Below are 57,671 nucleotides of genomic sequence, written 5' to 3'. Positions count from 1 at the left end.
CAAAGTTAGGTTGATGATCAGCGGAACCAGCCATTATACGCCAATAGGGCGCATGCCGTCGCAGCGTACTTTTACTATTGTGGGAATGTTTCAAACTGAAAGTGAAATTGACGAGCAACTTATTTTTGTTCGCTCACAAGACTTAAATCGACTAATGAAAAAACCACCAAAGGATAATGCAGGCATAAGATTAGTGTTAAACGATGCGTTTTTAGCCAACGATGTCGCGCAAAAGTTAGCTGATTATTATCCAGCAGAAGATTACAAAATAGAAAATTGGCACGACACTCACGGTAAATTATTTGATGCGGTGAAGATGGAAAAAACCATGATGTGGTTTATGTTGAGCTTAATCATTTGTGTCGCTGCTTTTAATATAGTGTCGGCATTGGTAATGATGGTGACCAAAAAACAGAACGAAGTGGCCATTTTAAAAACTTTGGGCATGACACAAAATACCATTTCTAATATTTTTATTGTGCAAGGTGCGTACAACGGGATCTTAGGTGCTTTGTTTGGTGGCGGTTTAGGTGCGTTTTTAACGTTAAATTTGAATGGCTTTATGAATGCCACAGGTCTTAACTTTTTGGGTGTTGCCGGTGTAGGTTTACCAATTGATTTTAGTTGGATGAAGTTATTTTATATTGTGAGCTTGGCAATTGTACTTGCGTTATTAGCTAGTATTTATCCCGCTAGAAAAGCATCACAGTTAATGCCTGCCGATGTACTACGTTATGAATAACGAATTGAATAAAAGAGTAATAACAAAATGTCAGAGATGAAGTTAGTTGAATGCCAAAATGTGGTAAAGCAATACGCCGATGTAATAGATACAAAATCTAAAGAGCACACGGTGACAACGCAAGTGTTAAAAGGCGTGAATCTTGATATAGCCCAAGGTGAACAAATTGCGATCTTGGGGCAATCTGGCTCTGGTAAAAGTACCTTGTTACATATATTGGGTATGCTAGATAATCCAACATCTGGTGTGGTTAAAATTTTAGGGCAAGACGTTACTAGCTTAAACGAAACCGAACGCGCTGCGTTTAGAAACGAAAATATGGGCTTTATTTATCAATTCCATCATTTGTTAATGGAATTTAGCGCAGTAGAGAATGTCGCTATGCCGCTTTTAATAAAAGGTGTGAGCAATCAAGAAGCCAATAAAGAAGCGACCAAGCTGTTAGAATTGGTTGGTTTGTCGCATCGTTTAAATCATAACCCTTCACAGTTATCTGGTGGCGAACGTCAACGAGTTGCTATTGCAAGGGCATTGGTCAATAAACCTAAATTAGTATTGGCAGACGAGCCTACAGGTAACCTAGATAAGGAAAATGCAGAACATGTATTTAAATTATTTATGCAGCTAAATAAAGAGTTTGGTACAAGTTTAGTGGTGGTGACTCATGATTTAGAATTGGCTGGTAGATTTAATCGAGTCATTAAGCTCGACGATGGTTTGATAAGTTAAGGTTATTATGTCTACTCTAAATTTACTAGCTGGCCCTTTTGTTAGCGCTTCTTTTAAGCTTGCAGCTACGTTTGCCAAACGTTATTACCATGCTGCGTTTCAAAATAAATATATTCGATTTATTAACCGCGCATCAAAAATAGGGATAAGTGTTGGTGTTGCTGCTTTGATTATTGGATTATCGATAATGAATGGTTTTGAACGGGAGTTAAAAAACTCTTTGTTAGCCGTTGTTCCAGATGTTGAATATGAAGCGGTACAAGGGTCTTTACCTAACTGGCATGCAACCCAAGAAACCATTTTGAAAAACCCGAATGTTGTAGGTGCGGCACCTTACATTAAAGTAAATGCCATGCTGCAACAGCAAAATGATCTGGAAGCGGTGATCATTCACGGTGTTTCAGCCAAATTAGAAACCAGCGTTAATGCGACGCACAAATATATTAAAGCCGGACATTGGCTAACTCAAGTACCAGTTAACCCTGTTACAGTCGCCACTACTGGGATAAACGCAGCGCAATCAACCGATGTAACGTCAGCAGATACAAATAAAGTAGAAGCCGTTATAGGTCAAGGTCTAGCGAATAAACTAGGTTTGTCTTTACACGATGACATTGAATTGCTGATCCCCAATACCTTGTCCTCTGGCAAACTTGCAGCGCCAAAATACTTAAAAGCCAACATAGTTGGGATTTACCAACTGGGTGGGCAAATGGATTACGGCCAAGTCTATTTGCCGCTAACTATTATTCAAGACAAATTCGGTTGGACAGAGCAACAAGCAGAAGGCGTTAAAGTGGCGTTGAACGACCCATTTGACGCACAAGTATTAGGCCGCCAAATTGGTAGCAGCTTACAAGATTATGTTTATGTTTTAGACTGGTTTAGAACCAACGGTCACGTTTATAACGATATTGTTATGGTGAAAGACATTATGTATTTAGTGATGGTATTAGTGATGTCGGTAGCTTGTTTTAATATTGTGTCGTCATTGACTATGGCAATCCAGGAAAAACACAGTGACATTGGCATATTAAAAACCATGGGCTTAACCCCGGTTATTGTAAAACGTGTATTTGTAATGATGGGGATGTTAACCGCAGTTAAAGGCATTGCTTGGGGAATTTTATGGGGTGTCGTGTTAACCTTATCCATCCCAGAATTGTTGTCTGTTATTGAACAGTTATTTAACGTTAAAGCGTTAGATGGAGAAGTGTATTTTATTGATTATTTGCCAACTGAATTAGAACTTATTCAGGTATTAGTCGTGTCGGTTACTGCATTTGTTATTGCATATTTTGCTACGTTATATCCAGCAAGTAGGGCGTCAAAACTGTCACCGGTAGAATTAATTTCAGGGTAGGGCGTATAAATTGGTTTGCAGGGTACTTTAAAGGTAGTTTTTAACAATCAATGTTTAACGCTGAAAGAGCTAACGTTGAAGAAACTAACTTTGAAAGTGATAAGGCTGAGATGGTTAATCTCAGCTTTTTTGATGTTTTTACGCGTAAAAGTAAATCATAAAGAAATGACTGATAGCGCCACCTAAAACAAATAGATGCCAAATAGCATGATTAAACGGTATTTTTTTATTCACATAAAAATACACACCAGAAGCGTAACTTAATCCACCAAATGCTAAGAACAGAAAACCGTTATGCGATAATGCGTCATATAAGGTTGGGATAAAAAATAACGCAATAAAGCCCATACCTAAGTAAGTGCCCAATGAAATGATTTTATATTGAGAACCAAATTTCATTTTAAAACCAATGCCCAATAACGCCAGTGCCCAAATAATCGCTAGCATACTAAATCCTAATGTACCGCCTAGCGTTACTGCCATCAAAGGGGTATAGGTTCCTGCAATTAATAGATAAATGGCACAATGGTCAAACAGCTTAAATAGCTTTTTAATTTGTGGTTGGCTAAAGGCATGATAAAGCGTAGAAGCTAAAAATAAGCTCATTAAACTAAGGCCATAAACAATATAGCTAAATAATAAGGCTATATTTTCAATTTCACTGGCAGATACCAACAACAAAGTTAAGCCTGCAACACTTAATAAAGCCCCAATACCATGGCTAACAGAATTCGCTATTTCTTCATTTACAGAATAACTAGCATTAGGATTCGGGATGTTATTTTTTGTTTTAGAAATGTTTATATCTTGATCATTCATAGATAAATACCTACTCAGCGTACACGTGTTCGCTGAATGATAACAGGTGTTTATTACATAAGAAAGAATAATACTGAGGCAATTGATAAAAAGGTTTTGATGTGAATTTTTTTGTGGCTTCAAGTAACAAAAAAGCCGAGGTGATTAATACCTCGGCTTTTTTGATTTCATTGCGACTATTTAAGATTTAGTCTTTAATTTTCCAAGCACAAGTTTCACCGCCAAAAAATGGCACTATTGGATTGCCGCTTGGTAAGGTGATTTCTGCTGGAATAGTCCAGTCTTCTTTTACCAAAGTAATGCTGGTGGTATTACGTGGTAAGCCGTAAAACTCTGCTCCATTATGCGAAGCTTTCTAACCTTGTAATTGCATAGTCATTGCAACCAACGAATCTTATTTCAGTTTTATTTAGGGGGATCCCTTATGTTATCTATTTGAAAATACTTTTATTGTGTTTTATTAATCCAAATTGTATTTAAATTACTGATTTAAAATAAAAAATCTAATGACCGTTATGAATACATATAAGAAACAATTAATTTATATAGTGAACGGCTGTAAAGCTGTTACTGAATTTTAATAAGTAATTTAAGTTATTGATACACAAGTCAATTAAAAATACCACAAGGAAAGTTATGATAAATCCATTCATAAACCTAACATCATCTTTTGTTGGAACTAAATTTAATATTAAGCAATCACTTATACGTGCGTTTTTTATTCTCCCATTATTACTATCTGTAACCGCGTGTGGTGATGACGCAGATACAGAAAGCACAGAAAACACAAATACAGAAAACACAGCAGATACAACCCCTCCAGTTATTACGCTTAATGGTGCTGATGAAATAACCTTAGAATACAATTCCCAGTATGAGGAGTTAGGTGCTACTGCGTTAGATGATGTTGATGGTAGTTTAACCGTTGAAGTAAACGGTAGTGTCGATGTCCTTTCATTAGGCTCTTATTTAATTATTTACACAGCAACAGATAACAGTGATAACTCCATCACTGAAACACGTCAAGTAACGGTCGTTGATACAACGGCTCCAATCATTACCTTGGTGGGAGATAACTCTGTTGAGTTGCTGCAATATTATAGTTATGAAGATTTAGGGGTTACTGTATATGATGAGTACGATGATGATGTCACGGTTACCCAGACAAATGATATAGATAACACAGTCGTAGGTAGTTATACAGTAACCTATAGCGCCATAGACAGTGAAGGTAATGAAGCATCATCTGTAACTCAAAAGGTTGATATATTAGAAGCTACGCCTTTCATTACTACATGGAAAACCACTGAGGCGAATGAGGCGATTACAGTCCCTACATTTGAAAGTGGATATAACTATTTAATTGATTGGGGCGATGGAAGTGCTGTACAAGAAAACCAAACAGGCGATGCTACTCATGTTTATGCAAGCGCTGGTACATACACAGTTTCTATTACTGGGGCATTTCCGCAATTATATCTTAGAGGTTCTGATGAGTCGAATCGTGAGCGTTTAATATCGGTAGAGCAGTGGGGGAATACTCCATGGCGTAGTATGAAAGCAGCCTTTAATGGCGCCATTAATTTGATAATAAATGCGACAGATACGCCAGTGTTAACTGATGTAGAGAGCATGGACTCTATGTTTTACGGTAGCACTAATTTTAACAGTGATATAAACCATTGGGACGTGTCTTATGTAACGGATATGACATATATGTTTTCAGGTGCGGCTGTATTTGACCAGCCATTAGACAGTTGGGATGTTTCTAATGTAACTGATATGTGGGGGATGTTTGAAGGTGCAACTGCATTTAACCAGCCATTAGATAGTTGGGATGTATCAAATGTAAGAAAAATGGGGTTGATGTTTAAAGAGGCTACCAATTTTAATAGTGATATAAGTCATTGGGATGTCTCTAATGTCGGGAATATGAGATATATGTTCTACCGTACCACAAACTTTAACCAAGATATAAACGATTGGGATGTGTCCAATGTAGAGGATATGTCATATATGTTTGATGGCGCAACAGTATTTAACCAGCCATTAGATAATTGGGATGTATCAAATGTAAGGGATATGGCTGGTTTGTTTGGATTTGCCAGTGCATTTAACCAGCCATTAGATAATTGGACTGTATCAAATGTGACCGGTATGGAAGCTATGTTTAAAGGTGCAACTGCATTTAACCAGCCATTAGATAGTTGGGATGTTTCTAATGTGACCGATATGACTTCTATGTTTGAAGGTGCTACTGCATTTAACCAGCCATTAGATAGTTGGGATGTTTCTAATGTAGCGGATATGATTGCTATGTTTAGATCCGCTGAATCCTTTAACCAATCATTAGGTAGTTGGGATGTGTCTAGTGTAACGGATATGAGTTTTATGTTTTATGGAGCTACCACATTTAATCAACCATTAGATAATTGGAATGTTTCTAGTGTAACCGATATGTCATGGATGTTTCTTAATGCAACTACATTTAACCAAACTTTAGAGAGTTGGGATGTGTCTAGTGTAACGAATATGCATAGAATGTTTAGGCATGCTGCTGCATTTAATCAGAACGTAGGTAATTGGGATGTTTCGAATGTCGCGGATGTAAGTTATATGTTTGATGGCTCAGGACTGTCCTCTGAGAATTATGATTCATTATTAAATGGGTGGAGTTTACAAATACTGCAACGTGATTTGATTTTAGATGTAAGTGCTAATTATAGCAGTGCAAGTGAAGCGGCTCGTCAATTAATTATGGATGCTTATCATTGGGCAATTAATGACGATGGGTTATTGGTTGAATAGCTATTATTTTCAATTGTTCACATATAAAGCTGTAACAAAATAACTGTCCCGTAATAAAAAGCCGAGGTGATTAACACCTCGGCTTTTTTGTATTTTAGGACGGGACATTACGTAAACACTAAATGCATTAAGAACAAGAAGAACTAGTCTTTGATTTTCCAACCACAAGTTTCACCACCAAAAAATGGCACTATTGGGTTGCCGTTTGGTAAAGTGATTTCTGCTGGAATAGTCCAGTCTTCTTTTACCAAAGTAATGCTGGTGGTATTACGTGGTAAGCCATAAAAATCTGCGCCGTGTTGTGAGGCAAAGCCTTCTAACTTATCTAACGCGTCCAATTCATCAAACACTTGAGCATATAATTCAATGGCACTCCATGCGCTATAGCAACCAGCACAACCACAAGCATTTTCTTTCTTGTCTTTCTCATGTGGGGCGGAATCTGTCCCTAAGAAAAACTTTTTATTGCCGGTTGCAACTACAGCACGTAATGCTTGTTGATGAATATTACGTTTTAATACTGGCAAACAATAATAATGTGGGCGTACACCACCAACTAACATGTCGTTACGGTTTAACAATAAATGCTGAGGTGTAATCGTTGCTGCAACGTTGTCGCTTGCGGCTAGTACAAAGTCAACGGCGTCTTTGGTGGTGATATGTTCAAACACCACTTTTAAGTCTGGGAATGCATCGACAATACGAGTCATGTTTTGGTCGATAAATTCTTTTTCACGATCAAATATGTCTATGTGATGCGCCGTTACTTCACCATGAACTAACAGCAACATGCCTTGTTTTTGCATTTCTTCAAAGATAGGAAATAATCCATCTAATCTGCTTACTGCCGCATCAGAGTTGGTTGTTGCTCCAGCTGGGTAAAGTTTTGCAGCTAACGCTCCAGCGGCTTTGGCATCAATAATATCTTGTTTGCTTGTTGTGTTTGTAAGGAATAAGGTCATAACTGGCTCAAAGGTACTACCTTCTGGGCGAGCAGCTAAAATACGTTGTTTATAATCGGACACCATGTCAGCGGTAGTAACTGGAGGGACTAAGTTAGGCATAGCGACGGCACGTTGAAAACAACGAGCTGTTGCTGGTACAGTCTCGGCCAACATATCGCCATCACGAAAATGTAAGTGCCAGTCATCTGGTGTTTGTATTGTAATTTGAGTCATTGTTAATCCTAAAATTAAAAATGGTTAAAAAAATGTAATTTTATGTATGGCTATTAAGCTTGGTTTTGACGTTTTAGTTTTCTGTCTTTCCATTCTCTGCCAACAGAGTAACGCCATAATAAGTCTATGCCAAAAAATCCGATAGTGGCACAGGTTGTTGCCACAACTAGGCAACCAAATATAAATGTAGGCCCTATGGTCGATATACTGGCTACTAGCCAATCCCAACTAAGTTCAAACGCAAACTCATGACCTGTTGGTCCTAAAATCCATTCACCTAGTTTATAACAGCCATAAAATAATGGCGGCATAGTTAATGGATTACTGATCCAAACTAAACCAACAGATAAAGGTAAATTCACTTTAAAAACAATGGCACCTAAGGCGGATAAGTACATTTGAAAAGGCACTGGAATAAAAGCGTTGAATAAACCAATGGCGAAAGCTCCACGAGCGGACTTACGGTTTAAGTGCCATAAGTTTGCGTCATGTAACAAGGTGCCAAACATATTAATAGCTCGGTTTTGTTTAATCTTTTGATGATCCGGTAAAAACCGTTTAATTAATTTTCTAGGCATAATAGGTACTTACTAGGCTGGAGGAAACTCTAGCGTGTGTCATTGAGGCTCTAATATTAGAACATGAAAAATATTGCGCTAAACTTACCTTAATTTGATGGATTTGTAATTAAATTGTTGTTTAAAACAAATAATAAATGACATTTTAAGGGCTAAACTCAAAGCTTGGCGGAAGAACTTAACGGATTTTAACTTAGTAAAACAGGGAGTAAGTATGCAAAGGTGGATATTCGCTTTTTTAGTTGGTGATATAGTCGCCCTGTTTTCCCCTATATTACTGCCATTAACTACACTTTTTATTCTTTTCTTTTTTGTTCTGATTTTAACTATTGTAGCTACTGTTAAGACTAACTCTAGTGTTAAGTTGAAACATCATAGAATATTTTCTGCTGCTATTGTTCTAAATGGCTTTGTTGCTGGTTTTGTATATTTAATGTGTATGTCTAATGCTCATTTTAATAACAACTTTGTGTTGGCAAAAGCGCAAATATTTCTAATTCACGGTGAAGTTAGCTCTGTTGTGGTAAAAAAAGAAAGTAACCCATCTGTTATATTTAGCCTAAAAGTAAAGTCAATTGATGGACAACCTATAGAGTCACCTTGGCTTTCAACTGCTATTAGAGTGAGTTGGTATAAGCCTAATTTATTACTGCAACAAGGCGATATATTAACCACAACAGTCAAGTTAGCTAAACCGCATGGTTATCAAAATAGATTTGGTTTTGATTACAATCAGTGGGTCTTCTCAAAAGGGGTTATTGCCACTGGCAGTGTAAAAAAAATCCATACGCATTCTAGTTCAACAAATCTTAAGTCATCACAGCAAACTTCAGTGAATAAATTAATAGGAGTATTAAAAGAGCTAGACCTTAAAGGAAAAAATACTCAGGGTATTTTATTAGCCGTTGGTTTAGGGAATCGAAGTTTAATAACCAGTGAGCAATTTGAATTGTATAACCATATGGGTATTAGTCATTTACTGGCAATTTCTGGTTTACATATAGGTATTATTTTTCTAGTAATAAAACTGTTGTTAAAAATTGTGTCAAAAGGTTTGTTAACGGTAACTCAGTTTCATTTGAGTCATACAACTTCAACGATTTTAGTCTTAGTTTTATTGTGGATGTATATTGGATTAATTGATTTTTCGATATCAGCGACAAGGGCAGGATTATTTGTTTCGTTATGGGCATTGTTAGATTTAACCTTTAGCAATATTAATAAGATTAAGTTGTTACTGTTTGTGGCATTTTTCAGTCTGTTAATTGACCCATTTTCACCTTTGAACGCTGCTTGGTGGTTAACTTTTTCTGCGGTATTAGGCATTGTTTTATTCATACAAAAAGTACCTTTTTTAAAACCAGTGTCTATAGACTCTGTATCTATAAAAGCAGCTTCCACAAAAATAGGGGATAAAGAAGAGCAAGAGCAAAGCTTAAATGACAACTCTGTATTAAAAGCTAAGTTACTGATTTTATTTATTACTTTGAAAAATAAAATGGTGTATCTGGTTAAGTTCCAAGTTTTTATTACTATTTGGATGATGCCTGTGGTGTTGTTCTGGTTTGGCGGTGTTTCAGTATCTGGCGTAGTCACCAATCTAATAGCGATCCCAATATTTAGTTTGATATTAGTGCCTTGCATTTTTATTGGCACGATAGGGGCTTTACTGGATATCACTTGGTTAACATATTTACTCGTTTTTGCTGACGTATTACTTAGCCCGTTAATTAACTTATTTAGTTCTTATTCTATATTTCATTATTGGGTTGATTTAGCCTTTGGTGTTTGGGCTTGGTGGTTATTAATTATCTGTTGTGTGTTGGTATTACCAGCGTATGGATTTAGTAGACAATTTAGCAGTAAAGCGGTTAACCATAGAATTAGTCGCAGAAAAAAAGGCAGTCTAGTATTAGGTCTATTGTTATTTTTACCTATGGCTCTGAGCTTTTATCCGTGGCAAACATCATCGTTAAAGCAATTCCAACCTAAGTTAAAGATGTTTGTTTTGGATGTAGGGCAGGGAACATCAATCTTGTTTCAGCAAGGTAGTTCTGCTTTTATTTATGATTTAGGACCTATTTATCCATCAGGGTTTAATGCCACTCAAGCTGTTGTGCAACCTATGTTAGTTGGCTTAGGTATTACCGATGTAGCACATATTGTTATCTCCCATAATGATAGCGACCATATTGGTGATATTAATGTATTAGGTAAACCTGAGTGGGTAGCGGCTAGAAAACGAAATTGTAAGCCACAAGTGTTTAATTGGTTAAACGTAAAAGTTGAAATGATTTGGCCTGAAAAGCCGCAATTTAATTCTTTTACTGTAAAAAAAATATCTGGCAACAAGTTATCTGAAAAGAGAAATAAGCTGTCTAAAAATGACAGCAGTTGTGTAGTGAAAATAACCGACAAACTGACCAATAAGACTGTGTTATTAACTGGCGACATTACCAGCAAAATAGAACGGCGTTTATTGGTAATGCACAATAAATCAAAAATAGATTTAACATCTGATGTTTTGATCTCTGCTCACCATGGTAGTAAATATTCATCGGCGCAAAAATTTATCAATGCGGTGGCACCAATAAAAGTACTCCATAGTGCGGGAGTCAATAATAGATTTGGCTTTCCAACTAAAGAGGTTATTCGCCGCTTTGATATATTTGCAGATCAAGCAGTAACTTCTCGACAAATACAACCTCAACAAATAGAGCCTCACCTTATGCAGACTAAGTTGCCGTTGATAACTCAGTACTCCACAAATAAACAAGGAATGCTTGAAGTAACCTTTACTCAGACAGGTGACGATCCAACAGGTAAGAACTTAACGGATAATGAACTTATCGTTGAGGGTTACTTAAATAATTGGCAGCCATTTTGGAAAAAGCAAAATCCTTTTAGATTTACATCAAAAATACGGTAGAATGCGCATTCATCTAAATTCCTTCTTTATTCGGAATTTTAATTTTTTGAAAAGGTACCATTCTTGAATTCAGCAAATATTACTTCAACAGTTGAAGAGTCGACTACGTTTAAACGTTTATTACAATATATTAAACCATTCAAATTTATTTTTGCTTTTGCCATTATCGGTATGGTGATCAATGCATCAATCGACGCATTATTTATTTCAAAAATCCAGACTTTCATTGACGAAGGCATTACCGGACAAAGCTCAAACGTTTTAACCTACGCCCCCATATTTGTTATTGTGGTTTTTGTCCTCAGAGGTTTGTCGAATTTTATGGCGACTTTTGGTTTAGGCTTGGTTGGCTCTAATATTGTTATGAATATGAGGCAGGAATTATATGAAAAAATCATGTCTTTACCTGTTAGTTTTCATGATGCTAATTCAACAGGAAGTTTAATTTCTAAAATTACTTACGATACTGAACAGCTTGAAAATGCTTGCAGTAAAGCTTTATTGGTCGTGGTCCGTGAGGGTGCTTTTGTTATTGGCCTTATGACGATTATGTTTTATCACAGTTGGCAGTTATCTATCGCTATTCTGGTTTTAGTGCCATTTGTGGCGTTAATAGTTACTTACGTGACCAAACGTTTTCGCGTGATATCAAAACGTATCCAACAAGCCATGGGGCATGTAACTCGTCAATCAGAACAAATGATCTCGGGTCATAAAGTGATTTTGGCATTTGGCGGACAAGAGAAAGAAAAGAACGAATTTTTAAAAATAAATAACAATAACCGTCAGCAAAAAATGAAGATGGTTTCTACTCGAGTGCTTAGTGTTTCTAGCATACAGATCATTGCTTCATTTGCCCTTGCTGCTGTTTTATATATGGCTGCAATGCCTGAAATGCTAAGTAGTTTAACCCCTGGTACGTTTACGGTTGTTATTACATCAATGATGACCTTGTTACGACCGCTTAAACAATTAACAACTGTAAATAGTGAATTACAACGTGGGTTAACTGCAGCGCAAAGTGTCTTTCAAGTATTAGACGAAGAGTCTGAAAGCAATACGGGCACAGTGATTAAAGGATCAGTTAAAGGTAAAGTTTCATTTAAAAACCTGAACTTCGCTTACCCAAATAGCGAAATCCAAGTAATTAAAGATTTAAACTTGGAAATAGAAGCTGGCACAACCGTGGCACTTGTTGGTCGATCAGGTAGTGGTAAAACCACAATATCTAACTTTATCCCTCGTTATTATTACCCTCAAAGTGGTCACGTAGAAATTGACGGCACAGATATTAATGACTTTGAGCTATCTAATTTACGTTCTCATATTGCTTTGGTATCACAGCATGTAACACTATTTAACGACAGTATTGCTGCCAATATTGCTTATGGTGATAAAAAAGTAACTAGAGAAGAAATTGAACAAGCTGCTGAATTAGCCCATGTAACTGAATTTTCTAATAATATGGAGTTTGGTCTAGATACAGAAGTTGGTGAAAACGGCGTATTATTATCTGGCGGTCAGCGCCAACGTATTGCGATTGCTAGAGCGTTACTTCGCAATGCGCCAATACTTATTATGGATGAAGCGACTTCTGCATTAGATACTGAATCTGAACGAGCTATTCAAGATGCGCTAAATAAATTAATGAAAAACCGTACTAGCTTAGTCATTGCCCATCGCCTTTCTACTATTGAAAATGCCGATAAGATCATTGTTATGGAGCAGGGCGAAATACTAGAACAAGGTAGTCACGCTGAATTATTAGAGAAAAAAGGCGCTTACGCTGCTTTACATCAATTACAGTTTAGTGAAGCTTAAGTTTATGATCATCAAAGCGAATAAATGAATGCTAGTAACGAGAGCTAAATGAACTGGGTTGAACGTGGTTGGTATAACGCCAGTAAACTAAACTTTGTATTATTGCCATTAACTGGTTTGTTTTGGTTACTATCTAGCATTCGCAAGTTGTTATTTAAGCTTGGTATCAAGCAGCAAGTGCCATCAAAACTTCCTGTTATTGTGGTTGGCAATATATCGGTTGGTGGCACAGGCAAAACACCATTTGTTATTTACTTGGTAGAACTATTAAAGCAGCAAGGCTTTAAACCTGCGATTGTAAGTCGTGGTTATGGCGCAAATAAGCAAAGCAACAAAGGCCAAGACTTACCTTTTCCACGTTTAGTTAGCTCTGAGCTGGCTACAAATTTAACTGGCGACGAACCTAAGTTATTACACTTACGCACTCAATGTCCTGTTGTAATTAGTCCTGACAGGGCACAAGCCGTTCAGTTTATTCATGATAATACCGATGCTAATGTTGTGATCTCAGATGATGGTTTACAGCATTATAAAATGGCCAGAGATATTGAAATTGTATTATTGGATGCCCAGCGCATGTTTGGCAATGGCTGGCTATTACCTGTAGGTCCATTACGTGAATTACCATCAAGATTAAAGTCTGTAGATTTAACGCTTATTAACTCTGGCAGTGCAGTTGTTGATACTCATAATGAAAAGGATTATCAGTTATCAGCGGATATGGCTTATAACTTATTAAATCCAACCAATAAGTTGGCGCTAAACAATAGTAACAAGCAAGGCGATAAGGTTCACTTAGTGTCTGGTATTGGTAATCCACAGCGTTTTTTGACTACGGTGGAAACGTTTGGTTATAAAGTGGAAAGCACCTTGTGGTTTGCCGATCATCATAACTTTACCGCTGCCGATTTTGACAAATTCACCACTGATGACATTATCGTGATGACAGAAAAAGATGCCGTGAAGTGCCAAGCGTTTGCAAAACCAAATTGGTTTGTATTACCTATTTCTGCGGTTATATCAAATAAAGTAGAACAACAACTTATTGAATTAATAAAACAATTACCTGTTATAAATTAAACGCGCTTTAGTTTATAAAAACAGTTTATAAAATAGTCTATGAAAAGACAGTTAGAGGAAAATGGCTCATGGCATTTGATAAAAAATTACTAGAAATTTTGGCTTGCCCAATATGTAAGTCTCCATTGGTATTTAACAAAGAGTTAAATGAACTAGTTTGTAAAGCTGACAAACTTGCTTTCGCAATCAATGATGACATTCCTGTAATGTTAGAAAATGAAGCTAGAAAGCTTACGTTAGATGAATTAGAGCAAATAAAGTAGCTTCACTTAATTTAACTTGGCTCTGTTATTTTTTAGCAAAGCGAATAAACACATAGTTTGGAAGTCATACAAATGTCACAAGAAAAAAAGAATTTCATTGTTGTTATACCCGCGCGTTACGACTCTTCACGTTTACCGGGTAAACCGTTAGCGGATATAGGCGGAAAACCTATGGTGCAATGGGTTTATGAACGCTCTATTGCCAGTGGTGCTAAACAAGTGATTGTGGCAACGGATGATAAGCGCGTTGAACAAGCTGTTATTGATTTTGGTGGTGAAGTTTGTATGACATCGCCGGTTCATACTTCTGGTACAGAACGATTGGCTGAAGTTATTGAAAAGTATAATTTAGCCGACGATGAAATTATTGTTAATGTACAAGGCGATGAGCCTATGATCCCGTCTTCAAATATTTGCCAAGTAGCTGACAATTTGGCGCAATATTTATTAGCCGCTCAAGCAAATGCCAGTGCTAAAAGTGTTGGTATGGCTACGTTAGCAGAGTCTATTTGCTCAAGAACTGAATTAGCAAACCCCAATGCTGTAAAAGTTGTGACGGATAAAGACGGCTTAGCGTTATATTTTTCACGCTCTGCGGTACCGTTTGATAGAGACGGTAAAGAGAGCGAATTAAATTACGGTTATTTACGTCATATTGGTATTTATGCGTATAAAGCGGGCTTTATAAAACAGTATGTAAGCTGGCCTGTATCGCCGTTAGAACAAATAGAATCGTTAGAGCAATTACGTGTGTTATGGCAAGGACAATCAATTCATGTTGCAGCGGCGGTTGAGCCACCGCCAGTAGGTGTTGATACTGCTGAAGATTTAGAGCAAGTTCGTCGTTTAGTTGCCAGCTTAAAGAGTCTTTAATTTTGACTAGCAAACTTGATATAAACCTAGTTCTTGAACACCCAGATTTTTATATAGTCGATAAACCTAATGACATAGGTTTTCACGATGAAGAGGTTAATGGGCAAAAGCAGACTGGTTTTTTCAATATGTGTGCAGCGCATTTCTCTGAAACCTTATTCCCAGTACATAGATTAGACAAGCTAACCAGTGGTTTGTTAATTTTAGCGCGTAATAAAAACGCGGCGACTTGGTTTCAGCAAGCGTTTGAAAGTAAACAAATTCAAAAATATTATTTAGCTTTGTCTGATTCAAAACCCAAAAAGAAACAAGGCAGCATTATTGGTGATATGGCAAAAGCCCGTTTGTCACAATGGAAGCTATTAAAGACTAAAGAAGCTCCAGCTGTTACTCGTTTTTTCAACTGGGGTTTAGCTTCAGAGGTAACCAAAGGATTAAGACTGTTTTTAATAAAACCAGAAACAGGTAAAACGCATCAAATACGAGTGGCGTTGAAAAGTGTCGGCTCTGCTATTTTAGGCGATCAGCTTTATGGTGCTAAAAATGAAGTTAAGCCTTGTGACCGTGGTTACTTACACGCGTTAATGTTGGATTTTCAATATAACGATGAGCAAATAAAGTTAATTTCATTTCCAAATACAGGCTCACTTTTTGTTGAAAACAAGCAAAAAATAGTCGATTTAGTTGCAGAGCCTGAATTACATAATTGGCCAAAATAACGGTCTACTTAATATAACTATTAGTTAAAAATATATGACAGATTATCAAACGCGTTTTGGTGGCATTAGCCGCTTATATGGAACACAACAAGCCAAATGGATTGAACAAGCTCGCGTATGCGTTGTTGGCATTGGCGGAGTTGGTACTTGGGCTGCTGAAGCATTAGCTCGCTCTGGTATCGGCCATATAACGTTAGTTGATCTTGATGATATTTGTATGACCAATACTAACCGTCAAATTCATGCGATGGTTGGCACGGTAGGGCAAGCTAAAGTCGATGTCATGGCACAGCGAATTAAGCTAATAAATCCAGATTGCACAGTTACTTGCATTGAAGACTTTATAACTGCTGATAACTTAATTGAAATGATAGGCACAAGAGAAGCTAGTAAGTTTGATTATGTTATTGATGCCATTGACAGCATAAACGCTAAAACCGCGCTTATAGCTCACTGCAAGCGCAATAAGATAGGTTTGTTGGTTACCGGTGGTGCTGGTGGACAAACAGATCCAAGTCAAATTCAATATTCTGATTTAGCCAAAACGACTCACGACCCATTATTATCAAAAGTAAGAAATTTACTGCGCCGTGATTTTAACTTTAGTAAAAACCCAAAACGAAAGTTTGGCGTAGACTGCGTATTCAGCACAGAGCAATTACAATACCCGCAAGAAGATGGCAGTGTGTGCCAGATGAAAGCTAATGCCGAAGGCTCGATGCGTTTGGATTGCAATATGGGATTTGGTGCCGCGACTATGGTTACCGGCACCTTTGGTTTTTTTGCTGCGTCAAAAGCAATTAGTAAAATACTACAAAAAAAACAACGAGAGCTAGAACAAAAACAGGAAGGGTAAAACAATGTCGATATTAATTAATATTCCAGGAAGACCACTAGATAAATTAATCACTCGACTCAAGCAGGATATCCCCGAAAATGAAATTGAAGTTTGGCCTAATGTAAAACACCCAGACAAAGTAGAATTCGCTTTAGTGTGGAAACACCAACATGGCTCATTAACAGCCTATAAAAACCTAAAAGCCATATCCTCATTTGGCGCAGGCGTAGATTCAATCATATCTGACCCAGACTTACCTAACGTTCCCATTGTCAGAATCGTTGATCCAGATTTAGCGATAAATATGGCGCAATATGTTCTTACTATGATCCAACATCATAAACTCCGTTTACATCAGTTTAACCAACAACAGCAAGAACAAATATGGAAGCCAAAGTCAGCAAGAAAGGGCAATAAGGTTGGCATTTTGGGGCTAGGGCAATTAGGCAGTAAAACCGCTCAAGTCTTATTAGATTTTGGTTTTGAAGTATCAGGTTGGAGCCGCAGTTTAAAAGAGTTAGATAAGGTTAATTGTTATGCAGGCGATGATGGTTTTAACACTGTTATTACTGAGGCCGATTACTTAGTGTGTTTATTACCGCTTACGGATAAAACCGAAAACATATTAAATGCGGCTGTATTTTCTAAAATGAAATCCACAGCCGTATTAATTAATGTAGCCAGAGGTGAGCATGTTGTTGATGAAGATTTAATAGAGGCGCTTGATAATGAGCAAATAAGCTTTGCGTACTTAGATGTATTCAGACAAGAACCATTACCAGAACAACACCTATTTTGGCTGTCAGATAAAATTCAGATAACCCCCCATATTTCAGCGGTAACTAATGTTGAAACGGCGGTAAGCCAGATAGTTGAAAACTACTTTTTACAGAAGAAAGGGCAAGAGCTAAATAACCTTATAGATAGACGTTCAGCGTATTAATGATTTTATAAAGCATAAAAAACAATGAAATGACAAAAGAAAGTCATGATACAATGCGGAGTGTTTGAATAAACTATTTGTTTGTTCTTATTAAATAATTTAGAAGTTAGAGGGATAAGTTGTGAATACCAATGAGCTATTAGATTCAATTGTAAAGGATGCACAAAAAGGTTACCGATTTGCTGTTACCGAAAAAGTGGAAGCTTTAATAAAAGAGAATGCATTAATTGGTAAACACTGGGGAGCATTAGCTAGAATTTGTATATTAGTTGGTGCTAAAGAATTAGCTATGGAAACAGCGCAAAGATACCTTAATGTAATGAATTCTAATGATGCTAAACTTTCTGTAGCGGGTGTATTTGCAGAGTTAAATGAAATGGACAAAGCTTTTGAGCTTGTTAATTCAATTTCAAAAAGATCTTGGGGGGGGCGAGAATATCATTTTGCAGGCGTATGCTTAAGTCAGCTTGGTGAATTAGATTCGGCGAAAGAAAACTTTTTATTAGCGTTAAAATTGCAGCCTCTATCAGGGCCAACATGGCTATCTCTTTTAGCTCTTAATTTGGATGACGATACGATTGAAAAACAGTTGTTAAATATAGAGCCTGATATTCTTAAAACAGAACCTTTGAATTTATCACAATTTCTTTTTGCTAAAGCTATGTTATTAGAACGTAAGAATAAAACATCAGAGCAAATAAAAACTTTAGAAAAAGCAAATGAATTATTAAATAGCGAAAATTCAAACTTTGTTGAAAACCAAAAAAATATAACAACACAAATTATTTCTAATCAAGATCAAGCATTCTTTGATTTATTTCCAACATCATCAGCAACAGCTGATTTTGATCCAGTATTTATAATTGGTCTACCTCGTTCTGGTACTAGTTTATTAGAGCAGATTCTAGTAAGCAATAGGCAATATCTAGCTGGTGGAGAGTTAAATTTTAGTCAACGTTCTTTGCCATCGATACCTATTCAGCACTTTAATCGCCTAGAATCTCAGAATGTTGATAACGAAGTTAAAATAAATGTTATTGATCAATTCCATAATGAATTCAACTGGCTTTTAAAACAACATTTTGGTGATATTAAATCCAAAGTAATTGATAAAACACTAGATTTAAATAAATATGCTGGCTTATTAAGTAAAGCATTTCCTCAATCTAAATTTGTTTATATATCTAGAGACAAGCAAGAAAATAGTTGGTCATGTTATAAAAACTTCTTTCGAACTAATTTACCTTGGTCATATGACTTAACAAATATAAATGCCTTTTTTGATAGTGAAACTAAACTGATTCAGCATTGGCTTAAAATGATGCCAAGCAGAATTCATTGTTTAAAATACGAGGAGCTAATTAATAATCCGGAAAGTGAATTAAAAAGTTTATGTAAATTTTTAAATATAGAATATTCAAATGAAATGTTAAATTTTTATAAAAATAAAACTATAAACAAGACTGTTAGTTTTGCTCAAGTTAAGCAACCGCTAAACAATAAGTCATTAGTCTTAAATTCTGAAATTAAAAAGTTTTTAACTAATTAATTTCAATTAAACATTATGGGGGAATATTTCCTTTAATGTTAATCTATTAACCGTATTATATAAGATGATGTTCAATAGTTGTGTCATTTCGATAGAAAAGAAATGACACATGATAATCAATCTTTCACATTGGATTTATTTAAAGCTGTTCGGCAAATAATAAAACTGAACTTTATGCTCAGGTGGATAATAATTTGTAAAAGAACAACAACCCAGTCGTGAGAATGCCTCTAGTTCTCAACCGTTAAATATCCTTTGACAACATTACTTTACCCCAGAATAACAGCATTTTATTTTATACTTTTAGTTCGTAAGTTTTATCGCGAAATAAATGTTTAATTTCTTTCTTTGTAATATTTATTAAACTGGGAAATTCTAGAGTAACGGTACCTTATCTTAAGTTTGAATCACCTCAGACTTTATTTCTAATCATATTTTAAGATACTAATTTAATATCGTTAGAGTTTCTGTATGTTTAATACATTGGGGGATATATTGCGACTAAACTCTAGGGTAATAATATCGCACTAAAGTAAATAGTAGATGTAAAAAGAAGATTTTTTATTGTTTAAATAATTGATGAGAGTTGTTTAGTTTATACTTGAAATGATTCTTAGAACTAAATACTTTTCCATAAAAAAACCCAGCGCTAAGCTGGGTTTTTTAATATATCTAACTAAATATTAGAAACGTACTGAAGCGCTGAAGCGAACAGAACGAGGTGTTTGGAAGCCAGCCGCCAATCCATAATCTTGGAATGGTACACCAGCATAACCACCAGCATCTGTGTATCCACCAAACTCTTCATTTACTTCTTCAACCTGAGTAATCTCTTGGTTGTTGAATAAATTAAATACATCGGCTCTTAAAACTACATCAGTATCGCTGATTGTAAGATCGTAAGTAGCAGATAAGTCTAATGACCAGGTGCTAGGTAAGTTACCTAATGACCCACGTTGTACAAGTTCACCGTCTTTTACAAATGAAGCCGCTTCATAGTATGAAGCAAATACATCAGTTGGGTGGAAGCCAAATGAGCTTTTAGCACGACCACTTTGCCATGTAAAGTTAGCGCCTAAACGGAACTTTTCACTAACAGCATAAGCACCAAAAAGTTTAACAGAATGTCTGCGGTCATTTGGTAGGTAACCATAAGCACCATCAGTTAATCCTGGTTGGTCAAAGTTAGTTGTAATACCTGCATCATCTTGACCATTATCTGAACGAACAAGACCTTCATTGTTACCTTCTGATTTAGACCAAACATAGTTTGCAGATAAGCTCCAAACTTCATCCCATGCTTTATTTAAAGAAAGTTCAACTGCTTTATATGTACGTTCAGCTTCTGGATAACCCATATCTGAATTAGGAATTGTATATGTACCAAACTCTAAAGGACCATCGCCATCAGGGTCTGTATCAATAGTTACATCACTCGTACCTGGGTTTGTTAATACATAATAATGGAAACCAGAACATTCTGTACAAACAGAACCAGTTCCGTCGCCACCTAGAGCAATATCAAAGCCATAGTCAATTGCAATATCTTCAATAGAAGAACCTAGTACACGATAAGTTGCTTTCGCGCCTGCTGTCCACTCATCAGATACTTCCCACTGATAACCAAGAATAAATTCATCTTGATACATAGGTTCGATATCTGCATTTACAGTTGAACCTGTATTAGCAACAGTACCATCACCATAAATAGTAAGAGCGCCACAGTCGTCGTAAGTAGGAACTGAAGTTTCTGGGTCGATTGAAATTATGTTTTCACAATATTGCTGAGTGAAGTATTCTTTACCAGCCATACGTAAATTAGTATTTGTTGCTACAGGTAAGAAGTAACGACCATAATTAGCAAACAATTTAGCTGAACCATCGCCATTTACATCCCATGCAAAACCTAAACGAGGAGCTAACTGATTTGTCATTTCAATAAATGCTTCACCTTCAACATTAAAGTTTTCAAATGATTCATTACGTAAACCTAAGCTTAAGGTTATATCATCAGTTACAGACCATGTATCTTGTATATAGAAAGCATTACTTTCAGTTTTGAAAGAACCTTCATTTATATATTGACGAACTCGAACACGAGTTTGATCTGATTGATAACGGAACGCTGTACCACCAGAGTAATGAGAATCTTCACTTGCTTCTAAGTCTTCACGGTCAATACCGATACGTAAAGTATGATCACCAATATACCAATCAGCATCTATACGGAAAACAGTACGAGTATCTTCAGCATTATTTGGTGAACCAACAACCCAACTACCTAGGTTTTCACCAGTACTTAAGTCAGTAATTAAATAAGGTTCAGTACTACCACCTGCTAAATCAGAACGGTCGTATTTGTTAACGCCATACATTGCTGAGATTGAAAAATCATCAGTAATGATACCTGTATATTTAAGTGCGTAGTTAACACCACCACGTTCATATTTAGCATCACCACGGTCACTTATGATAGATTGAGAATCAACATCATAGTTATACTGAGTACGTTCAGTAGTCCTAGAGTCAGAGAAAGCTGTTAATTCAAATAAGTGATCATCTGTTAGGTAATAATCAATTTTTGTACCCCAGAATGATGATGATGTATCATCTTCATTAAATGTACTTTGTCCTGCAACTTCTGTTTTTTCAACAGATGGGTTCATTAATATATAATAAAATAATTCATCTTCAATTAATGCACCACTGATGTAGGCATTCATATCATATGTATCAGATTTATCACCATGATTAACCCAATAGTAGCTACCGTCATCACGTTTAACATCATCATGATGAGCGCTTAATGCATCTGGTTCCCAATATACATTAACACCAGCTTTAAATTCATTAGAACCTTTCTTAGTAGTTGCATTTACTACACCACCAGTAGAGCGACCAAACTCAGCAGAGTATCCGCCAGTTTTAACTTCAAAAGTATCGTAAAACTCAAAAGGTACTGCACTACCACCAAGACCGTTACGGAAATTGGTTATATTCAATCCATTTAAATAATAAGCGTTCTCTGCAACTGATGCTCCACCAAATGATGCTAATTCACCAAATGCCGAGTCACCTTTAGTTGTACCTGGAGCTAATAAAGAAACCCCAGTGATACTGCGAGGAACTGGAACCCTTTCGATCAATGCTTGGCCAACAACTAATGATGATTCAGACGATGATGTATCTATCATTGATACCATAGAACCATTTACAGATATACGCTCCATACCTTCTTCTAGTAAAGTAAGGTCTAAGTTTGTTTTGCCGCCAATACTTACTGTAAGAGCTTCTTTTTTAGAAACTGCGAATCCGCCTTTTACAGCTTCAACAGAATAATTACCTGGTGGCAAAAGAGGGAAGCGGAATTCACCATTATCAGAAGTAGATACGTTACGGGTTAAACCTGTATCTAGATTTTTGATTGTAACTGTAACTTCAGATAACTTTTCACCTGTATTAGTTACGGTTGAACCTGCAATGAAACCTGAAGTGCTATCAGCTATAGCCGGCATTGCAATACTTAACGTACTTGCAACCGCTAGTGCAGTAACACTATTTTTAAAATTTTTCATATGATTGTTCCTGGAATAATTATTGTTATTAGTTTAAGTCTTTTAGCCATAATTAGAATTTTATGGTCTTGCTTAAACCTCGCACACATAATAGGCGTAATAAAATGTATATTTCAACATATTTTTTTACAATTGTTATTCTTTGCATTTAAATAATGTGAACTTACCGCGAAATGTAGTGTCGGTACGGTTTTTGTGGTTAAAATACGCCCAAGTCAATAGGGTTCGAGTCAAAAAAACAAGTGTTTAATGTCGGGTTTGTAATGATTTGTTTACTTGTTGGGGCGTTGTGTTCGTAAATAAAGCTGGTGATTTAGAAAATATAATCTGAAATTGCACCAGTAATTAGTTATTTTTATGCTAATGGTCTTTTTATTACTAATATATTCAATGTAATGTTTAACGAATGGTACAGCTAAAGCTTTAAATAAAGGCGTTACAGGTCATATCGTTGTTTTATTGTATTTGGCATTAACTGTGTAAAAGACGTTTTAAGTCCATTTAATGCCTTTAAAAACGGGTCTGAAGATATATTTTCTATATCTTCTAATACAAATGCAATTGCCTCAATACTGGATAATCCGAGCTCTACAGTAGATTTACGAATGCCGTAGTTGGTTTTCCTTGTCGAATTCAGTGTTAAAGTCGGTATATTTTCTAACCATTGATTGTATAGATGAATTTTTTTCGCCTTTCTCCATGTTCCATCTAACACAATTAACACGTTATTAGCCGTTGTTTTGTCATTTTTTGAACTGTTTTGAGCTGAATATTCATCCCAGGTTTTAGCTTGCTCGGATGGATACAATAAAAAGTAGTTAGTATTAGGTTGGTTTAATAACGATTTTACTTGAATAAAGTCATCTTCACTCTCGCCCACGAATATCTGAATATTATCCGTTAATAAGGAAAGTACTCTAATAGTATTCTTTTTATTATTAACTTCAGAAGGGTGCTGCAATACTAAGATTTTAGTTTCGTGCTTAACAGGCTCAATAAAATGACATAAACATGTCTTTACCGGATAGTTACATTTTTGGCACAGTTCTCTTGGCATGGCTATAGCTTATTAAATGCGTCAACGGCTAAGTTTTCAATGTTACCGTTATTCATGGCAATACTGTCTTCCAATCTAAATCCACCATAAGGCTTAAACTGTTCGAGTCTGCTCCAGTTAAAGTCACTATTGTCTTTAACTGTTTCTAATAATTGGTTTATGAAATAAATACCAGGCTCTACGGTGAATACGGTTTGTTTTTCCATTTTTCTTAACAAGCGTAAATATGGGTAACGAGCGTCTTTATTAAGGAGTTCTCCGCGCCTATTAGCAAAGTGTCCACCTACATCATGAACTTGAGTGCCAATGTAATGACCGACACCACATGGGAAAAATAACTGGCTGTAACCTTTGTCATAAGTTTCCTGTGGATTACATTTCACAATATCAAACTCTGATAACAGTTTAGATATACGTTTATGTGCAGAGTCGTGAAAAGAAAAGTATTCTTTATCTACTTCAATTTCAGATAACAAGTTAAAGTATTCAACTTGATAAGCATCAAACATCTGCTGGAATTCGTTGCTCCCGTTTAAATTACTCCCATTTAAATAGGTTCTGCTTATATCCGCATTATAGCCATTGTACTCAGCGCCAGCATCAATTAAGAAAGACAAACGCTCAGATGGTTGAGTTACTTGATAGTTATCGTAATGCAATACGGCAGCATTTTGGTTAAACGCTATGATGTTGTTATAAGGCAGCTCAAACTCTCTTACCCCCAGCGATGCTAAATAAGCCTGGTGTATCTCCATTTCTGTTTTACCGGCATAAAAGCCTTCTTTGGCGACTGTATGTGCTTTTGCAGCCATAAGGTTGGCTGTTCGCAAACATTCCATTTCGTATTCTGTTTTATACGCTCGTTCATATTCAATATGGTTTATTAATAGTGCAGGGTTTATCTTGCCTAGGCTTGTATCTGTATCATCCGTTAACGGCTCACCTATATATGCCAAGGTGTTAGTTTTGTTTTTAACAAAATCTTTAACCTGTGACACATTACTTATTAAGGTTAAATCAAAGTATTGTTGCCATTCACCATTAGGCAGTTCAGGCTGTGCATGCCAAATATCTATTTCTTGATGTAAAAATAAATGCGGCTTTTTACCTGTTTGAATCAATACAAAGCTTTTTTGTTGTTTAGTTAATGGTAACCAGTATTTAAAGTGCGGGTTCGTTTTAAACGGGTAAGCATTGTCATCTCTAAAACCATAGCTGTGATGACCTGAATAAATTAAAACACTATCAAAGCTATTTTGTTCTAATGCGGTTTCAAAATTATTCTGTAGAGTCTGTAAGTGTTGCTTATATATAGAACGCATTAAATTGCCTTGTTTTGACGATGAGGTTAATAAATAGAAAGACTAAATAAAAATTAACTAAAAATGTTAAAAACAGAACGGTTTATTAAAGTCGTATATTAAAGCTCTCAAGTAAGATCCTCAATTAAAACTCTGACTTAAAAAGGCACTAAATCATTTACTTTAGTGACTGGTTCATTCTTTTTTGAATATAAAGCCCTAATATAATAGTGATAAGTGCAATCACAGTCGAAGAATATATTGGTTCTTTTAATATCCAGTTAATAAATAGCAGAGATAAAAAAGGGGAAAGATAAATTAACGAGCTTATCTGAGCCGTTCTTATCGCATAAGACATAGCTTTTAACCAAAAGATAAATGCAATGCTCATTTCAAAGAAACCGATATAAATGCTCGCCATTAAATTAGTGCTATTAAAGTTGAATAAATGCCAGTTATAAATCGCAATAAATAACAGTGCAGGTATGCCACATATAAAGCAGATCAAAATAGACTCTAACGCTGGCGCATTAGTCTTGCTGTTTAGTAGCCAATAGCTTGACCAAATTAACGTGGACAAAAAAGCGAGGCCAAGACCAACAGAGTCAAACTCTGGCATGTTGGTTATATCAAATCGGGTAATCGCAATAACAACGCCCACATAACAAAGGGTTAAGCCTATGGCGTCACCTTTGGAGAACTTCTGACCTAAAATTGGAATGGATAACAGCGCGAGCACTATGCCCCAAGTATAATTTATTGACTGGGCTATCTGCGCGGGTAATCTTTCGTAAGCCGCAAACAATACGTAATAATATAAAACCGGATTTATATTTCCTAACAACAAATACACTTTGGGGGTTTGTTTAAAAAGAGTAAATAGATTTTGTTTACTAAAAGCATAAATGACGATCAAAACAAACAGTGATGAAAACGATGAAACGACAACAAGTTGCTCTAAAGTCGATGATGTTAGGGCTAGCTTAAAAGCAGTTGCCACCGTCGACCACAATAAAACACTGGTTAATGCAAATTGCACCGCTATCTTTTGATCCTTTTGCACCATAGTTATTTATTCAGAACCGCTGTTTTTAACTTTTCTTGATACGGAGGCCAACCTAAAGGCTTTCCTGCAAGGACGTGTAAATGTATGTGATAAACGGTTTGTCCACCGTCTTCATTACAGTTCATAACTGCTCTATAACCATCATCAGCAAATCCTAACTCGGCGGCAATTTTTGCTGCAACAACATATAAATGACCAACTAAATGTGCATTTTCTTCGTTTACATCATTCATGGTCGCAATACGGATTTTCGGTATAACTAAAAAATGTATTGGCGCTTGTGGATTTATATCTTTAAATGCGAGGGCTAAATCATCTTCATAAATGATATCTGCAGGGATCTCTTTATTAATGATCTTGTCGAAAATAGTAGTGTCTGACATGTTATTTCCTATTGGTATTATATAATATTGTCTACTGTAATCAGCGACATGCGATTAGGCAAATGTTAACTGCCGAAACCTTTAATAAAAGTTTATAAAAATGAAATGGTGTTTTTGTTTGATGTTATTGGTTATGATAAGAAAAATTGCTCTAGATACAGTGAAGTTTGTGAAATATATCAGCCTATTAATATTAATAATTATCATGCCTAGTTTGTTATTGGGCTCTTCAGCCTTTGCTGTAGAAGTCACCAATTTATACACAGGTAAAATTTTAGTAAACGACAAAAGCCAGAAAACACGTATTAAAGCGCATAAATGGGCTATTGAACAGGTGTTATCGAAGGTTAGTGGTAATAATAATATTTTAGAAAATACGGTAATTAAGCGTGAGGTTTTGCGTAACTCAGCTAGTTATATTAGATCATTTGCATTTAAAACAGATGAGCAAGGCCGTACTTTTTTAGTTGATCAATTTTATCAAACTAAAATTGACGAGTTAATCAAGTCTGTTGGTGGTTCATTATGGGGACGTCGTCGTCCAAATACTTTAGTTTGGCTGGTTATTGAAGAAGGCGTTAATCGTTCCATTGTTGAACTTGAACAATATCCTCAATTAAGCGAAGTGTTAAGTCAATCATCAGATGACAGAGGGCTCCCTTTATTACTGCCTCTAATGGATACAATCGACAAGGGCGCAATATACTCGTCAGATATTTGGGCCCGATTTGAAGAGCCTGTAATCGCAGCGTCAATAAGATATAACGTCGACAATTATATTATGGCTAGAATGCGTTATGTTCACTCCACTAAAGGCAATAATTATCAAAAAGGTTGGTTGTTACAATTTCAATTAATGAAACAAAAAAAACCATTGTTAACTGGCGAATTTAATGGCGAGCAATTTTCAGTTATCCGCCAAATGGTGAATAATATTGGTGATTATTATGCTAGCGAATATGCAATCAATAGTGAACAAACAGGAGCAGATAACCTAGAGCTAACATTAGAAGACGTACCTAATGTAGTGGCATTAACCAAAGCTGAAAAGTATTTGAAATCCTTGCCTCCTGTTGCAGACGTTAAACTATTACAAGTGAACAAGCATCAAGTTAAGTTTCTTTTAGACTTATCTGGTGAAGTTGGAGATGTAATAAGAGCGTTATCACTATTATCTGAATTTGAAAAAATGAAAGATACCGATGAACCAGTTACTACACTCTCTATAGATGAACAGTTAAATAATTTACCAAAAGAGTATACCGATGAAACAACGCCTGCTGGCGATAATGCTTCCTTGTTAAATACTACAGGTGATTTAGCTAACCAAGTTGAATTAGTTGATAGCGGATCTTCATTGGAAGAGAGCGCTGCGACATTAGAAGAGAGTTCAGTAAGTTTAGATCCTGAAGTCAAAGCTGAAGTGAAAAAGAAAACTATTTTTCTTAACTACAAATGGTTAGGCAAGTAAGGTGCAACTGTTACTGCCTGTTACCATAAACAGTAGTCAAACCTTTTCGTCTTTTGTCACACCAGAGAACGAACAAAGTGTGATGACTAATGAAATTAGTCGAGCAATTGAATCAAGCGAATTTGTTGCTTTGTATTTAGCTGGCAACGACGGTAGTGGTAAAAGCCACTTATTAACGTCTTGTTGTCACCACGCTAATGAAGTTGGCAAGTCGAGTATGCTACTTCCTCTTGAGCAAGTGGTGGATTCATCGCCAGATTTGATCATAGGTTTAGAAAATGTAGAAGTGGTGTGTATCGATAATATCGAAGCTATTTCGAATAACAGAGAATGGGAAACGGCCATTTTTAATCTGTTTAACGCATTACAACAAAATAATGCCACCATCATTTTTACCGCATTAGATGTACCAACGAAAACCCAAATATCTCTGCCTGATTTAGCATCTCGTTTACAGTGGGGAACTTTGTTTCAAATTCCACCGTTATCAGAGCAAGATAAAAGTAGAGCGTTAGTACAACACGCTCATTTTATGGGATTTGAATTAACCGAAGAAGTTGCTAAGTTTATGCTAAACCGACTTCCTCGAAAAATGTCATTTTTGATGCAGGCACTTAATACGCTTGCTAAGCAAAGTATTGAAAAGCAAAGAAAAGTCACGGTTCCTTTTGTTAAGCATGTACTTGAGATTTAATCTTTAAACCCCAAGTTTTATTTAAGTCGAAGGCGTTTATCTCTAACAGGCTAAACTAAGTGAATGATTACTTAGGTCTAACGTTACGAATAATATCACCTAAACTGCCATATTCAGCACCACCAAGTCTAGACAATGGTTTTACTTTATCAGCTAATACTTTCACTCTCCCTTTTTCATCTAACTCAATCACCTCATCATTAATGTAAATTTGTTCTATTTGAGCAAATATTAAAGTTTGTGGCGTATCTCCAAGTTGTTGTGTTTCATACAAGCTGCAGGCAAAAGCGATATGACAGTCCTTTAACCTTGGCAATGAAAATCCTTCAAATTCAACAGTCTCTAATCCTGTAGAGCTCAATTCAGATTCCCCATGAGGCAAGGTTGCAGCAGATTCAGTAACCGCTTTAGATTGCTGTTCGTGGGCAATATGAATAACCATTTTTTTATTGGTTAATACATTTTTTGTCGTGTCTTTGATTTCTCCTGTTGGTTTCTTACCAACAGAAAACATTAATAACGGGGGCGCGCTAGAAACTGCGGTGAAATAAGAAAAAGGCGCAAGGTTATAATTTGACTCACTCGATTCAGTTAATACCCACGCAATTGGTCTTGGAATGATACTTTGAGTCATTAAGTGGTAAATGTTGTTTGGTGATAAATTTATTAAATTGGCAATCATAGTCAGTTAAATATCCGCTTTTAAAACTAATGTCACTAGCATACCGATAAAATACGGTAAAAATCCATATAAATAAGGATTTAGCACTAATATTTTTCCTTCAATTAAGTTAGAATTCTCGGCTGTAATTTTTATTAGACGTTTAATTTTAGGCTGTTACCAATAGGAACATCGTATTGGTATTTTATAGCCTTAAATTTTGTACTGAACATTAGAAAAAAAGAGTGTTCCATGAATTTAGAAGAAATCGTTGGGTTAGCTGAGCAAGCAATCGCGCAAGCAAATGAAATCCAAGCACTGGAAGATGTGCGTGTTGAATATATGGGTAAAAAAGGCAAGATCACAGAATTGCTTAAATCTTTAGGTAAAATGGATCACGAACAGCGCAAAGAAATGGGTCAAGCTATCAATATAGCGAAAGGCACAGTGCAAAAGTCTATTACAGTTCGTCGTGAACAATTACAAACTGAAGCGTTAAACGCCAAACTAGCGTCTGAAACAATAGACGTTACGTTAGCAGGGCGTGGAATGGATACTGGAAATATTCACCCAGTAACACGCACAATTGAGCGTATTCAATCTTTCTTTGGTGATTTAGGTTTTGAAGTTAAACATGGTCCAGAAGTAGAAGATGACTTCCATAACTTTGATGCGTTAAATATTCCAGAGCATCATCCAGCTCGTGCCGACCACGATACTTTTTACTTTACGCCAAAAACGGTATTGCGTACGCAAACCTCTGGTGTACAAATTCGTACAATGGAAAAAGAACAACCACCGTTGAGAATTATATCTCCAGGGCGTGTTTACCGTAACGATTACGACCAAACTCATACGCCAATGTTTCACCAAGTTGAAGGCCTTATGGTTGATAAAAATGTTAGCTTTGCTGAACTTAAAGGTGTGATACATGACTTTTTACGTAACTTCTTTGAAGAAGACGTAAAAGTTCGTTTCCGTCCATCTTATTTCCCATTTACCGAACCTTCTGCTGAAGTTGATATTATGGATAAAAATGGCAAATGGTTAGAAGTATTAGGTTGTGGCATGGTTCACCCTAACGTATTACGTTCAGTGAATATTGATCCAGAAGAATATACAGGCTTTGCATTTGGTATGGGCGTAGAGCGCTTAACCATGTTGCGTTACGGCGTAAACGATTTACGTTCATTCTTCGAAAACGATCTTCGTTTCTTAAAGCAGTTTAAATAAGGACCCCACAGATGAAATTTAGTGAAAAGTGGTTACGTGAGTGGGTTAATCCTGCAATTACAGTTGAAGAGTTAGACGAACAGTTATCAATGGCTGGTTTGGAAGTTGACGGTGTTGAACCTGCAGCGGCTGAATTTACTGGTGTTGTTATTGGTGAAGTTGTTGAGTGTGGTAAACACCCAGAAGCCGACAAATTACAAATAACTAAAATTAATGTTGGTAGTGCAGGTAATGGCGAGTTAATCGACATTGTTTGTGGTGCTAAAAACTGTCGCTTAGGTTTAAAAGTTGCGGTTGCCATGGTTGGTGCTGTACTGCCGGGTGACTTTAAAATTAAAGAAGCTAAGCTACGCGGACAACCATCGTCTGGTATGTTGTGTTCTTGGTCTGAATTAGGCATGGCTGATGACTCAGATGGCATCATGGAATTACCAGCCGATGCGCCTTTAGGCACTAACATTCGTGAGTTTTTACAATTAGACGACAAGATTATTGAAATCGACTTAACGCCAAACCGTAGCGACTGCTTAGGTATTGCCGGTGTAGCACGTGAAGTTGGCGTATTAAATAATATTGACGTTACTCCGGTTGAAGTAAATGCTGTTACAGCAACAATTGAAGATAAAGTGGATGTCGAGTTAGTAAATACTAACGGATGTCCTCGTTATTTAGCACGTGTTATTAAAGGGATTAACCTTGAAGCGACAACGCCGTTATGGATGGTTGAAAAATTACGTCGTAGTGGTATTCGTTCAATTGATCCTGTTGTGGATATTACAAACTTTGTGTTGATTGAATTTGGTCATCCAATGCATGCGTTCGACTTAGCAAAAGTTGAAGGTGGCATTAAAGTACGTAACGCAAATAAAGACGAAAAACTAACTCTGTTAGATGAAACTGAAGTCACGTTAAAAGAAGATACGTTAGTAATTGCTGATCATAATAAAGCGTTAGCTATTGCTGGTATTTTTGGTGGCTTAGAGTCTGGTGTTTCTACTGAGACTAAAGACGTTATCCTAGAAAGTGCATTTTTTAATCCTGTTGTTATCGCTGGACGTGCACGCTCTTACGGTTTACACACAGACGCTTCTCACCGCTATGAACGTGGTGTAGATTACGAACTACAACGTACAGCGATGGAACGTGCGACTCAATTGTTATTAGAAATATCTGGTGGCGAAGCAGGTCCAATAGTTGAAGCTGTATCTGAAGCTGACTTACCAGTTCAAGCTGCAATCGTATTACGCAGAGCGCGTTTAGATCGTGTTTTAGGTCATGTTATTGCTGATGAAGAAGTAACCACTATTTTAAATCGCTTAGGTTTAAAAACAGAGTTTAAAGACAATAGCTGGTTTGCCACTTCTCCAAGTTTCCGCTTTGATATTAATATCGAAGAAGACTTAATTGAAGAAGTTGCTCGTGTATACGGTTACAACAATATTCCAAATGTTGCACCTGTTGCATCTTTAAAAATGCCAACGCGTAAAGAAGCCGTATTAGATAAATCTGTATTTGCTAATATCCTTACCACTCGTGGTTATCAAGAAGCTATCACATACAGCTTTGTTGATCCTAAAGTACAAGAGAAATTATTCCCTGCTCAAACTGGTTTAACATTACCTCACCCAATATCTGCTGACATGTCAGTAATGCGAGTGAGCTTATGGTCTGGTTTATTACCTGCAGTGGTACATAATCAAAAACGTCAGCAACCACGCGTTCGTTTATTTGAAAGTGGTTTACGTTTTGTGCCTGATACATCTGCTGAAATGAATATTCGCCAAGAGATGATGTTCTCTGGTGTAATTTCTGGTTCTATTGCTGGTGAGTCTTGGGAAGAAAAAGCAGTACCTGTTGATTTCTACGATGTGAAAGCAGACGTGGAAGCATTATTAGCACAATGTGTTGATAATACCGAGTTCCGTTTTGAACCATTAACCACTGATAATGAATTATGTGTTGCTCTTCATCCAGGCCAATCTGCTGCGATTTATCGTGGTGATGTGTTGGTTGGTCATGTAGGTGCAGTTCATCCTGCGGCAGAAAAATCTTTAGGATTAAATGGCAAAACATTTGTCTTTGAACTATTAATGTCTGAGCTAATCAAACGTAACTTACCAGATGCAAAACCTGTATCTAAATTCCCTTCAAACAGAAGAGATATCGCTGTTGTAGTGAAAGAACAGGTAAATTCAGGTGATTTATTAAAAGCGATAGAAAAAGTTGGCGGAAATCAATTAGTTGACCTAAACTTATTTGACGTTTACCAAGGTGAAGGTATTGATGACGGATTTAAAAGTTTAGCAATATCAATAATTCTACAAAATGTTGAAAAAACATTGGAAGAACAGGATATTAATACTAAGATTGAAGAAATCGTCGATATATTAAACAAACAATTTAACGCAACGCTCAGGGATTAAAAGACTATGGCACTAACCAAAGCAGAAATCGCAGAACATTTATTTGAGAAAGCAGGTATCAATAAAACTGATGCGAAGGATTTGGTTGAATCTTTTTTCGAAAAGGTGAGAACGACACTAGAAGAGGGAGAACAGGTTAAACTATCTGGTTTCGGTAATTTTGAATTACGTGAAAAGCAGTCAAGACCTGGACGAAATCCTAAAACGGGTGAAGATATTCCTATCTCAGCTCGTAGAGTCGTTACTTTTAGACCTGGCCAAAAATTAAAGGCTAGGGTAGAAGTAGGCACCACTGCACTAATTGAAAAAGAGAAATAGTGTCTAAGGTTAGTGGCTGTTAAGTTCGGTCACTTTACTAAATAGTTACGATTTTTAATCGCAGACATAAAAAAACCAGCAATAGCTGGTTTTTTTGTGCCTTATTATTTATAAGGCGGGTTTACTAACTTTAATAAAGTTTAGTAGAAACCGTGTGGTGTTCTGCAATCCATATCTAAACTAGCTAGATATTCTAACCATGAGTTAGCTGGGTTGAATCCGTCACCTTTTTTAACAACAGTAAAGCTTGCAGCTGCAACAGCTGGAGCTGCTTTTTTAGCTACTGCTTTTTTCTTAGCTGGTGCTTTTTCTTTAGCTGGCGCTGCGGTTGGAGCTTTAGTCGCTGCTTTAGCAGGCGCTTTTTCTTTAGCTGGAGCTTTTGCTGCTTTAGCAGGAGCTGCTGAGCCAGATACTTCTGCAGTTAGATCAACTAATGCTGCTAAGCGAACATTTTTTCCGCCATCAATGCTGTACCAGCCACCCTTTGCTTCTATTTGTGGTTCTTTACCATTTGCTTTTTTGTAAGCTTCAGTGAAGTCAGACAAGACTTGTTCTTTGTCTAGAGTGCTCATTTATTCTACCTAAATTTAATAAGATTTTAAATTAAGCCCTGTTTATACAAACTTTTTGCCTTAATTTCAACTTATAGGTCAAAGTTAAGGCTAATTAATGGAAAAAACATCAAATTGAGTTACAAACGGAGAATAATAACGATTACACTTAACATAATCGTAACTATGAATAATGAAGTAAATAAATGAAATCTAATGAACTTGTTGAGTATTTAAATCATCTTTTAGATACAAAAAATATAAATGATTACTGTCCAAATGGTTTACAAGTGGAAGGCAAGTCGACAATTAACAAAATAGTAACAGGCGTAACGGCGAGTGAAATGTTAATTGATGCTGCAATAGAACAAAATGCTGATGCAATATTGGTTCACCATGGCTACTTTTGGAAAGGTGAATCTCAAGTTATCACGGGATTAAAAAAGAATAGATTAGCTAAATTGTTAAAACAAGATATCAACTTATTGGCCTACCATTTACCTGTTGATGTACATGCAACTTTAGGCAATAACGCACAGTTAGCTCACTTATTGGATATTATTGATGTAGTTCCAGTGAAAAGCGTAAAACCAAAAGGTGTATTGATGCAGGGTAAACTTAAAACCCCAATGACGGTAAAGGACTTTGGTGAGTTAATAACAGCTAAATTGCAGAGAACTCCTTTAATTAATGCGGTAAATGATGAGTTAGTAACGTCAATTGCATGGTGTACTGGTGGCGGGCAGGGATATATTGATACCGCGGCAGAATTAGGTGTAGATGCATTTTTAACTGGTGAAGCATCAGAGCAAACCATCCATAGCTCTAGAGAGTTTGGTATTCACTTTATAGCCGCAGGGCATCACGCTACAGAGCGTTACGGTATTAAAGCCCTTGGTGAGCATTTAGCGAATGAATTTGGCTTAGATGTAGAATTTGTTGATATTCACAATCCAGTTTAACGGATTGTTTTATTTAATATAATTGATACAAATTATCTTGCAGGCAAAAAAAATAGCCGTTGGTTAACGGCTATTTAATTATTCAGGTTGTTTTTTGTTAACTTGTACTAGCTAAAACTAAGACTTATCGTCATAACCTTGGTTATGTACATCAAACATCGCACGCCCAGAAGGATCTGCATTTGCGGTAAAGCTTGCATCCCAAGCTAATGCTTCAGGTGTTGAACAGGCAACTGACTTGCCGCCTGGTACACATTCAGCCGCTGAATCAAGCGGGAAGTGCTCTTCAAAGATAGTTCGATACAAATAAGCTTCTTTTGAGTCCGGTGTATTATGTGGGAAGCGGTATTGCGCGCTTGCCATTAATTGATCCGTTACTTTTGCTTCAGCAGACTCAACCAAAGAATCAATCCAGCTGTAACCAACCCCATCAGAGAATTGCTCTTTTTGACGCCACAATACTTCTTTCGGTAAATAACCTTCAAATGCTTCACGTAAAATGTGTTTCTCCATTTTTCCGTTACCACACATTTTAAGCTCTGGATTAGTGCGCATCGCAATATCCATAAAGTCTTTGTCTAAGAATGGAACACGTGCTTCCACGCCCCAAGCTGACATTGCTTTATTCGCTCGGGCACAATCAAACATATGAAGACGTTTAATTTTACGTACCGTTTCTTCATGGAATTCTTTAGGGTTTGGCGCTTTATGGAAGTATAAGTAACCACCAAATAACTCATCAGCACCTTCGCCAGATAACACCATTTTGATGCCCATGGCTTTGATTTTACGAGACATTAAATACATAGGCGTTGATGCACGTATGGTTGTTACATCGTACGTTTCTAAGTGATAGATAACATCACGAATAGCGTCAATACCTTCTTGTATTGTATATGTGATCTCATGGTGAATAGTACCAATAGCGTCTGCTACTTTTTGCGCAGCAATTAAATCAGGGGCATTCTCTAAACCAACAGCAAATGAATGCAGCTGTGGCCACCAAGCTTTTGATTTACCTTCATCTTCAACACGTTTTTGCGCGTATTTTTGGGCAACAGCAGAAATAACCGATGAATCCAAACCACCAGATAACAATACACCATAAGGCACATCAGACATCATATGAGATTTAACGGCGTCACTTAATGCATCGTGAATTTGTTTCGCATCGCCTTTGTTATCTTTAACGGCGTCATATTCAAACCAATCTCTTTCGTAGTATTGTTTGATTTCACCGTCTTTGCTTGACCAGTAATGCCCTGGAGGAAATTCTGTAATTGTTCTACAAACAGGAACAAGCGCTTTCATTTCAGAGGCAACATAAAGTTGACCGTCTACGTCATAACCATAATAAAGAGGAATGATCCCCATATGATCACGAGCAATTAAATAGCTGTTATCTGTATCGTCATACAAGATAAAAGCAAACATGCCTTTTAATTTGTCAAAAAACGAAGGACCGTCTTGTTGATACAAGGCTAAAATAATTTCACAGTCAGACTGAGTTTGGAATGTGTAATCCGTGGTTAGCTCAGCTTCAAGCGCTTTATGATTATAAATTTCGCCATTAACGGCTAAGATGTGATTTCGATTTTGATTATATAGAGGTTGCGCGCCATTCTCTAAGTCGACAATCGATAAACGCTCATGAGCAAGGATCGCATTGTCGTTATTCCAAATACCTGACCAGTCTGGGCCACGGTGACGTAATAAGCCAGATAACTCTAGCGCTTTAACTCGTAAATCTGCAACGTCAGTAGTAACGTCCAGTACTCCAAAAATAGAACACATAAAAGGTTCTCTCCTTTAAAATCAAAATCACAATAATGAATTGTTATAAACAAAACGTTTGGCGCGGCTTTGTCTATAACATCTTAATAATCTAGTATTAGAGCTTGTACTTTAATCAAGCCTAGCCTGAGACTGCCACAGATGTTTAGACAATGCCAAGTGATTTTTATGCAATTAATAAATGATGGAATTAAAAGGAGGATAATCAACCAAGAAACGGCCAAAAACAATACAAAAAAGCAGCTTGTAAGAACGATTATCTGGGGTACAAGATGTAAGTTAGGTATGAAATAGCTCTAAACCGCTTTCATATCTGTAAGGCAGAACGGATGCTCCAGCGCTGCATACTAGTCAATTCAATAACAACTTTAATAGTAACTTTAATAGCAAGGTCAATTAAACGTTATAAAAGCTAAGTTATTTTTTTAATTTGTAGATGATTTTTTCAGAGAAAGGGCGCTCAGGTGATGTGGTATAAAATGGGAATTGCTTGATATTCGGTGAGTCTGGATAAAATTGCGGCTCTAAGCATATTCCTTGTCTGGAAATAAAAGGCGATGATAAATAGTCTGCTGTATAGACTTGTAAACCGGGATAACCAGAGGAAACTTCAAGTGTTAAATCTTGTTCAGGGCTGATTAATACCGCAGATGCTTGGTTAATGTCAGTAACTACAAAGTTATGATTAATAGCGGTTGTGTCTATTTTTTTCAGCTGGGTGAAATCTAATTCAGTATTTTTTACACTGTCGATGTCTCCTGTTGGAATACCAACGCTATCGACGGGAGTATATTGTTGGCAATTTAACAATAGAGAATGTTGGTTAATGTTTGCAGGTTTACTTGCCGAAGGCTCAGATAAATTAAAGTAAGCATGGCCTGTTGGGCCAACAATAGTTTCTTTTTCGCTGACTGCATTCATATTTATTTTTAACTGACTTTCGTTTTCAGCTAAACGGTATTCAACTTCAAAAGCGATAGCGCCGGGGAAGCCATTAAATCCATCTTCTAACCAATATGTTAGCGTAATTGCACGTGTGGAATGTTCTTTTACTTGCCACATACAAGACTCAAGCGCATTGCTGCCACTGTGTAAAATGTTATTACCTTCATTAGCGGCTAATTGATGAGCAACGCCTGATATTTCAACTTGAGCATTTTTAATTCTGTTCGCATAAGGGCCTGCAATTGCCCCCATATGACTAGGATCTTCACGATACAATTCATAATCTGTGTAACCAACAATAATGTTTCTAGATTGGCCTTTAACTCGAGTATGCCATTCTACAAGGCGAGCACCCAAATTAATGATATTTACACTGTCGCCAACTTGATTTTCAATTGTAAAAGTTTTGATCATTTTTATTCTTTTTATAAAGTGATTTTAGCCAAACCCTAATGTAGGTTAAATACTAGCATTCAATAATGTTTACAGCCAATCCACCACGGGCAGTTTCTTTATACTTAGACTTCATATCATTACCTGTATCCCACATGGTTTTAATAACCTTATCTAAAGATACTTTTTGTCCGCCAGTGCCGCGTAACGCTAAGCGAGCCGCATTAATAGCTTTAATTGCACCCATTGCATTACGCTCAATACATGGCACTTGCACCAAACCGCCAACTGGGTCACAGGTTAAACCTAAGTTATGCTCCATGCCAATTTCTGCCGCGTTTTCTACCTGCTCAACACTGGCTCCTTGAATTTCAGCTAACGCGCCAGCAGCCATAGAGCAAGCTACGCCAACTTCACCTTGGCAACCAACTTCAGCACCAGAAATAGACGCATTCTTTTTATATAAAATACCAATAGCACCTGCGGTTAGCAAATAGCGCACAATCAAATCTTCATCTAATGGTTTTACAAACTTATGGTAATACATAAGTACCGCAGGAATAATCCCTGCTGCGCCATTTGTAGGAGCGGTAACTACACGGCCACCGTCAGCATTTTCTTCGTTCACGGCTAAGGCAAATAAGTTTACCCAGTCCATTACTATAAGTGGATCGTTGCTTTGTTCAGCGGACAGTTTTCGTTTTAATGATGGCGCTCTGCGTTTTACATTTAAACCACCGGGTAAAATTCCCTCGGTTCTAATTCCACGGTCAATACAAGCTTGCATTACATCCCATAATTTAACTAACCCAGCTCTCACTGAGCTTTCGTTTTGGAATGTTTTTTCGTTGGCCATCATTAATGCTGGAATGCTTAAGCCGTTAATTAGACATTTTTCTAATAGCTCGGCTCCGCTTGAAAATTCGTAAGGCACTGGATTTTCAATCACATCAAGTAAAGCAGCTTGTTTTTGTTGTTCAAAATCTTGGTGTTTTACAATAAAGCCGCCACCAATAGAGTAATAAGTTTGCTCAAAAATAACCTCACTGCCTGCACTTGTATTAGCGTAAGCAAAAAAGGTTAAACCGTTAGAATGAGCGGGTAAGCTTTTTCTACGATGGAAAACGATAGAGTTAGTCCTTGGAAATTTTGCTTTATGTTTTCCAAGTAAAAGAATGCTTTCACTTTGTTCAATTTGTTTAAGTTTTTCAGTGACGGTATCGGGATCTATACTGTCAGGTTGTTCACCCAGTAATCCTAAAATAACCGCCTTACCAGAGCCATGGCCAATACCAGTTTGCCCTAAAGAACCATATAAGTCGGTTTTGATAAAGCTAACTTGTTGCAGTAAACCTTTTTCATCTAAGCTTTCTACAAATTCACAGGCCGCTTTCATTGGCCCAACGGTATGCGAACTAGACGGCCCAATGCCGACGCTGAACATATCAAAAACACTTAACATAAATCTGGATCTTCATTTCAAAATACTGAAACCATTGTAGCTTAGATTTCAATTATTCACATCCACTTACGCATGAGTAAAACTTATTCGAAATGTAAGATTAATTGGTCGATAATAGCGGCGGTTACACCCCATATTAACTTATCTTGGTATGGCATAAAGTGAATTGGATGATCAATGCTATTGAATGTAGACTTTATTATATGGTGGTTATCTCGTTGGAGGAAGTGGTTTAAAGGGACTTCAAATGCACTTTCTACTTCAGCAGGGTTTAATGATAGTTGGTCAATATTTTCGATTAATCCTACTAATGGATAAAGGTTGAAATTTGAAATGGTTTGAAAGTTAGGTAACCAGCCTAAGGTGGTGATTTGATCATGTCCAATACCTACTTCTTCAAAGGTTTCTCTTAAAGCCGTGTATTGTAATGAACTATCATCTGGATCTTCTTTGCCACCAGGGAAGCTAACTTGACCCGGGTGGTGACGCATATTTTGCGAGCGCTGGGTAAACAACAAGGTTAATCCGCTAGGCCGTTTTATTATAGGAACTAGCACCGCAGCGTTTATTATTTTACGTTGCGAGTTGTTATTAGCAACAAGACGAGACCTTAGTACCTCTGTGTTGCCTAGCTCTTTATCAATAGGAAGGGTCAAACAAAAGCGGCTAGAAAATTGTTCAGGTGTCATGCAGTTGTTCTCCTCTTTTTTAAACGTTTTTATCTTATATGTATATGACAAATATAATTAACAGTTGGCTAATACGGGCAGAATCTTATTTACCTTATCTAAGGTTTCTTGATATTCATCATTACAAACCGAGTCAGCAACTAAACCACCTCCAGCCCAACAATGAATTTTATTTTGGTTACAAACTAAAGTACGGATTGAAATATTACTGTCCATATCACCATTTGGTTTTATATAACCGATAGCACCACAATACACACTTCTTGGATTTGGTTCTAATTCGTGAATGATTTGCATGGCGCGTATTTTTGGTGCGCCGGTAATAGAACCACCAGGAAATGCACCACGTAATACATCTAATGAGCTAAATTGTGAGTCTAATTCCGCTGTCACTTTACTCACCAAATGATGCACAGCAGGAAAGCTTTCAATCTCAAATAGATCAGGTACATCTACGGTACCTGCAACCGCCACTTTTGATAAGTCATTACGCAGTAAGTCCACTATCATCAAATTTTCGGCGCGGTCTTTGGTGGCGCTTTTTAGCTGCTCTGCCAATTCAGCATCTTTGCTTTTGTCGGCGTGTCTTGGTCTGGTGCCTTTGATTGGTTTGGTTTCAATAATCTTGTTTTTAACTTCAATAAATCGCTCTGGCGAGACACTCAATACCGCTCCATTTTTATGACGAATAAAAGCAGAAAAAGGCGCTGAGTTTTGTTGGCGTAATTTGTTATACGCTGTCCATTCGCAACCTTGATAACCGGCACTAAAACGTTGGGCTAAGTTAATTTGATAACAATCACCAGATAATAAATGCTCTTGAACCCTATTAAACTTTTGTGTGTATTCATCTTTGGTCATATTTGATAACCAAGGTGAGGTTAGTTTAAATGGCGCTAGAGTATTTTTGTTTGGTTGCGGAGCTAGATTGTTAATTATTTTTTGTAAGCTGTCCCATTGAGAGTTGTAGTTGGCATCTTGACTAACAAAATTAACATCCCCTGAATGATGATCAACCACAATCGCTGAGGTATAAATACCAATAAACATATTAGGTAATGTTATGTCTGATGGTTTTGGTGATGGTAACGCCTCAAAGTGCCCACCTAATTCATAATCCCAATAACCCACCGCGCCGCCAGTAAATGGAATATTTGAGCCTATATCAGCGTTTAAATTCAATTTGTCTAAATAATGTTGCACTTGTTGTAACGGGTCTGAATTTACTGTGGTAAGTAACTCGTCGCCAGAATAAACAAAAGTGTCTTTGTTTATCGTTTCAATAGTATAACTAGGCTGCCAAACAAAAATGGACACATTACTATTTTGATGTTCTGCCGATGCTGAGTCTAAAAACATAGCGCCATGCGCTTTTTGTAATACAGCAAATAACTGCTCTAATTGAACAGAGGTTAACGATAAAGCTTGGATAAAAAGAGGCTGAGAAATAAACGAGTTTGGCATTACTAAAACCTAAACAGTAAAAATGATTAACAAATGTTCAACAAATGAGCAATTAACGTAATTTTGCTACGTTAATTTGTTGGCTTAATTTTAGTGGGAGGTTATCATCGATATACAACAATTTCAGTAACCTTTTGCTAACCCTAAATTAATTTATGGATTAAATTAATTATTAGCAAATAGTTTAAACTGTAGTAAAACTAGCCAATTTATTAATTCTTACTATGTTGAATTAGTATAAGAAAAACAAATAGAGATAATTATGCCTGTGATTCGCCAACAAGACTTTATAGAAAGTATTGCAGATGCACTGCAATACATTTCTTATTACCATCCACTAGATTACGTTAAAGCGGTTGAAGTTGCTTATAACAAAGAACAAAACCCAGCAGCCAAAGATGCAATGGCGCAAATCTTAATAAATTCAAGAATGTCAGCAGAAGGGCACAGACCTATTTGCCAAGACACAGGCATTGTTACTTGTTTTGTTAAAGTGGGTATGGACGTTAAGTGGGATAAAACAGATTTAACCGTACAAGAAATGGTTGATGAAGGCACACGCCAAGCATATTTAAATCCAGACAACCCTTTACGCGCATCAATAGTTGCAGATCCTGCAGGTACACGTAAAAATACCAAAGACAACACACCATCTGTTGTGCATACCGAGCTAGTTAAAGGCGCAGGTATTGAAGTGATGATCGCAGCTAAAGGCGGCGGCTCTGAAAACAAATCTAAAATGGCGATGTTAAATCCGTCGGATGACATTGTTGAATGGATCAAAAAAACCGTTCCTACAATGGGCGCTGGTTGGTGTCCACCGGGTATGTTAGGAATAGGCATTGGCGGAACCGCTGAAAAAGCCGCAGTTATGGCTAAAGAGTCGTTAATGGACCCAGTTGATATTCAAGAATTAATTGAACGAGGACCTGAAACAACTGAAGAAAAACTACGTGTAGACATTCTTAATGCTGTAAATGACTTAGGTATTGGCGCACAAGGTCTTGGCGGTTTAACGACCGTTGTTGATATCAAGATAAAATCTTGTCCAACTCATGCAGCATCAAAACCTGTAGTAATGATCCCTAACTGTGCGGCAACGCGTCATATTCACTTCCATTTAGATGGTTCTGGTCCTGCGGATCTTAAACCACCACGTGTTGAAGATTGGCCAGAAGTAACATGGGAATTGGGTGACAACGTTCGTCGAGTTAATGTCGACAACATCACCAAAGCAGAAATTGCAGAATGGAAAGCCGGTGAAACCGTTTTACTAAGCGGTAAAATCTTAACAGGTCGTGATGCTGCTCATAAACGTATTAAAGACATGTTAGACAATGGCGAAGGCTTACCAGAAGGCGTCGATTTTAATAACCGCTTTATCTATTACGTAGGTCCTGTTGACGCAGTACGTGACGAAGTGTGTGGTCCAGCAGGCCCAACAACGGCAACACGTATGGATAAATTTACCGACATGATGTTAGAAGACACAGGTCTTATTGGCATGATAGGTAAGTCTGAACGTGGTCCAGCAACAGTAGATTCAATCGCTAAAAACAAAGCGGTGTACTTAATGGCAGTTGGCGGCGCGGCGTATTTGGTGTCTAAAGCAATCAAAAAATCTCGCGTAGTTGCCTTTGGTGACTTAGGCATGGAAGCAATTTACGAGTTTGAAGTTGAAGACATGCCAGTATCGGTTGCCGTAGATTCTACTGGTAACAACGTACACGAAACAGGTCCAGCTATTTGGCGTGGTAAAATTGCAGAGGCAAAAGCTAAGAAGTAGTTTTTTGTTTTTGTTTTATTTGATTTAGAGAGAGGAACCTTAGGGTTCCTTTTTTGTTTTGTTTTTTCTATTTCTTCTGATTTAGAGCGTTTAAGAATTGAGTTAAACGCTCTGAATGTTTAAACCTGTTATTGATTAGCGAACATTTAAAACTCTTATTTATATTCTTTTAGGGGGTTATGTCTTGTTTGTCTCTTATATCTTACGGTATGACGTTTTTAACTTTCTAAGGTGATGTTTGTGTGGTTTATTTGAGTATAATTATTTTATATACATTACAGTCAATTAAAGGCTTTTTATGAGAAAATTTTTTTTATTTATAACTGCATTATCTTTTTTCAGTCCTTCATTAGCGAGTGAAGAGTTGGCTCCGTCGTTCATTACCGTTTTTAATGAAGGTTCACGCATTGAGGTTATAGATTACCTTTCTGAGCATATGTCTAAAAGTAGGATCCAGACATATGGTATTGATGCGCATGTTGGGGGATTTTTAAATAGCCAGAATACTTTTGGGGCGTTAGAGATTGTTAAAGTTTTAACTCCTAATAATGGCAATGAAAGAGTTGAGGTGATATCCCAAACTAATAAATTGAAATACAACTTAATTATCAACAAGGAAAAAGATACACCTTATAAAATTAATTATTTTACCTTGCAGATCCCTGACTCTGAGGAGGTTTCTATAAAACCTTCTAAAAGTGCTTCAAAAAAATCTTTGTCAGCTAAAGAGTTAGCTCAAGAGTTATCTAGCTTTATTAATAAGTTGAGCAAGGAAGATGCTTTTTCTGGCTCTGTCTTAGTTGCCCAAAATGAAGATGTCATCTTTAAAAGCTCTGTTGGGTTCGCAAACAAAACATGGAAGATCAACAATACTATCAATACCAAATTTTCATTAGGTTCGATGAACAAAATGTTTACTGCGATTTCAGCATTGCAACTTATCGAAAAAGGGAAATTAAAGTTTGAAGATAAGCTTATTCAATTTGTTGATAAAAGTTGGTTACCAAAACAGGGATCCGACTCTATTACGGTTAGGCAACTTCTTACGCATACATCTGGTTTGGGGAATTTTTTCAACGATGAGTTTAATAAAAGCAACAAAGAAGCATACCGAAATTTAGAAGCATACAAGCCGTTAATATCTAAAAGTGAATTATTATTTAAACCAGGATCTCGTAACCGTTATAGCAATTCAGGTATGTTGATGCTTGGTTTAGTTGTTGAGAAAGTTAGCGGTGAAAGCTATTACGATTATGTTCAAAAAAATATATACGATAAAGCGAATATGACCAATTCAGGTAGCTTTGAACTTGACTCTGTTACAGATAACTTAGCGTCTGGCTATTTAAGACGAATGCATAGTGATGATTGGGTCGATAGTATTTACACTAGAGCAATTAAAGGAAGTCCTGCTGGAGGTGGTTTTTCTACAGTCGGTGATTTACATCAATTTGCTTTGGCATTGACTGACTTTCAACTACTTGAAAAAGAGTTAACCGAAGATGCATATACTGAAAAAACACAATATAATTCAGCTTTTTGGTATGGATATGGTTTTTCTGTTAGCGGAGTGGATAGTAATCGTATTGTCGGGCATGGAGGCGCATATTTAGGAGTTGATGCCCGTTTAGATATACATCTTGATAGTGGGTTTATTGTTGTAATACTAGCAAATCAATCAGATGTGGTTGCTCCAGTGAGAAGGAAAATCAACGAGTTAATCGAAAAGGCAAATCAAAAATAACAAAATAACAAGTCCACCCACCTCAATTAGAATTTAGGAAATTATATAAGTTTCATTTAAAGTGGGTGGCCCTGTTATTACGGTTTTTTGTTTTGTTTTGTTTTTTTAGCTCAAGAGCGAATTGGTTTTATACATTTAGTCATATTGTAATGACTTTTAAATTAACATTTCTGCACTATTCGGTTTCGCCCCTCGGCAAGTTACCTTTTTGCAACAGCCCAAAAACGTAACCGGCTCTTATAATGAAACAGAGCGCCGCTTCCAAACAATATTCTAATCCTCAATAAAATTAAGTTTTATCCTCAAAAACGGGATGTATATTCGTCCTTTGGTCATCTAATAAAACATCCCTGTTTTGATGACATCCCATCATCCCTGATGTGAAAAACCATCCCTTATTCGACGTCCTCGACAACTGCGTCCTGCGTTGTTCTAATTACATCCATCCATGGATTAATGTCTCATATTTTGGAAAACTTATTTTATTTCGGGAATATTTAGATGGAGAGGTAAAGCAGAGCAAAAAGCAAAAGCACGAATCTGCGGCTCGCTGATAATCAATTGACTTATCTCAATGATAAATTAAAGCAGATGCCCATGTCATACATAGTATTAAGGGTAAATTAAGCTGGCTGTACACGTTATTTTATCTAGAAGAGACTGTAAAAAAGGAGATTTGATGGTCAAAAAAAACACCCGTAAAACTGTGTGCACATACAGTTGTAATGGATTTCTCCAAAAATACAATTTTTTGTGGGGAAAGTAAGCGCTAATATGCTAACTTTCTACATAGGTAAATTTCTAATTTATTGATTTATAGTAATTAATTTTTTAAGCACTGCGTCATACTCAGCACAAGATAGCTGAGTATGACGCAGTGCTTAGTTTCTACAAACTTGATGTTCAAAATAAAACCACATATTTACTATAAAGCTTTGACATGTAATGATTTAATTACTACTGTTTTATTATTTTTTATATTTCATAATCCGTTACTATCGTGAATTATGGATAATATACTGTTAGCGTCTTCTGAGGATTAATCATGAGTTTGGAAAATAAGCTGTCAGGATGGACAGGTCCTTCAAGTGATACTGAAAAGGACAAACAAGATAGAACGGAGCGAATGATTCGCCAAGCGATCGATGCCCACGAGCCGTTCAACAATTGTTCTCTAAAGGTATATGCGAAAGGGTCTTACGCCAATAATACAAATGTCCGTTCCGATAGTGATGTAGATATAGCGGTGGTATGTACAGATGTTCTATATTGGGAAGAATCTGAACAAGGGGTAAAGACCCCGAGCGAACCATATACAGGAGTTTGGACACCGGCGAAGCTTAGAACAGAGCTGCTTTCAGCAATGAAAGCAAAATTTCCTGATCAAGTAGATGACACTGGTTCGACCGCGATTCAGATAAATTCTAATTCAGCCCGTGTAGATGCTGATGTTGTTCCTTGCTTTAGCTTTCGATACTACATGAAGTCTGGATCAAGAGATGGAACTAAAATATTTAAGAATAACGGCAGCAGCATCGTTAACTATCCAGCGCAGCAATTAGAAAACGGGATCGCCAAAAACAATCGAACCGGTTACGTATATAAAAAGTGTGCAAGGCTACTAAAGCGAGTTGAAAATGTTATGGCTAGTGATGGGTCATTTCGCGAGCTACCATCATTCTTTATCGAATGCTTGGCTTATAACTGCCCAGACACGATTTTTTCCCATTCAACATGGACAGAACGTCTACGTGCAATGCTTTTTCGTATATGGGAACAGCTTCAAGGAGATGAACCTGACTCGGAGCGTTGGTTGGAGGTAAATGAATGTTTTTACCTTTTTCATTCAAATCAAGAATGGTCTCGCGAAGATGGACGTGAGTTTGCAAAAGCAGCATGGAATTATTTTGGGTATAAGTAATGCGTAATCTAACAATTAAGAGTTCTTTATATTTACTACTAGGTATTTCAGCCATTGCTTGGGTGTTGCTTGCTTATGTTGGCGGTTTAGACTTGTCGAAGTTACAGAGTTTTTTTGGGTTAATTCCAAAAGTCGTCAGTATTGATTTATTGGTGATAGCTGTATTCGTTAAATGGGGATGGAAACTTAAAATATTTAGAGGTTGGCTTGTTCCGTTTCCAAATTTGAATGGAAGCTGGGTGGGACTAATATACTCAGATTGGAAAAACCCTGAGACTGGTGAAAAGCCACCTCCGATACCTGTCATGTTGACTGTCAACCAGTCATTCTTTCATATTAGCTGCATGATGCGTACTAGTGAAATGGAAAGCTACTCGTATTCGGAAGGTTTTCTTATTGACCCTGATCGACAAATAAAAAATATTGCATATTCCTATACAAGTAAGCCGAGACTTAGTTTGAATGAAAGGAGTATTCCTCATGATGGAACTGCTGTATTTCAAATCATTGAGAAGCCAAAACAAAAGTTAAGCGGCAGGTATTGGACGGAAAGATTAACGAAAGGTGAAATAGTTCTCGAATACCATTCGAAGGAGTTACTAGAGGAACTGCCGCAAGATTTAGGTGATCACCCTGTTACTGAACACGGAAACAGGCGCTAACAAGGCCATCAAATTGACGGCTTTTCCGTCGCTTGTTTTGTGGCTAAACGCTACGCTACCACAAAACAATCAACTACAAAGCCGCAATTTATGGCGGCGTTAGCTCTCAAGCAGTACAAAGAGAAATCATGGATAAGCAAGAAATTATAGATAGCATAGAAGCATATAAGAAGCGCCTCACTGACGAAGTATTCGAAGCATACTCAGATAGAGGGCGAGACTTCGGCGATGAACGATTCTCTTCATGGAGAAAAAAACTGAGTCATTACTTTGATGAAAATCTTCCTGGTGAAACTAGTCGATTGAATCAGAAGTTATTTACATTGGCCATTTCCATGAGAAGATCACTAGAAGGCGATGATGAATACTTTTGGAGAACCGATGGCAATAAGGTTTATTCCTATCTCGACTCCTTAATCATTGATATCAATAATGACGAATATCACCCCGTCGAAATAAGTGATGAGGCCACTGCCGAAGCTGAAAACACAGACGTGGATAATTCGAGCGTATTTATTGTTCATGGTCATGATAATGAAACAAAAGAACGAACCGCACGCTTTATTGAAAAGCTTGGTTACAATGCAATTATCCTCCATGAGCAAGCGAGTGGCGGGAAAACAATAATTGAAAAAATAGAGAGTCACTCTAATGTAGGTTTCGCAATCGTACTCTATACGCCTGATGATAAGGGCAGTGTCAATACGGAGGCTGAAAAGGGCCAGCTTAAATCTAGAGCCCGCCAAAACGTTGTATTTGAACACGGATATCTAATCGGGAAAATTGGTCGCAATAAGGTCATTCCACTAGTTTCTGGAAACATTGAACTTCCAAATGATATTAGCGGCATGGTTTATCTAACAGATAGTGATTGGCAGGTTGAGGTGGCGAAAGAAATGAAAGTTGCCGGATATGACATTGATTTCAATAAAATATTGTAAAAAAGAGCTAACATGAACCAATGGGGTCAGGGTCAGAGTCGTTGATTTAACTTCAACATTCCTTGTACACTTTAAAATATAAAAAATAGAATAGACATCCATCTTTAAAACCTAGTAAAACAGGCGGATTAGATAGTTCGCTTTGCTCTTACTTCCAGCTTCTAGCTTTCCGCCTTACAGCCTTCAAGCCTTACCGCCCTCAAGCCTTACCGCCCTCAAGCCTTACAGCCATATCGCCTTCCACCTTCCAGCTTCCAGCCTTACAGCTTTCAACTTAGGAAAACAGCCTGTAATAAACTGTAATATTATTTGTCCCAATATACTGTTATTGTTAGTTAAATCAGGTTTTAACCATAAAGCCGGAATAGATAAAAAACAAAATATAATCTATTAAATTAAGGAAATGAAAATGAGTGGTATTGATTTAGAGTTAACGGTTCCATGTGTTGAAGGTTGTACTTCATTAAGTCAGCAATTTACTCTTGAGCCTGCTTTGCCAAATGGTAATGATATTAAGTGGCCAACTAAACTTGGGGGCAATGTTGTTGACTCTCTTTCGGTCAAATTTGCTTCTGGGGATGATGCTCTAGAGCAAGAACAATATGCTGAATTTATTGTTGTTATCCCTGAGAGTTTTGAAGGGTGGAGTTTTTATGCTAACGGAATTGAAATGTTAGCCGCTTTTGGCAATTGCCAATATAAATTTATTCCAACTATTATTTCGCCAAATATTGTGAAAATTAAAATGAGTAAACTGGTTTCTAAGCCTAAGTCATTTTATTCTACGGAATTAAATCTAGAGAGTTTATCTAAGGTGACTAAGTTGACCTTTGCTGAAGACCCTTTAGTTATTGATTTTAGGTATATTTTGGAATACAAATCACCGGGTCCTGATGATGGTATTTATATGTCACAAGATCCAAAATTGTCTTCACGTCGTTAATTAGAAGAACAAACAGAAGAGTTATATTGTCCTGTGAGGCTCACAAACTCTTCTTTATCACATAGAGTTTCAAACCAAGGTAAAGAAAGCCACATAGGGTGATAACCGGCTTCAAGGGACTTTTCAATATAAAGCAAAGCCGATTGATGTTCGCCTATCAAACTATAAACCAAAGCAGCTGTAAAACTATATTCATTACTATCTGGTGCAATACTGATGGCTAAATTTAGTGACTTTAGCGCTGACTTTGCGTTACCTAATTGACCATAAGCTTGGGAACTAATTAATAAATCGTCAAAGTCATCAGAGTCTTTGGTTAAATCAATTACTTTGTAATATGTTGTATTTGCACTGTCGGTTAATCCTGTGGCTTTTTGCATATCGGCTAAATTTAATAAATAGTCTGGATTATCGGGGTAGAGCTGCAATGCTTTTTTAATTGCATCTAGAGCTTGTGAAAAGTCTCTTTGCAGTGAATATGCAACACTTAAATGGCTGTAGTCTATGGCGTTAGGTCTTACAGAGATAGTATTGTTGTAACCTTTAATAGCTGTTTCTAAGTCACCTTCAAACAATGCAATATCCGCCAACATTTGATTTGCTACAAAGCTTTGTGGCGAAATAGACAATATAGACTCTAATAATTTACGAGCTTGTTCTGCATTACCTTGCCACCATAATACGGTAGCTAAAAGCTCTTTAGTAATATTGTTTGGTCTTAGTTTTAGGGCTATTTCAAATGCTTGCTGAGCTTTGGGTAAATCGTCCTTTTTTAAATATAGAGAGCCTTCTAATTCAAGAGTTATATAAAGGTTACTATCTGACTGACGTAATTTTTTTATATAGTTCTCGGCTTGCTCCCATTCATGTCCGGTAATCGCCAACATAGCGGCGTTATATAGGAAGGACGGAGTACTTTGATAATCGAACGGTGAGTTAAATAATATTTTTTTTGCGTTGGTTAAAACCTCTTCATTCTGAGAGTCAGCGTACAGTCCTAAAGCGACTTCTTTTAATAAGTCGTAGTTAGCGTATAAATTTGGTGCGGTAATGATCAGTTGCGCTATACGTTCAAACAGCGCTTGGCTGTAATTTTCAGCAATGACTATCTCTTGATATAGAGTTAAATGCGTTTGCAATACTTGATCATCTACTTTTGCTAAAGCAAGGTAAGTATCTTGAAAGTCTGGGTACAAAGCCTCAAACTCTTGACCTGTTGAATTGTATAAATAACTGTAACTATCAGTTACAACTGGCCATTTTTGACGTGAATGTACTGTCCAATTAGGTGCTGTTAGGCGCTCTAACGTAAGAGAACACTGTATTAGCTCACAGTTTAAACTCGCGGTGATAACTTCTTGAGCACCTGTGGCATTGTGTATTTTTTCTAATGTGCTCTTGCTGAGTTTATTAATGTTAATATCGGGTGCTATTACGTTTATTTCACTTTGTGAAATTAAATTGAGTTTTTTGTGATTAACAATACTTTGTTTGATAGATTCGTTAATTGCTGCGTTTAATAGGGTTGTATTGTTATTTTTAAGGTTTTCACTATCAATAGATGGAGGTAAAAAAACCACGTAACGTTCAGGTATATCTGATAAATGAATATAGCCATAAATTCCACCACAGCATAATATGAACATAGTGGCAGCCAGTAACTTTTTTACTTTATGTAAACTGCTTTCTTTAGGTTGTAGCGGTTCAAAAACTTGAGTGTCTTGGGCTAAAATATTTTGTTGAGTTATTGCTACGATAATAGCCTGTAACTGCTGATAAACTAATTCAGCACTGCTTGGACGTAGTTGTTTATCTTTTTGTAATAATTGGTTTAATAACAATGCCAGCTCGCGTGGCAATTGTGGAATAACCTGTAATGCATCTTTCGCTTCGCCATCTACAATGTGCTGAGATATAGCCTGGGGCGAGGCTTTTTTGAAAGGGTGATCTCCGGTAATCCATTCAAATGCAAGTAGACCAAATGAAAATAAATCACTGCGAAAATCTAATGCTTTATTCTGCAATTGCTCAGGAGACATAGCTGTTAAGCTGCCATAGCTGGTCGAGCTTGATGCATCCGGCTTTTCTGTTTTATCAATAGATAATTTGGATATACCAAAATCAGTGATCTTGGTTTGTTGCTGATCAATTAAAATGTTGCTGGCTTTTATGTCACAGTGTAAAACGCCTTTGTTATGGGCGTGGGCTATGCCTTTGCAGATATCAGCTAGAATAGTAAGTTTTTGTGTGAGCGTGCTGATGTGTTGTCGTTGGAATTGTAATAAGTTTTTCCCTTGTAGATACTCCATAACAATACAAACAAAATTATCAAAGGTCTGTACGTCGTGAATTTGCACTATGTTTGGGTGGTTTAGCCGAGCTAGTAATTGGGCTTCTTGTAGAGTCTTGTTATTTATACTCTGATCATCAAGTTTTGACTGTGTTTCAGTTTTTAAAAATTTGATGGCAACTTTGCGCTTTAGACGTGTATCTTCAGCTAGATAGACAGCGCCCATGCCGCCTTGGTTTAGTAATTTTATTAATTGATATTCTGTTGTTACTTGGTTAAATTTGACAAATTCTTTATGAGTTAACGACATTTAAAGCACTCTCAAGTTGACTGCCTTTGTATATAGCAAAAGCTGCACCAGTAAAACGTACTTTCCTTAGTTGTCTTTCTATAATGTTTTCAGCGTCGTAAACATGCTTTATGTCTTCAGCGAATTGCTTTCTTGCTCGATGTATTTGAATGTTGATATATCGTATATCAACACCTAAGTCTTTAACAAGTTGCTCTGTATTGACCCAACCTTGATCTTCAAAAGGAACCCCTCGACGTTCATCTTCAGCTCTATACCTTGCCAAATTTAGTGTTAGGTAATGATGGCTACGAACTTGTAGATCAATGTCTTTATCATCATGGTTGATCTTAAGCTCAGTTGTTTCTTCATCAAGGCTCAGATTAAATAGAAATTTCAAATCACTAATATAATATTGCGGAACACTAGTTACATTTGTATTAACGTCAACGTGACTGGACTGAAATAACCATTTATCGCCAGAAATATTGACGACAGTATTATCTTCTAGTATCTCTTTTGTAGAAGGAGAGTCTAAACTTTCGATAAACCATTGTCCTGATACTTGTTCATAAAAAACAACATTCTCGGGCGATTGTTCTGGAATTAAATTATAAGCCGATAAGTCGATAGATTCGCAAGTGAAATTGTCTTCTTTATCTAACTTAATAAGTTTATCTGTCGGAGGGCTTAAATCTTTTACTATATAGGTAGTGTTGCTATTGCCTGCGAACGTAATTGTGTCGCCGACATTGAGTATTTCGACTTCTTCTTTAGCCAATCGTTTATGGTTTAACCAAGTTCCATTACGACTTAAGTCGCGGATAAACCATTTTCCGTTAGACCATTCAATAATTACATGGATTTTAGAAACACTTAAATCTTCAATTAGTGTATCAACTGAAAATTGAAAGCGGCCAAAACTATGATGAGCATATAAATGACAACATTTTTGACAATTTTTCTCTATTAAATAAGCCATGTTAGACGTCTCATTATTTAATTCATTAAAAAGAATGCGTTGAAATTCATTTCTTTATGTATTTTTACTATAAGAAGAGGCAAGTTACTAGCTATATCATCTAATTAAAACGATTGTACCAATAAATTGTATATTTAGCGAAAGCTAAAAAGGTTTATTGTGAGGCGATAATAGCAGGGGGGAACTCAATAAAAAACTGTATACATTAGCCTATTTTTACTTGTTCAATTAAAGGTTTAATCTCTAGAGGTTTAATATAAGACAAATTGATAAAACCAGACAAATATAAGATTAAAGTAATATGTGTATCTACTTTAATTCAAAAAATAACTTCAAGCCTTACCGCCTAAAGCCTTAACGTTTTCAGCTAAAACAAGTCATCATTAGTAACTTCTTTACCTTAATTTAATCAAACCACTCTAAGCAAAAAATAACCTGTAATTACCTGTAATGTTTTTTGTCATAATATACTGTTATTGTTAATTAAGTCAGGTTTAACTATCAAGCAGGAATAGATAAAAAAACAAAATATAATCTATTAAATTAAAATAATAACGTAGACAGTCACTTTTAATTCAAAAAAGCATGATTGCCCGATTTAGGTCGAATTGTCGTGCCTTAAAACTAGGATAACTTATGAAAAAAACAATGTTAAAAATATCATTAATTATTAGTACTGCATTAATGTATGGCTGCGCTAGCACTAACTGGGTTAATGCTGACGATACAAACGCAACGGAAGCTAAGATAAGTGAAGCTAAAATCAAGTGTCAGATAGATGATAAAATGTATGATTGGATTAGTAAGTCTAGCCAAAGAAATTTGTTAGTACGTATGCAAACATCTGATAGTGAAAAACAAAAAATGGAACATTTTTATGCTGAAAAAGAAAAGGAATTATATGCAGGAATTGACAAGTGCATGTCTAGCGAAGGCCTGAAAAACAATAAAAATAATTAGGTAGTCGCCCCTCTATTAAGTTGATAGACAATTAAACTAGGAAATATTATGAATGAAGTAAATACAATTGCAGGGATAGAAGAGAAATTACGACTAGACGGTGTAAATGTGGATTGGTTTCTTCAAAACCTTTCAAGTCTAACTAACGCCTCAGATCTTGAAATTGGTGTCACATTGAATGTGAGTGGTCAGAGTATTTCTGGCATTATGATCAGCGGTAAAAAGTATTTTGAGATGTTTGCAGAATTATTTTCAGATGAATGGCCAAATGATGAGAAGGAAGGAATTCGAGAAATATTTTTAAAGAATACAGAGGTTTATTCACTGAAAGAAGGTGAAACAAAATTGCCCCCAGCGCAATATATTCATTTAAAAGATGCCACCGTTTTCCATGGTGATTGCAAATTACCAAGCGATCAAGGGATGTTATGGCGTGGTAAAATTAACGCAGTTTCAGGTTTTCATTTAGGTGAATTGACCTAAGTGTTAATGATTATTGCTTTAAAAGCATACATGGCTAGATTAGCCGGAAATAGCTTCGAGTTTTTTCTAATAAAAAAAGAACCATACAGTTCTTTTTTATTGTAGTTAAATCTTAAACACTGCAAGAGGAAAGGCCTAGCCTTTAAAACCAGTATCTTCAATCAAGTTTTTAGATTCAGCCGCTTCTCTTGCTAAGTCATCCACTAATTCGTTTTCTGGATGACCTGAGTGACCTTTAACCCAGTGCCAAGATATTTTGTGCTCTTTCACTTGTTCGTCTAATGCTTTCCATAAGTCGACATTTTTAACCGGTTGTTTTGCTGCGGTTTTCCAACCATTTTTCTTCCAATTAATTATCCACTTGGTAATGCCATCTTTTACATAATTACTGTCTGTAGTGATATCTAATGTACATGACGATTTTAATGCTTCTAAACCTTTAATAACGGCAAGTAACTCCATGCGGTTATTGGTGGTTTTTTTATAACCTTGACTGAGCTCTTTTTTACTGTCGTTATAAATAAGTAATGCACCGTATCCGCCTGGACCTGGATTGCCTAAACAAGAGCCATCTGTGAAAAGTTGTACTGATTTCATAAGGAAGATTTCCCAAATAGATGATATTCATAAGAAATAGGGGTTATACTCCATAATGACGATAAAGAAAAACAAAATGAATAGATAAATGGCAAAACGACAAATAATTTTAGATACAGAAACAACAGGTATTGACCCAAGACAAGGGCACAGGATCATAGAAATTGGTTGTGTGGAAATGGTAAACCGTCGTTTAACTGGCAATAATTTCCATGTTTATATTAACCCAAGACGAGCAATAGAAGACGAAGCGATAGGTGTTCACGGTATAACTAACGAATTTTTAAAAGATAAACCGTTATTTAAAGATATTGCCGATGAGTTTTTTGATTACATAAAAGGTGGAGAATTAGTTATTCATAACGCGCCTTTTGACATCGGGCATATGGATAATGAGTTTGGTATTTTGTGGCAAGATTGGACAGGCACTGAAGATTTTTGTCCTGTGGTCGATACATTAGTAATGGCTAGAGACCTGCACCCAGGACAAAAAAATAATTTGGATGCATTGTGCCGTCGATATGAAATTGATAATACCCACCGTATGTTACACGGAGCTTTACTCGATTCAGAAATATTAGCGGATGTTTACCTGCAAATGACAGGTGGACAAGTGGATATGGATTTAGCACAGCAGTTATTAAATGCAGGTAATGCGGATAGTTCGCAAACTATGGTAAAGCAAAGAAATTTAAATGTAGTTTATGCAACAGAAAATGAAATCTTGGAGCACGACTCTAGATTAGCCTTAATAGAAGAGAATGGTGGAACGAGTTTGTGGCGAAACATTCAGTAATTTATGCTTTTGTAGTACTTTTATTTGTTGGGACATTGCCAAGCTTTGCGGCAATAGATCTTGTTTCTCCAGTCAGTACTGTAAATACTCCTAAACTTAATTTTATTAAAAATTATGCTGGTAAAAATCAAATAAGAATTCTAAATAATCGCTTTCGTGTGGATCACCACGTGGATGAGGTTATGTTGTTGTTTTTTAGAAAGCATGGTTCAAAACCAATCATCTTAATCCAACCTGATGGTTCGAAAATTTATCCCCGTGATGCCAATGATAAAACAATAGTTTGGCATGCTGATCTTGGTTATGACTTAATTAAAATCAAAAAGCCAATGCCCGGTCCGTGGCAAGCTGTTGGGAATATATTAACCGACAGTAAAATTATTATATTAACGGATATTGAGCTACAAGCTGATAGTTTCCCCGAAACCGTATTTCAATACGAGGTCATTAAAGCAGAGGCTAGGGTTATTAATGGTAGTGAAGCTATTAAAGCCAAAATGTTTCATGAAGTTATTACCTTAAGAGCTAATTTATATCCAACTCAAGATCCCACGAAAGATAATTTTGGCACTAGTATTTTTCAATTAGGGGAGTTTTTAGATGACGGTAAAGGGTTAGATGAGAAACCAAGAGATGGTGTGTTTACGATTAAATATACCATTAATACTGAACATGGAGAGTGGATCCCTAATTATCGAATTAATGCTGAATTATTTAGCAGAGAATTAATTCAAGAGCCTATTACGGTTATAGATTCGCCTGTTTCATTCACCGTGATACCAGCTAAAGCTAACGAGTCTGGTGAAATCGACCGTTATCATAATTTTGTATTTACGGTTGATGATACAAATATTGATAATTTAAGTTTATTGTTTCAAGGTACTATCCGTTTCCCTAATCGCGATACGCAAACTTTTAGTATCGAAGGAATGCAAGAAAGACGTATAGAGATCTTTAATGGCGAATATGGTCTTTTTACTGTTGATATGCATGTATTTGGTACAACAAAAGAAGGTCGCGAATTTCAGTTAGATATACCACCGTATCAATTTGTTACTGAAGAGCCTGCAATTGATTATATTGAATTACCAGAAATGACAGATGCTCTAACTGATGATAAAAAGGAAGATGAATTTTCTGGATACAAACCAGAGCCAGAACCTGAAATTCCTGTTGGGTTTATTGTATTTATGAATATCTTAATTTTATTATTTGGTTGCCTAGTTATTTGGTTATTTGTTTTAAAACGCGATATAACAAATCCATTTGCAGGAATGTTCAAAAAGAAAGATAAAGATAAACAAACATCAGACACTGAGTTTGAAACTGAAGAGCAACCTCAAGCAGAAGAGCTTGATAATAAACCTGACGGTGATGATTCACCTGATGATATTTTAGACCTTAGCCTGCCAGAAGATTAGAATTTAACCACTTAAACACTTAACTGAAGAAAAGGGTTGACGGTAGGGCATTCAGACTTTAATATCCGCGCCGTTGTTTAGCAAAGCTGACGACATGTAAGTAAGGGAGCGGTAGTTCAGTTGGTTAGAATACCGGCCTGTCACGCCGGGGGTCGCGAGTTCGAGTCTCGTCCGTTCCGCCA

Annotated in this window: 47 protein-coding genes, 1 tRNA gene and 1 pseudogene (1 of these 49 running past the window's edge); 30 read left to right on the top strand and 19 right to left on the bottom strand. The window is 36.6% G+C overall.

Features of this window, described 5'->3' with window-relative positions:
* The 3 genes in view from Q0940_RS11655 to Q0940_RS11645 are tightly spaced (at most 27 nt apart) and all read left to right on the top strand, a layout consistent with a single transcriptional unit that may run on beyond the window.
* Positions 1 to 742, top strand: partial view of a lipoprotein-releasing ABC transporter permease subunit gene (locus Q0940_RS11655; protein WP_299268680.1) — the 3' portion only. It extends 500 nt beyond the left edge of the window; only the last 742 of its 1,242 coding nucleotides appear in the window; its start codon lies beyond the left edge, outside the window; the stop codon is at positions 740 to 742.
* 27 nt (positions 743 to 769) lie between these two features.
* The gene (lolD, locus tag Q0940_RS11650) at positions 770 to 1,471 is read left to right on the top strand and encodes a lipoprotein-releasing ABC transporter ATP-binding protein LolD (RefSeq protein ID WP_299268678.1); all 702 of its coding nucleotides are present in this window, start codon (positions 770 to 772) and stop codon (positions 1,469 to 1,471) included.
* Between the two features lie 7 nt (positions 1,472 to 1,478).
* Positions 1,479 to 2,834 carry an FtsX-like permease family protein gene (locus Q0940_RS11645; RefSeq protein ID WP_299268676.1) on the top strand — a complete coding sequence of 452 codons (1,356 nt, stop codon included), beginning with the start codon at positions 1,479 to 1,481 and terminating at the stop codon, positions 2,832 to 2,834.
* 138 nt (positions 2,835 to 2,972) lie between these two features.
* Here Q0940_RS11645 and Q0940_RS11640 read toward each other — a convergent pair whose 3' ends face one another.
* Together Q0940_RS11640 and Q0940_RS11635 are read right to left on the bottom strand one after the other, a co-directional pair.
* On the bottom strand, positions 2,973 to 3,653 hold the full coding sequence (locus tag Q0940_RS11640; protein ID WP_299268675.1) for a hemolysin III family protein: 681 nt from the start codon (positions 3,651 to 3,653) through the stop codon (positions 2,973 to 2,975).
* A 187-nt stretch (positions 3,654 to 3,840) separates the two neighbouring features.
* Positions 3,841 to 4,023: pseudogene (locus Q0940_RS11635) on the bottom strand (dihydroorotase); the annotation flags it as partial.
* Between the two features lie 266 nt (positions 4,024 to 4,289).
* On the opposite strand from Q0940_RS11635, the gene Q0940_RS11630 reads away from it, so the two are divergent.
* Entirely contained in the window at positions 4,290 to 6,461 is a 2,172-nt protein-coding gene (locus Q0940_RS11630) for a BspA family leucine-rich repeat surface protein (protein WP_299268673.1), read from the top strand.
* A 143-nt stretch (positions 6,462 to 6,604) separates the two neighbouring features.
* Here the strand turns inward: Q0940_RS11630 and pyrC are convergent, their stop codons facing one another.
* Both pyrC and Q0940_RS11620 read right to left on the bottom strand, forming a co-directional pair.
* Positions 6,605 to 7,639: a dihydroorotase gene (gene pyrC, locus Q0940_RS11625; RefSeq protein WP_299268672.1), complete on the bottom strand. Its 1,035-nt coding sequence runs from the start codon at positions 7,637 to 7,639 to the stop codon at positions 6,605 to 6,607.
* Between the two features lie 53 nt (positions 7,640 to 7,692).
* Positions 7,693 to 8,217 carry a DUF2062 domain-containing protein gene (locus tag Q0940_RS11620; protein WP_299268671.1) on the bottom strand — a complete coding sequence of 175 codons (525 nt, stop codon included), beginning with the start codon at positions 8,215 to 8,217 and terminating at the stop codon, positions 7,693 to 7,695.
* 214 nt (positions 8,218 to 8,431) lie between these two features.
* On the opposite strand from Q0940_RS11620, the gene Q0940_RS11615 reads away from it, so the two are divergent.
* The 9 genes from Q0940_RS11615 (at position 8,432) to Q0940_RS11575 (ending at position 19,232) form a co-directional block, all read left to right on the top strand.
* Positions 8,432 to 11,146 carry a DNA internalization-related competence protein ComEC/Rec2 gene (locus Q0940_RS11615; protein ID WP_299268669.1) on the top strand — a complete coding sequence of 905 codons (2,715 nt, stop codon included), beginning with the start codon at positions 8,432 to 8,434 and terminating at the stop codon, positions 11,144 to 11,146.
* A 63-nt stretch (positions 11,147 to 11,209) separates the two neighbouring features.
* Positions 11,210 to 12,967, top strand: a complete 1,758-nt coding sequence (gene msbA, locus Q0940_RS11610) for a lipid A export permease/ATP-binding protein MsbA (protein ID WP_299268667.1) — start codon at positions 11,210 to 11,212, stop codon at positions 12,965 to 12,967.
* Between the two features lie 48 nt (positions 12,968 to 13,015).
* A complete protein-coding gene (gene lpxK, locus Q0940_RS11605) occupies positions 13,016 to 14,047 on the top strand; it encodes a tetraacyldisaccharide 4'-kinase (protein WP_299268665.1) in 1,032 nt (343 codons plus the stop codon).
* A gap of 68 nt (positions 14,048 to 14,115) precedes the next feature.
* Entirely contained in the window at positions 14,116 to 14,310 is a 195-nt protein-coding gene (locus tag Q0940_RS11600; protein WP_299268663.1) for a Trm112 family protein, read from the top strand.
* Between the two features lie 72 nt (positions 14,311 to 14,382).
* A complete protein-coding gene (kdsB, locus tag Q0940_RS11595; RefSeq protein ID WP_299268661.1) occupies positions 14,383 to 15,183 on the top strand; it encodes a 3-deoxy-manno-octulosonate cytidylyltransferase in 801 nt (266 codons plus the stop codon).
* Positions 15,184 to 15,185: 2 nt separating this feature from the next.
* Entirely contained in the window at positions 15,186 to 15,902 is a 717-nt protein-coding gene (locus Q0940_RS11590; RefSeq protein WP_299268659.1) for a TIGR01621 family pseudouridine synthase, read from the top strand.
* Positions 15,903 to 15,936: 34 nt separating this feature from the next.
* Entirely contained in the window at positions 15,937 to 16,758 is an 822-nt protein-coding gene (gene tcdA / locus Q0940_RS11585; RefSeq protein ID WP_299268657.1) for a tRNA cyclic N6-threonylcarbamoyladenosine(37) synthase TcdA, read from the top strand.
* A gap of 4 nt (positions 16,759 to 16,762) precedes the next feature.
* Positions 16,763 to 17,683, top strand: a complete 921-nt coding sequence (locus Q0940_RS11580; protein ID WP_299268655.1) for a glyoxylate/hydroxypyruvate reductase A — start codon at positions 16,763 to 16,765, stop codon at positions 17,681 to 17,683.
* Between the two features lie 121 nt (positions 17,684 to 17,804).
* The gene (locus tag Q0940_RS11575; protein WP_299268652.1) at positions 17,805 to 19,232 is read left to right on the top strand and encodes a tetratricopeptide repeat-containing sulfotransferase family protein; all 1,428 of its coding nucleotides are present in this window, start codon (positions 17,805 to 17,807) and stop codon (positions 19,230 to 19,232) included.
* A gap of 683 nt (positions 19,233 to 19,915) precedes the next feature.
* On the opposite strand, the gene Q0940_RS11570 is transcribed toward Q0940_RS11575, so the two are convergent.
* From Q0940_RS11570 to Q0940_RS11550, 5 genes are all read right to left on the bottom strand, one after another.
* Positions 19,916 to 22,807: a TonB-dependent receptor gene (locus tag Q0940_RS11570; RefSeq protein ID WP_299268649.1), complete on the bottom strand. Its 2,892-nt coding sequence runs from the start codon at positions 22,805 to 22,807 to the stop codon at positions 19,916 to 19,918.
* Between the two features lie 436 nt (positions 22,808 to 23,243).
* A complete protein-coding gene (locus Q0940_RS11565; RefSeq protein ID WP_299268647.1) occupies positions 23,244 to 23,864 on the bottom strand; it encodes a tRNA-uridine aminocarboxypropyltransferase in 621 nt (206 codons plus the stop codon).
* A gap of 2 nt (positions 23,865 to 23,866) precedes the next feature.
* Positions 23,867 to 25,186 carry a Xaa-Pro dipeptidase gene (gene pepQ / locus Q0940_RS11560; RefSeq protein WP_299268645.1) on the bottom strand — a complete coding sequence of 440 codons (1,320 nt, stop codon included), beginning with the start codon at positions 25,184 to 25,186 and terminating at the stop codon, positions 23,867 to 23,869.
* 157 nt (positions 25,187 to 25,343) lie between these two features.
* Entirely contained in the window at positions 25,344 to 26,204 is an 861-nt protein-coding gene (locus Q0940_RS11555) for a DMT family transporter (protein WP_299268642.1), read from the bottom strand.
* 29 nt (positions 26,205 to 26,233) lie between these two features.
* Positions 26,234 to 26,614, bottom strand: coding sequence for a histidine triad nucleotide-binding protein (locus tag Q0940_RS11550; protein WP_299268640.1), 381 nt, complete (start codon positions 26,612 to 26,614; stop codon positions 26,234 to 26,236).
* Positions 26,615 to 26,819: 205 nt separating this feature from the next.
* Between Q0940_RS11550 and Q0940_RS11545 the strand changes: the two genes are divergently transcribed.
* Positions 26,820 to 28,085 (top strand): DUF2066 domain-containing protein, encoded by a 1,266-nt coding sequence (locus tag Q0940_RS11545; protein WP_299268638.1) that lies wholly within the window; start codon positions 26,820 to 26,822, stop codon positions 28,083 to 28,085.
* Position 28,086: 1 nt separating this feature from the next.
* Positions 28,087 to 28,779 (top strand): DnaA regulatory inactivator Hda, encoded by a 693-nt coding sequence (hda, locus tag Q0940_RS11540; protein ID WP_299268636.1) that lies wholly within the window; start codon positions 28,087 to 28,089, stop codon positions 28,777 to 28,779.
* 67 nt (positions 28,780 to 28,846) lie between these two features.
* Here the strand turns inward: hda and Q0940_RS11535 are convergent, their stop codons facing one another.
* Complete coding sequence (locus tag Q0940_RS11535; protein WP_299268634.1) at positions 28,847 to 29,461, bottom strand: flavin reductase family protein; 615 nt, start codon at positions 29,459 to 29,461, stop codon at positions 28,847 to 28,849.
* Between the two features lie 231 nt (positions 29,462 to 29,692).
* On the opposite strand from Q0940_RS11535, the gene pheS reads away from it, so the two are divergent.
* Genes pheS through Q0940_RS11520 form a run of 3 tightly spaced genes read left to right on the top strand, consistent with a single transcriptional unit; the run spans position 29,693 to position 33,414 of the window.
* Entirely contained in the window at positions 29,693 to 30,673 is a 981-nt protein-coding gene (pheS, locus tag Q0940_RS11530; protein ID WP_299268632.1) for a phenylalanine--tRNA ligase subunit alpha, read from the top strand.
* An 11-nt stretch (positions 30,674 to 30,684) separates the two neighbouring features.
* Positions 30,685 to 33,096: a phenylalanine--tRNA ligase subunit beta gene (gene pheT / locus Q0940_RS11525; protein ID WP_299268629.1), complete on the top strand. Its 2,412-nt coding sequence runs from the start codon at positions 30,685 to 30,687 to the stop codon at positions 33,094 to 33,096.
* Positions 33,097 to 33,102: 6 nt separating this feature from the next.
* Positions 33,103 to 33,414, top strand: a complete 312-nt coding sequence (locus tag Q0940_RS11520) for an integration host factor subunit alpha (protein ID WP_299268627.1) — start codon at positions 33,103 to 33,105, stop codon at positions 33,412 to 33,414.
* A 140-nt stretch (positions 33,415 to 33,554) separates the two neighbouring features.
* Here Q0940_RS11520 and Q0940_RS11515 read toward each other — a convergent pair whose 3' ends face one another.
* Entirely contained in the window at positions 33,555 to 33,986 is a 432-nt protein-coding gene (locus tag Q0940_RS11515; RefSeq protein ID WP_299268625.1) for a hypothetical protein, read from the bottom strand.
* 185 nt (positions 33,987 to 34,171) lie between these two features.
* Here Q0940_RS11515 and Q0940_RS11510 point away from each other — a divergent pair, with 185 nt between their 5' ends.
* Positions 34,172 to 34,927 (top strand): Nif3-like dinuclear metal center hexameric protein, encoded by a 756-nt coding sequence (locus tag Q0940_RS11510; protein WP_299268623.1) that lies wholly within the window; start codon positions 34,172 to 34,174, stop codon positions 34,925 to 34,927.
* A 117-nt stretch (positions 34,928 to 35,044) separates the two neighbouring features.
* Here the strand turns inward: Q0940_RS11510 and asnB are convergent, their stop codons facing one another.
* The 5 genes from asnB to pabB all read right to left on the bottom strand — a co-directional run bounded on the left by asnB (position 35,045) and on the right by pabB (position 41,674).
* On the bottom strand, positions 35,045 to 36,721 hold the full coding sequence (gene asnB / locus Q0940_RS11505) for an asparagine synthase B (protein WP_299268621.1): 1,677 nt from the start codon (positions 36,719 to 36,721) through the stop codon (positions 35,045 to 35,047).
* 417 nt (positions 36,722 to 37,138) lie between these two features.
* Entirely contained in the window at positions 37,139 to 38,080 is a 942-nt protein-coding gene (locus tag Q0940_RS11500; RefSeq protein WP_299268619.1) for an aldose epimerase family protein, read from the bottom strand.
* A gap of 52 nt (positions 38,081 to 38,132) precedes the next feature.
* Complete coding sequence (locus tag Q0940_RS11495; protein ID WP_299268617.1) at positions 38,133 to 39,521, bottom strand: L-serine ammonia-lyase; 1,389 nt, start codon at positions 39,519 to 39,521, stop codon at positions 38,133 to 38,135.
* 83 nt (positions 39,522 to 39,604) lie between these two features.
* On the bottom strand, positions 39,605 to 40,210 hold the full coding sequence (locus tag Q0940_RS11490; protein ID WP_299268615.1) for a CoA pyrophosphatase: 606 nt from the start codon (positions 40,208 to 40,210) through the stop codon (positions 39,605 to 39,607).
* A 57-nt stretch (positions 40,211 to 40,267) separates the two neighbouring features.
* Positions 40,268 to 41,674 (bottom strand): aminodeoxychorismate synthase component I, encoded by a 1,407-nt coding sequence (pabB, locus tag Q0940_RS11485; RefSeq protein WP_299268610.1) that lies wholly within the window; start codon positions 41,672 to 41,674, stop codon positions 40,268 to 40,270.
* 262 nt (positions 41,675 to 41,936) lie between these two features.
* Here pabB and Q0940_RS11480 point away from each other — a divergent pair, with 262 nt between their 5' ends.
* From Q0940_RS11480 to Q0940_RS11455, 6 genes are all read left to right on the top strand, one after another.
* Positions 41,937 to 43,460 carry a fumarate hydratase gene (locus Q0940_RS11480; RefSeq protein ID WP_299268608.1) on the top strand — a complete coding sequence of 508 codons (1,524 nt, stop codon included), beginning with the start codon at positions 41,937 to 41,939 and terminating at the stop codon, positions 43,458 to 43,460.
* Between the two features lie 298 nt (positions 43,461 to 43,758).
* Complete coding sequence (locus Q0940_RS11475; RefSeq protein WP_299268606.1) at positions 43,759 to 45,204, top strand: serine hydrolase domain-containing protein; 1,446 nt, start codon at positions 43,759 to 43,761, stop codon at positions 45,202 to 45,204.
* Between the two features lie 1,045 nt (positions 45,205 to 46,249).
* A complete protein-coding gene (locus Q0940_RS11470; RefSeq protein ID WP_299268604.1) occupies positions 46,250 to 47,125 on the top strand; it encodes a nucleotidyltransferase in 876 nt (291 codons plus the stop codon).
* A complete protein-coding gene (locus Q0940_RS11465) occupies positions 47,125 to 47,787 on the top strand; it encodes a hypothetical protein (RefSeq protein ID WP_299268603.1) in 663 nt (220 codons plus the stop codon). The genes Q0940_RS11470 and Q0940_RS11465 overlap by 1 nt, the downstream gene beginning before the upstream one ends.
* Before the next feature lie 128 nt (positions 47,788 to 47,915).
* The gene (locus Q0940_RS11460; protein ID WP_299268602.1) at positions 47,916 to 48,728 is read left to right on the top strand and encodes a nucleotide-binding protein; all 813 of its coding nucleotides are present in this window, start codon (positions 47,916 to 47,918) and stop codon (positions 48,726 to 48,728) included.
* Positions 48,729 to 49,137: 409 nt separating this feature from the next.
* Complete coding sequence (locus Q0940_RS11455; RefSeq protein WP_299268601.1) at positions 49,138 to 49,671, top strand: hypothetical protein; 534 nt, start codon at positions 49,138 to 49,140, stop codon at positions 49,669 to 49,671.
* Here Q0940_RS11455 and Q0940_RS11450 read toward each other — a convergent pair.
* Both Q0940_RS11450 and Q0940_RS11445 read right to left on the bottom strand, forming a co-directional pair.
* Positions 49,668 to 52,271, bottom strand: a complete 2,604-nt coding sequence (locus Q0940_RS11450; RefSeq protein ID WP_299268600.1) for a serine/threonine-protein kinase — start codon at positions 52,269 to 52,271, stop codon at positions 49,668 to 49,670. The genes Q0940_RS11455 and Q0940_RS11450 overlap by 4 nt on opposite strands.
* Complete coding sequence (locus Q0940_RS11445) at positions 52,255 to 53,232, bottom strand: FHA domain-containing protein (protein WP_299268599.1); 978 nt, start codon at positions 53,230 to 53,232, stop codon at positions 52,255 to 52,257. Before Q0940_RS11445 ends, Q0940_RS11450 begins: the two co-directional genes overlap by 17 nt.
* A 636-nt stretch (positions 53,233 to 53,868) precedes the next feature.
* Between Q0940_RS11445 and Q0940_RS11440 the strand changes: the two genes are divergently transcribed.
* Positions 53,869 to 54,192: a hypothetical protein gene (locus Q0940_RS11440; protein ID WP_299268598.1), complete on the top strand. Its 324-nt coding sequence runs from the start codon at positions 53,869 to 53,871 to the stop codon at positions 54,190 to 54,192.
* A 48-nt stretch (positions 54,193 to 54,240) separates the two neighbouring features.
* Complete coding sequence (gvpU, locus tag Q0940_RS11435; protein ID WP_299268597.1) at positions 54,241 to 54,675, top strand: gas vesicle accessory protein GvpU; 435 nt, start codon at positions 54,241 to 54,243, stop codon at positions 54,673 to 54,675.
* Between the two features lie 135 nt (positions 54,676 to 54,810).
* Here the strand turns inward: gvpU and rnhA are convergent, their stop codons facing one another.
* Positions 54,811 to 55,272, bottom strand: coding sequence for a ribonuclease HI (gene rnhA, locus Q0940_RS11430; protein WP_299268596.1), 462 nt, complete (start codon positions 55,270 to 55,272; stop codon positions 54,811 to 54,813).
* Between the two features lie 88 nt (positions 55,273 to 55,360).
* Between rnhA and dnaQ the strand changes: the two genes are divergently transcribed.
* The 3 genes from dnaQ to Q0940_RS11415 all read left to right on the top strand — a co-directional run bounded on the left by dnaQ (position 55,361) and on the right by Q0940_RS11415 (position 57,671).
* Complete coding sequence (gene dnaQ, locus Q0940_RS11425; protein ID WP_299268595.1) at positions 55,361 to 56,068, top strand: DNA polymerase III subunit epsilon; 708 nt, start codon at positions 55,361 to 55,363, stop codon at positions 56,066 to 56,068.
* Positions 56,050 to 57,489, top strand: a complete 1,440-nt coding sequence (locus tag Q0940_RS11420) for a TIGR03503 family protein (RefSeq protein ID WP_299268593.1) — start codon at positions 56,050 to 56,052, stop codon at positions 57,487 to 57,489. Before dnaQ ends, Q0940_RS11420 begins: the two co-directional genes overlap by 19 nt.
* A 105-nt stretch (positions 57,490 to 57,594) precedes the next feature.
* Positions 57,595 to 57,671: transfer RNA gene (locus Q0940_RS11415), tRNA-Asp, on the top strand.

This window comes from uncultured Psychrosphaera sp. (assembly GCF_947500655.1).
GTDB lineage: Bacteria > Pseudomonadota > Gammaproteobacteria > Enterobacterales > Alteromonadaceae > Psychrosphaera.
Note: the sequence above shows the minus strand (reverse complement) of the source record. Positions and strands in the feature narration are given on the sequence as shown.

Excerpts from the sequence above, each read along its gene's own strand:
- lolD (WP_299268678.1), top strand. The coding sequence starts at position 770 with ATGTCAGAGATGAAGTTAGTTGAATGCCAAAATGTGGTAAAGCAATAC.
- Q0940_RS11645 (WP_299268676.1), top strand. The coding sequence starts at position 1,479 with ATGTCTACTCTAAATTTACTAGCTGGCCCTTTTGTTAGCGCTTCTTTT.
- Q0940_RS11640 (WP_299268675.1), bottom strand. The coding sequence starts at position 3,653 with ATGAATGATCAAGATATAAACATTTCTAAAACAAAAAATAACATCCCG.
- Q0940_RS11630 (WP_299268673.1), top strand. The coding sequence starts at position 4,290 with ATGATAAATCCATTCATAAACCTAACATCATCTTTTGTTGGAACTAAA.
- pyrC (WP_299268672.1), bottom strand. The coding sequence starts at position 7,639 with ATGACTCAAATTACAATACAAACACCAGATGACTGGCACTTACATTTT.
- Q0940_RS11620 (WP_299268671.1), bottom strand. The coding sequence starts at position 8,217 with ATGCCTAGAAAATTAATTAAACGGTTTTTACCGGATCATCAAAAGATT.
- Q0940_RS11615 (WP_299268669.1), top strand. The coding sequence starts at position 8,432 with ATGCAAAGGTGGATATTCGCTTTTTTAGTTGGTGATATAGTCGCCCTG.
- lpxK (WP_299268665.1), top strand. The coding sequence starts at position 13,016 with ATGAACTGGGTTGAACGTGGTTGGTATAACGCCAGTAAACTAAACTTT.
- Q0940_RS11600 (WP_299268663.1), top strand. The coding sequence starts at position 14,116 with ATGGCATTTGATAAAAAATTACTAGAAATTTTGGCTTGCCCAATATGT.
- kdsB (WP_299268661.1), top strand. The coding sequence starts at position 14,383 with ATGTCACAAGAAAAAAAGAATTTCATTGTTGTTATACCCGCGCGTTAC.
- tcdA (WP_299268657.1), top strand. The coding sequence starts at position 15,937 with ATGACAGATTATCAAACGCGTTTTGGTGGCATTAGCCGCTTATATGGA.
- Q0940_RS11580 (WP_299268655.1), top strand. The coding sequence starts at position 16,763 with ATGTCGATATTAATTAATATTCCAGGAAGACCACTAGATAAATTAATC.
- Q0940_RS11570 (WP_299268649.1), bottom strand. The coding sequence starts at position 22,807 with ATGAAAAATTTTAAAAATAGTGTTACTGCACTAGCGGTTGCAAGTACG.
- Q0940_RS11565 (WP_299268647.1), bottom strand. The coding sequence starts at position 23,864 with ATGCCAAGAGAACTGTGCCAAAAATGTAACTATCCGGTAAAGACATGT.
- pepQ (WP_299268645.1), bottom strand. The coding sequence starts at position 25,186 with ATGCGTTCTATATATAAGCAACACTTACAGACTCTACAGAATAATTTT.
- Q0940_RS11550 (WP_299268640.1), bottom strand. The coding sequence starts at position 26,614 with ATGTCAGACACTACTATTTTCGACAAGATCATTAATAAAGAGATCCCT.
- Q0940_RS11545 (WP_299268638.1), top strand. The coding sequence starts at position 26,820 with ATGCCTAGTTTGTTATTGGGCTCTTCAGCCTTTGCTGTAGAAGTCACC.
- Q0940_RS11535 (WP_299268634.1), bottom strand. The coding sequence starts at position 29,461 with ATGATTGCCAATTTAATAAATTTATCACCAAACAACATTTACCACTTA.
- pheS (WP_299268632.1), top strand. The coding sequence starts at position 29,693 with ATGAATTTAGAAGAAATCGTTGGGTTAGCTGAGCAAGCAATCGCGCAA.
- pheT (WP_299268629.1), top strand. The coding sequence starts at position 30,685 with ATGAAATTTAGTGAAAAGTGGTTACGTGAGTGGGTTAATCCTGCAATT.
- Q0940_RS11520 (WP_299268627.1), top strand. The coding sequence starts at position 33,103 with ATGGCACTAACCAAAGCAGAAATCGCAGAACATTTATTTGAGAAAGCA.
- Q0940_RS11515 (WP_299268625.1), bottom strand. The coding sequence starts at position 33,986 with ATGAGCACTCTAGACAAAGAACAAGTCTTGTCTGACTTCACTGAAGCT.
- Q0940_RS11510 (WP_299268623.1), top strand. The coding sequence starts at position 34,172 with ATGAAATCTAATGAACTTGTTGAGTATTTAAATCATCTTTTAGATACA.
- asnB (WP_299268621.1), bottom strand. The coding sequence starts at position 36,721 with ATGTGTTCTATTTTTGGAGTACTGGACGTTACTACTGACGTTGCAGAT.
- Q0940_RS11500 (WP_299268619.1), bottom strand. The coding sequence starts at position 38,080 with ATGATCAAAACTTTTACAATTGAAAATCAAGTTGGCGACAGTGTAAAT.
- Q0940_RS11495 (WP_299268617.1), bottom strand. The coding sequence starts at position 39,521 with ATGTTAAGTGTTTTTGATATGTTCAGCGTCGGCATTGGGCCGTCTAGT.
- Q0940_RS11490 (WP_299268615.1), bottom strand. The coding sequence starts at position 40,210 with ATGACACCTGAACAATTTTCTAGCCGCTTTTGTTTGACCCTTCCTATT.
- pabB (WP_299268610.1), bottom strand. The coding sequence starts at position 41,674 with ATGCCAAACTCGTTTATTTCTCAGCCTCTTTTTATCCAAGCTTTATCG.
- Q0940_RS11480 (WP_299268608.1), top strand. The coding sequence starts at position 41,937 with ATGCCTGTGATTCGCCAACAAGACTTTATAGAAAGTATTGCAGATGCA.
- Q0940_RS11475 (WP_299268606.1), top strand. The coding sequence starts at position 43,759 with ATGAGAAAATTTTTTTTATTTATAACTGCATTATCTTTTTTCAGTCCT.
- Q0940_RS11470 (WP_299268604.1), top strand. The coding sequence starts at position 46,250 with ATGAGTTTGGAAAATAAGCTGTCAGGATGGACAGGTCCTTCAAGTGAT.
- Q0940_RS11465 (WP_299268603.1), top strand. The coding sequence starts at position 47,125 with ATGCGTAATCTAACAATTAAGAGTTCTTTATATTTACTACTAGGTATT.
- Q0940_RS11460 (WP_299268602.1), top strand. The coding sequence starts at position 47,916 with ATGGATAAGCAAGAAATTATAGATAGCATAGAAGCATATAAGAAGCGC.
- Q0940_RS11455 (WP_299268601.1), top strand. The coding sequence starts at position 49,138 with ATGAGTGGTATTGATTTAGAGTTAACGGTTCCATGTGTTGAAGGTTGT.
- Q0940_RS11450 (WP_299268600.1), bottom strand. The coding sequence starts at position 52,271 with ATGTCGTTAACTCATAAAGAATTTGTCAAATTTAACCAAGTAACAACA.
- Q0940_RS11445 (WP_299268599.1), bottom strand. The coding sequence starts at position 53,232 with ATGGCTTATTTAATAGAGAAAAATTGTCAAAAATGTTGTCATTTATAT.
- Q0940_RS11440 (WP_299268598.1), top strand. The coding sequence starts at position 53,869 with ATGAAAAAAACAATGTTAAAAATATCATTAATTATTAGTACTGCATTA.
- gvpU (WP_299268597.1), top strand. The coding sequence starts at position 54,241 with ATGAATGAAGTAAATACAATTGCAGGGATAGAAGAGAAATTACGACTA.
- rnhA (WP_299268596.1), bottom strand. The coding sequence starts at position 55,272 with ATGAAATCAGTACAACTTTTCACAGATGGCTCTTGTTTAGGCAATCCA.
- dnaQ (WP_299268595.1), top strand. The coding sequence starts at position 55,361 with ATGGCAAAACGACAAATAATTTTAGATACAGAAACAACAGGTATTGAC.